The organism is Acinetobacter junii CIP 64.5, assembly GCF_000368765.1.
GTDB lineage: Bacteria > Pseudomonadota > Gammaproteobacteria > Pseudomonadales > Moraxellaceae > Acinetobacter > Acinetobacter junii.
Genome location: NZ_KB849653.1, coordinates 103,607 through 161,277 on the forward strand (window position 1 = coordinate 103,607; position 57,671 = coordinate 161,277).

General features: G+C 39.4%; 51 protein-coding genes and 4 tRNA genes (1 of these 55 cut by a window edge). 38 read left to right on the forward strand and 17 right to left on the reverse strand.

The window, feature by feature from the left end:
- The 11 genes from F948_RS16605 to F948_RS00560 form a co-directional block, all read left to right on the forward strand.
- On the forward strand, positions 1–229 hold a 229-nt coding region (locus F948_RS16605), incomplete at its 5' end, for an EF-Tu C-terminal domain-related protein (protein WP_004958561.1).
- Between the two features lie 54 nt (positions 230–283).
- Positions 284–359 (forward strand) — tRNA-Trp (locus F948_RS00515).
- 76 nt (positions 360–435) lie between these two features.
- The gene (gene secE, locus F948_RS00520) at positions 436–873 is read left to right on the forward strand and encodes a preprotein translocase subunit SecE (RefSeq protein WP_004674339.1); all 438 of its coding nucleotides are present in this window, start codon (positions 436–438) and stop codon (positions 871–873) included.
- Positions 874–880: 7 nt separating this feature from the next.
- Positions 881–1,414, forward strand: a complete 534-nt coding sequence (nusG, locus tag F948_RS00525) for a transcription termination/antitermination protein NusG (RefSeq protein WP_004916944.1) — start codon at positions 881–883, stop codon at positions 1,412–1,414.
- A gap of 111 nt (positions 1,415–1,525) precedes the next feature.
- On the forward strand, positions 1,526–1,954 hold the full coding sequence (gene rplK / locus F948_RS00530) for a 50S ribosomal protein L11 (protein WP_004637639.1): 429 nt from the start codon (positions 1,526–1,528) through the stop codon (positions 1,952–1,954).
- 3 nt (positions 1,955–1,957) lie between these two features.
- The gene (gene rplA, locus F948_RS00535) at positions 1,958–2,653 is read left to right on the forward strand and encodes a 50S ribosomal protein L1 (RefSeq protein ID WP_004916940.1); all 696 of its coding nucleotides are present in this window, start codon (positions 1,958–1,960) and stop codon (positions 2,651–2,653) included.
- Between the two features lie 246 nt (positions 2,654–2,899).
- Positions 2,900–3,406, forward strand: a complete 507-nt coding sequence (gene rplJ / locus F948_RS00540) for a 50S ribosomal protein L10 (RefSeq protein WP_004916937.1) — start codon at positions 2,900–2,902, stop codon at positions 3,404–3,406.
- A 42-nt stretch (positions 3,407–3,448) separates the two neighbouring features.
- Positions 3,449–3,820 carry a 50S ribosomal protein L7/L12 gene (rplL, locus tag F948_RS00545; RefSeq protein WP_004916934.1) on the forward strand — a complete coding sequence of 124 codons (372 nt, stop codon included), beginning with the start codon at positions 3,449–3,451 and terminating at the stop codon, positions 3,818–3,820.
- Positions 3,821–4,128: 308 nt separating this feature from the next.
- Positions 4,129–8,217 carry a DNA-directed RNA polymerase subunit beta gene (gene rpoB, locus F948_RS00550; protein WP_004958566.1) on the forward strand — a complete coding sequence of 1,363 codons (4,089 nt, stop codon included), beginning with the start codon at positions 4,129–4,131 and terminating at the stop codon, positions 8,215–8,217.
- A gap of 149 nt (positions 8,218–8,366) precedes the next feature.
- Positions 8,367–12,560, forward strand: coding sequence for a DNA-directed RNA polymerase subunit beta' (rpoC, locus tag F948_RS00555; RefSeq protein WP_004958568.1), 4,194 nt, complete (start codon positions 8,367–8,369; stop codon positions 12,558–12,560).
- A 170-nt stretch (positions 12,561–12,730) separates the two neighbouring features.
- Positions 12,731–13,087, forward strand: coding sequence for a hypothetical protein (locus F948_RS00560; RefSeq protein ID WP_004916926.1), 357 nt, complete (start codon positions 12,731–12,733; stop codon positions 13,085–13,087).
- Between the two features lie 65 nt (positions 13,088–13,152).
- Here F948_RS00560 and F948_RS00565 read toward each other — a convergent pair whose 3' ends face one another.
- Positions 13,153–13,638: a DUF4442 domain-containing protein gene (locus tag F948_RS00565; protein WP_004958571.1), complete on the reverse strand. Its 486-nt coding sequence runs from the start codon at positions 13,636–13,638 to the stop codon at positions 13,153–13,155.
- Between the two features lie 114 nt (positions 13,639–13,752).
- On the opposite strand from F948_RS00565, the gene F948_RS00570 reads away from it, so the two are divergent.
- From F948_RS00570 to htpG, 5 genes are all read left to right on the forward strand, one after another.
- Entirely contained in the window at positions 13,753–14,628 is an 876-nt protein-coding gene (locus F948_RS00570; protein WP_004958573.1) for an alpha/beta fold hydrolase, read from the forward strand.
- 121 nt (positions 14,629–14,749) lie between these two features.
- On the forward strand, positions 14,750–16,174 hold the full coding sequence (locus F948_RS00575; RefSeq protein ID WP_026057408.1) for a Na+/H+ antiporter family protein: 1,425 nt from the start codon (positions 14,750–14,752) through the stop codon (positions 16,172–16,174).
- Between the two features lie 454 nt (positions 16,175–16,628).
- On the forward strand, positions 16,629–17,213 hold the full coding sequence (locus F948_RS00580) for an OmpW/AlkL family protein (RefSeq protein ID WP_004916920.1): 585 nt from the start codon (positions 16,629–16,631) through the stop codon (positions 17,211–17,213).
- 120 nt (positions 17,214–17,333) lie between these two features.
- Positions 17,334–17,684: a lysozyme inhibitor LprI family protein gene (locus F948_RS00585; RefSeq protein ID WP_004916918.1), complete on the forward strand. Its 351-nt coding sequence runs from the start codon at positions 17,334–17,336 to the stop codon at positions 17,682–17,684.
- Positions 17,685–17,802: 118 nt separating this feature from the next.
- Positions 17,803–19,722, forward strand: coding sequence for a molecular chaperone HtpG (gene htpG / locus F948_RS00590; RefSeq protein ID WP_004916915.1), 1,920 nt, complete (start codon positions 17,803–17,805; stop codon positions 19,720–19,722).
- A 95-nt stretch (positions 19,723–19,817) separates the two neighbouring features.
- Here htpG and F948_RS00595 read toward each other — a convergent pair whose 3' ends face one another.
- The 4 genes from F948_RS00595 to F948_RS00610 all read right to left on the reverse strand — a co-directional run bounded on the left by F948_RS00595 (position 19,818) and on the right by F948_RS00610 (position 23,828).
- A complete protein-coding gene (locus tag F948_RS00595; RefSeq protein ID WP_004916911.1) occupies positions 19,818–20,939 on the reverse strand; it encodes a hypothetical protein in 1,122 nt (373 codons plus the stop codon).
- 171 nt (positions 20,940–21,110) lie between these two features.
- Complete coding sequence (locus F948_RS00600) at positions 21,111–22,547, reverse strand: hypothetical protein (protein ID WP_004916908.1); 1,437 nt, start codon at positions 22,545–22,547, stop codon at positions 21,111–21,113.
- 11 nt (positions 22,548–22,558) lie between these two features.
- Positions 22,559–22,744: a hypothetical protein gene (locus tag F948_RS00605; RefSeq protein ID WP_004916905.1), complete on the reverse strand. Its 186-nt coding sequence runs from the start codon at positions 22,742–22,744 to the stop codon at positions 22,559–22,561.
- A gap of 388 nt (positions 22,745–23,132) precedes the next feature.
- Positions 23,133–23,828, reverse strand: a complete 696-nt coding sequence (locus F948_RS00610) for a DsbA family oxidoreductase (protein WP_004916903.1) — start codon at positions 23,826–23,828, stop codon at positions 23,133–23,135.
- 175 nt (positions 23,829–24,003) lie between these two features.
- Here F948_RS00610 and F948_RS00615 point away from each other — a divergent pair, with 175 nt between their 5' ends.
- Positions 24,004–24,753: a hypothetical protein gene (locus tag F948_RS00615; RefSeq protein WP_004916900.1), complete on the forward strand. Its 750-nt coding sequence runs from the start codon at positions 24,004–24,006 to the stop codon at positions 24,751–24,753.
- 64 nt (positions 24,754–24,817) lie between these two features.
- Positions 24,818–26,623 (forward strand): ABC transporter ATP-binding protein, encoded by a 1,806-nt coding sequence (locus F948_RS00620; protein ID WP_004916897.1) that lies wholly within the window; start codon positions 24,818–24,820, stop codon positions 26,621–26,623.
- A gap of 82 nt (positions 26,624–26,705) precedes the next feature.
- Here the strand turns inward: F948_RS00620 and F948_RS00625 are convergent, their stop codons facing one another.
- Positions 26,706–27,404, reverse strand: coding sequence for a YidX family protein (locus F948_RS00625; protein ID WP_004916894.1), 699 nt, complete (start codon positions 27,402–27,404; stop codon positions 26,706–26,708).
- Positions 27,405–27,704: 300 nt separating this feature from the next.
- On the opposite strand from F948_RS00625, the gene F948_RS00630 reads away from it, so the two are divergent.
- Complete coding sequence (locus tag F948_RS00630; protein ID WP_004916891.1) at positions 27,705–28,217, forward strand: hypothetical protein; 513 nt, start codon at positions 27,705–27,707, stop codon at positions 28,215–28,217.
- 55 nt (positions 28,218–28,272) lie between these two features.
- Here F948_RS00630 and F948_RS00635 read toward each other — a convergent pair whose 3' ends face one another.
- From F948_RS00635 to fadB, 3 genes are all read right to left on the reverse strand, one after another.
- A complete protein-coding gene (locus F948_RS00635; protein WP_004916889.1) occupies positions 28,273–28,896 on the reverse strand; it encodes a PH domain-containing protein in 624 nt (207 codons plus the stop codon).
- A gap of 166 nt (positions 28,897–29,062) precedes the next feature.
- Positions 29,063–30,235 carry an acetyl-CoA C-acyltransferase FadA gene (fadA, locus tag F948_RS00640; protein ID WP_004916887.1) on the reverse strand — a complete coding sequence of 391 codons (1,173 nt, stop codon included), beginning with the start codon at positions 30,233–30,235 and terminating at the stop codon, positions 29,063–29,065.
- Between the two features lie 12 nt (positions 30,236–30,247).
- The gene (gene fadB, locus F948_RS00645) at positions 30,248–32,401 is read right to left on the reverse strand and encodes a fatty acid oxidation complex subunit alpha FadB (protein ID WP_004916885.1); all 2,154 of its coding nucleotides are present in this window, start codon (positions 32,399–32,401) and stop codon (positions 30,248–30,250) included.
- Between the two features lie 650 nt (positions 32,402–33,051).
- Here fadB and F948_RS00650 point away from each other — a divergent pair.
- The 7 genes from F948_RS00650 (at position 33,052) to pgsA (ending at position 40,171) form a co-directional block, all read left to right on the forward strand.
- Positions 33,052–34,110, forward strand: a complete 1,059-nt coding sequence (locus tag F948_RS00650; RefSeq protein ID WP_004916884.1) for a diguanylate cyclase domain-containing protein — start codon at positions 33,052–33,054, stop codon at positions 34,108–34,110.
- A gap of 144 nt (positions 34,111–34,254) precedes the next feature.
- Positions 34,255–35,169: a lipid A hydroxylase LpxO gene (gene lpxO / locus F948_RS00655; protein WP_004916883.1), complete on the forward strand. Its 915-nt coding sequence runs from the start codon at positions 34,255–34,257 to the stop codon at positions 35,167–35,169.
- Positions 35,170–35,260: 91 nt separating this feature from the next.
- Positions 35,261–35,680 carry a PH domain-containing protein gene (locus F948_RS00660; RefSeq protein ID WP_004958586.1) on the forward strand — a complete coding sequence of 140 codons (420 nt, stop codon included), beginning with the start codon at positions 35,261–35,263 and terminating at the stop codon, positions 35,678–35,680.
- Positions 35,681–35,803: 123 nt separating this feature from the next.
- A complete protein-coding gene (locus F948_RS00665) occupies positions 35,804–36,667 on the forward strand; it encodes a hypothetical protein (RefSeq protein WP_004958589.1) in 864 nt (287 codons plus the stop codon).
- Between the two features lie 108 nt (positions 36,668–36,775).
- On the forward strand, positions 36,776–38,575 hold the full coding sequence (uvrC, locus tag F948_RS00670) for an excinuclease ABC subunit UvrC (protein WP_004916878.1): 1,800 nt from the start codon (positions 36,776–36,778) through the stop codon (positions 38,573–38,575).
- A 105-nt stretch (positions 38,576–38,680) separates the two neighbouring features.
- Positions 38,681–39,478, forward strand: a complete 798-nt coding sequence (locus tag F948_RS00675) for a thioesterase family protein (RefSeq protein ID WP_004958591.1) — start codon at positions 38,681–38,683, stop codon at positions 39,476–39,478.
- Between the two features lie 105 nt (positions 39,479–39,583).
- On the forward strand, positions 39,584–40,171 hold the full coding sequence (pgsA, locus tag F948_RS00680) for a CDP-diacylglycerol--glycerol-3-phosphate 3-phosphatidyltransferase (protein WP_004916874.1): 588 nt from the start codon (positions 39,584–39,586) through the stop codon (positions 40,169–40,171).
- Between the two features lie 222 nt (positions 40,172–40,393).
- On the opposite strand, the gene F948_RS00685 is transcribed toward pgsA, so the two are convergent.
- Positions 40,394–41,173, reverse strand: a complete 780-nt coding sequence (locus F948_RS00685) for an IclR family transcriptional regulator (RefSeq protein WP_004958594.1) — start codon at positions 41,171–41,173, stop codon at positions 40,394–40,396.
- Between the two features lie 416 nt (positions 41,174–41,589).
- Between F948_RS00685 and F948_RS00690 the strand changes: the two genes are divergently transcribed.
- The 3 genes from F948_RS00690 to F948_RS00700 are packed head-to-tail and all read left to right on the forward strand — an operon-like array spanning position 41,590 to position 44,944.
- On the forward strand, positions 41,590–43,683 hold the full coding sequence (locus F948_RS00690) for an FUSC family protein (protein WP_004958598.1): 2,094 nt from the start codon (positions 41,590–41,592) through the stop codon (positions 43,681–43,683).
- On the forward strand, positions 43,676–43,882 hold the full coding sequence (locus F948_RS00695; RefSeq protein WP_004957471.1) for a DUF1656 domain-containing protein: 207 nt from the start codon (positions 43,676–43,678) through the stop codon (positions 43,880–43,882). The genes F948_RS00690 and F948_RS00695 overlap by 8 nt, the downstream gene beginning before the upstream one ends.
- 60 nt (positions 43,883–43,942) lie before the next feature.
- Positions 43,943–44,944, forward strand: coding sequence for an HlyD family secretion protein (locus F948_RS00700; RefSeq protein ID WP_004916870.1), 1,002 nt, complete (start codon positions 43,943–43,945; stop codon positions 44,942–44,944).
- A gap of 165 nt (positions 44,945–45,109) precedes the next feature.
- On the opposite strand, the gene ruvX is transcribed toward F948_RS00700, so the two are convergent.
- From ruvX to recN, 3 genes are all read right to left on the reverse strand, one after another.
- On the reverse strand, positions 45,110–45,553 hold the full coding sequence (ruvX, locus tag F948_RS00705; protein ID WP_004916868.1) for a Holliday junction resolvase RuvX: 444 nt from the start codon (positions 45,551–45,553) through the stop codon (positions 45,110–45,112).
- The gene (locus F948_RS00710; RefSeq protein WP_004958600.1) at positions 45,546–46,100 is read right to left on the reverse strand and encodes a YqgE/AlgH family protein; all 555 of its coding nucleotides are present in this window, start codon (positions 46,098–46,100) and stop codon (positions 45,546–45,548) included. The genes ruvX and F948_RS00710 overlap by 8 nt, the downstream gene beginning before the upstream one ends.
- A 114-nt stretch (positions 46,101–46,214) precedes the next feature.
- The gene (gene recN / locus F948_RS00715) at positions 46,215–47,876 is read right to left on the reverse strand and encodes a DNA repair protein RecN (RefSeq protein WP_004958602.1); all 1,662 of its coding nucleotides are present in this window, start codon (positions 47,874–47,876) and stop codon (positions 46,215–46,217) included.
- A 640-nt stretch (positions 47,877–48,516) separates the two neighbouring features.
- Here recN and ppnP point away from each other — a divergent pair.
- The 3 genes from ppnP (at position 48,517) to F948_RS00730 (ending at position 50,724) form a co-directional block, all read left to right on the forward strand.
- The gene (gene ppnP / locus F948_RS00720; RefSeq protein WP_004958605.1) at positions 48,517–48,843 is read left to right on the forward strand and encodes a pyrimidine/purine nucleoside phosphorylase; all 327 of its coding nucleotides are present in this window, start codon (positions 48,517–48,519) and stop codon (positions 48,841–48,843) included.
- Between the two features lie 189 nt (positions 48,844–49,032).
- Positions 49,033–49,782 (forward strand): 23S rRNA (guanosine(2251)-2'-O)-methyltransferase RlmB, encoded by a 750-nt coding sequence (gene rlmB, locus F948_RS00725; RefSeq protein WP_004916859.1) that lies wholly within the window; start codon positions 49,033–49,035, stop codon positions 49,780–49,782.
- Between the two features lie 30 nt (positions 49,783–49,812).
- Complete coding sequence (locus tag F948_RS00730) at positions 49,813–50,724, forward strand: DMT family transporter (RefSeq protein ID WP_004958607.1); 912 nt, start codon at positions 49,813–49,815, stop codon at positions 50,722–50,724.
- Here the strand turns inward: F948_RS00730 and coaE are convergent.
- From coaE to pilB, 4 genes are read right to left on the reverse strand one after another with little or no spacing between them, the layout of a single operon-like run.
- Entirely contained in the window at positions 50,721–51,320 is a 600-nt protein-coding gene (gene coaE, locus F948_RS00735; RefSeq protein WP_004958609.1) for a dephospho-CoA kinase, read from the reverse strand. The genes F948_RS00730 and coaE overlap by 4 nt on opposite strands.
- A gap of 1 nt (position 51,321) precedes the next feature.
- Positions 51,322–52,182, reverse strand: a complete 861-nt coding sequence (locus F948_RS00740) for a prepilin peptidase (protein ID WP_004958611.1) — start codon at positions 52,180–52,182, stop codon at positions 51,322–51,324.
- A 12-nt stretch (positions 52,183–52,194) separates the two neighbouring features.
- Positions 52,195–53,424, reverse strand: a complete 1,230-nt coding sequence (locus F948_RS00745) for a type II secretion system F family protein (RefSeq protein WP_004958613.1) — start codon at positions 53,422–53,424, stop codon at positions 52,195–52,197.
- A gap of 24 nt (positions 53,425–53,448) precedes the next feature.
- Positions 53,449–55,173, reverse strand: a complete 1,725-nt coding sequence (gene pilB, locus F948_RS00750) for a type IV-A pilus assembly ATPase PilB (RefSeq protein ID WP_004958615.1) — start codon at positions 55,171–55,173, stop codon at positions 53,449–53,451.
- Positions 55,174–55,518: 345 nt separating this feature from the next.
- Here pilB and tpiA point away from each other — a divergent pair, with 345 nt between their 5' ends.
- From tpiA to rimP, 6 genes are all read left to right on the forward strand, one after another.
- Positions 55,519–56,310, forward strand: coding sequence for a triose-phosphate isomerase (tpiA, locus tag F948_RS00755; protein ID WP_004958617.1), 792 nt, complete (start codon positions 55,519–55,521; stop codon positions 56,308–56,310).
- A gap of 12 nt (positions 56,311–56,322) precedes the next feature.
- Positions 56,323–56,652: a preprotein translocase subunit SecG gene (secG, locus tag F948_RS00760; protein WP_004916847.1), complete on the forward strand. Its 330-nt coding sequence runs from the start codon at positions 56,323–56,325 to the stop codon at positions 56,650–56,652.
- Between the two features lie 57 nt (positions 56,653–56,709).
- A tRNA-Leu gene (locus F948_RS00765) sits at positions 56,710–56,794 on the forward strand.
- 43 nt (positions 56,795–56,837) lie between these two features.
- A tRNA-Met gene (locus F948_RS00770) sits at positions 56,838–56,914 on the forward strand.
- An 85-nt stretch (positions 56,915–56,999) separates the two neighbouring features.
- Positions 57,000–57,076, forward strand: a tRNA-Met gene (locus F948_RS00775).
- Between the two features lie 198 nt (positions 57,077–57,274).
- Positions 57,275–57,671 carry the 5' portion of a ribosome maturation factor RimP gene (gene rimP / locus F948_RS00780; protein WP_004916844.1) on the forward strand. The gene runs 128 nt beyond the window's last position, so only the first 397 of its 525 coding nucleotides appear in the window; it begins with the start codon at positions 57,275–57,277; its stop codon lies beyond the right edge, outside the window.

Sequence of the window (57,671 nt, forward strand, 5' to 3'; positions counted from 1 at the left end):
TCATACTCCATTCCTTAACGGTTACCGTCCACAGTTCTACTTCCGTACAACTGACGTAACTGGCGCGATCAAATTACAAGATGGCGTAGAAATGGTAATGCCTGGTGACAACGTAGAAATGTCAGTAGAGTTAATCCACCCGATCGCAATGGACCCAGGTCTACGTTTTGCGATCCGTGAAGGTGGTCGTACTGTAGGTGCTGGTGTTGTTGCTAAAGTAACTGCATAAGCCCAATACTGTGTTACACTCAAATCGGAAGCTTCGGCTTTCGATTTGCTTAATAGGTCAGTAGTTCAATTGGTAGAGCGTCGGTCTCCAAAACCGAATGTTGGGGGTTCGAGTCCCTCCTGGCCTGCCACTTTTTTTAAATAAAAAAGCTTGATTCTGGCTAAGTTGTCATATAATAAGTCGCGAATTCAACGACGAGTAAAAAAATGTCGAATGATAAATCGCGTGACGCATTAAGCGACGCGCCAATCCCTCAAAGAAATAATGCAGAAGTTGTAAGTTCAGGTTCGCCATTGGATGCTGTCCTGTGGTTGGTTGCTATTGCTTTGCTAATCGGTTCTGCATTGGTAAATCAGCATTTACCTGCCTATTGGGCGCCTGCAAATGATATTTGGGTGCGCGTTGGGGTAATTTTGGCTTGTATCGTTGTCGCTTTAGGTTTATTATACGCCACCCATCAAGGTAAAGGCTTTGTGCGCTTGTTGCAAGATGCACGAATTGAACTGCGTCGAGTGACTTGGCCGACGAAACAAGAGACGATCACCACTTCGTGGCAGGTGCTCTTGGTAGTAATTATTGCATCTCTAGTGTTGTGGTGCTTTGATTATGGGTTAGGTTGGTTTATTAAGTTAATTATCGGGTAAGAGCGCCATGAAACGTTGGTATATTATTCATGCCTATTCGGGCTTTGAAAAACAAGTGTTGCGTTCGCTTAATGAACGTATTCAACGTAGCACGGTAGCTGACAGCTTTGGTGAAGTCCTGGTTCCTACTGAAGAAGTAGTTGAAATGAAGGATGGTAAGAAACGTAAATCTGAACGTAAATTCTTTCCAGGCTATGTGTTAGTCGAAATGGAAATGAATGATGATACTTGGCACATTGTAAAAGAATGTCCAAAGGTTCTTGGTTTTATCGGTGGTACGCCAGAAAAACCAGCGCCAATCACACAACGTGAAGCTGATGCGATTCTTGCTCGTGTACGTAATACTGGTGAGGCACCGCGTCCTAAGACGATGTTTGAACCAGGTGAAGAATTGCTCGTTATTGATGGTCCGTTCACTGACTTTAAAGGAGTCGTGGAGGAAGTTCAGTACGAAAAGTCACGTTTAACGTTGACGATTAATGTATTTAATCGACCAACTCAAGTTGAACTTGAATTTCGACAAGTCGAAAAAACAGTTTAATTTCAGTTGTTTGAAAAGCGCCCGATTTGATCGGGCATTGTTGTTGTAATGTTTCGGCGTTACTTATTTTTTTGGGGAGCCTAACGGCGTCTGTACCCAGAGGTAATTTCAATGGCTAAGAAGATTGACGGCTATATCAAGCTGCAAGTTCCAGCTGGTAAAGCGAATCCATCTCCACCAATTGGTCCTGCTTTAGGTCAACGTGGTGTAAACATCATGGCATTCTGTAAAGAATTCAATGCTGCTACACAAAAACTTGAAGTTGGTTTGCCAATTCCTGTCGTGATCACTGTGTACAACGATAAGTCGTTCACTTTCATCATGAAAACTCCACCTGCATCTATTCTTCTTAAGAAAGCTGCTGGTATTCAAAAGGGTTCTTCTGTACCTAACAAAACTAAAGTTGGTAAGTTGACTCGTGCTCAATTAGAAGAGATTGCGACTACTAAAGAACCAGATTTAACTGGTGCTGATTTAGACGCTCGTGTGCGTACCATTGCTGGTTCTGCACGTTCTATGGGCTTGGAAGTGGAGCTATAAGACATGGCAAAGTTAACTAAACGTCAAAAAGCCATTGCTGCTGCTGTAGAAGCAAACAAAGTTTATACTTTGGAAGAAGCAGTACAAGTTCTTAACAGCCTTCCAGCTGCGAAGTTCAAAGAATCTTTAGATATCGCTGTAAACCTTGGCGTAGATCCACGTAAATCTGATCAGGTTGTTCGTGGTGCGACTACTTTACCAGCAGGTACAGGTAAAACTGTACGTGTTGCAGTATTTGCTCAAGGTGCTGCTGCTGAAGCTGCGAAAGCTGCTGGCGCTGATATCGTTGGTTTTGATGATCTTGCTGAAAGCATTCAAGGTGGAAACCTTGATTTTGACGTAGTAATTGCTGCTCCTGACGCAATGCGCGTTGTTGGTAAGCTTGGTACTATTCTTGGTCCACGTGGTTTAATGCCAAACCCGAAAGTGGGTACGGTTACTCCAGACGTTGCTAACGCAGTTAAAAATGCTAAATCTGGTCAAGCACGTTACCGTGTTGACAAAGCGGGTATCATCCACGCTGCGATTGGTCAGCTTGGCTTTAGCGAAGAAGCTGTACGTCAAAACGTTGAAACTTTAATTGCAGACTTGAAAAAATTAAAGCCTGCTACTTCTAAAGGTGTATACGTTAAAAAGATCACTTTAAGCTCAACTATGGGTCCTGGTCTTACTGTTGACGTAAACAACGTTTCTAAGTAATTAGACAGAATTTTAAAGCCTCAGACTCTTTTTTTTAAAGAGTTTGAGCAAACTTTGAATTGATAAATGAATATTTATCAGCGTCAAAGACCTCAGGTGAGAAGTGTTTTCGAACATTTTTCTTAATCTACCAGCCTGAGTAGACGTGGTGGTGTGATTTGTTCCTCCTCCACGTGTAAGTCGAAAGGCTTACGAATTGGGAGTGCATCTTTATAGATGCATAAATCACCGTTAGGAGGTTTTACAATGGCTCTTCTTATCGAAGGCAAAAAACAGATCGTTGCAGAAGTAAGCGAAGTTGCTTCTAAAGCGTTTTCTGTTGTTGTGGCTAACTATCAAGGTTCAAGCGTAGAGCAATTAACAACACTTCGTGTTGAAGCTCGTAAGTTAGGTGTGACGACTCGTATCGTTCGTAACACTTTGGCTAAGCGCGCATTAGAAGGTACTCAATTCGATATCTTAAATGACAACCTTGTTGGCCCAACCATTCTCGGTTTCTCTACTTCTGAAGATGACATGGGTGCAGCTGCACGCTTGTTCGAAGAATTTGCGAAAACTAACAAAGCATTTGAACTTAAAGCTGCTGCATTTGATGGCAAGGTTTATCAAGGTGCTGACGTTAGCGTGATTGCAAACCTTCCGAACCAAGAAAAAGCGCTTACTATGCTCGCGTCTGTTCTTCAAGCTCCTATTTCGAAATTGGGTCGCCTCATTACAGCGCTCAAAGAGAAAAACGAGTCAGAAGCAGCTTAATTCTATTTTCACACCATTCAATATCCATTTGGAGTTATTCTCATGGCTTTAACAAACGAAGAAATCTTAAACGCAGTTGCTGAAAAAACAGTTCTTGAACTTGTTGAATTAATTTCTGCTTTCGAAGAAAAATTTAACGTATCTGCTGCTGCTGTAGCTGTTGCTGCTGCTCCAGGCGCTGGCGCTGCTGCTGCTGAAGAACAAACTGAATTCAACGTTGAGTTGACTTCTTTCGGTGCTAACAAAGTTGCTGTAATTAAAGCAGTTCGTGAAGCTACTGGTCTTGGTCTTAAAGAAGCTAAAGACCTTGTTGAAGGCGCTCCAGCTGTTCTTAAAGAAGCTGTTTCTAAAGAAGAAGGCGAAGAGCTTAAGAAGAAGCTTGAAGAAGCTGGTGCTACAGTTACACTTAAGTAATTCTGTAGGGAGTCGATTTTTTTATAATCGGCTCCAAAAAATGGCTGATGGCTCTTGGGTCATCAGCCTTTTTGCGTTACAATAATCGGCTCGTTTTTTGTTAGTTTTGCATATTTTGTGCAGATTTTTATAGAAAACAAATAAAATCAAATGCTTACCAATATTTTTTTGCTTATAAAAATATTGTTAAGCGTTTTGATACCACTAAAAATTGCAGCATTTGTAAACAGTGGTGGCCATATCGGCCTGCGTAATTCCTTCTAGGCCCGTTCTGCAGGCGGGCTTAGTTTACTTTCCGAGGACTCCAGATGGCATACTCATATACCGAAAAGAAACGGATCCGTAAGAATTTTGGTAAATTGCCCCACGTAATGGAAGCACCGTACTTACTTTCGATTCAGGTCGATTCGTATCGTACATTCTTACAAGGTGGTAAAACTCCAAAAAATCGCGAAGATATCGGTCTCCAAGCCGCATTTCGTTCAGTTTTTCCTATTGAAAGTTATTCTGGCAATGCTGCTTTAGAATTTGTTGAGTATAGCCTTGGTAAACCCGAGTTTGACGTGCGTGAATGTATTTTACGTGGTTCGACTTATGCGGCACCAATGCGTGTAAAAATTCGTTTGATCATTAAAGATCGCGAAACGAAATCAATCAAAGATGTTCGTGAACAAGAAGTGTACATGGGCGAAATGCCGCTCATGACCGACAACGGTACTTTCGTTATTAACGGTACTGAACGTGTAATCGTATCTCAATTACACCGTTCACCAGGCGTATTCTTTGATCATGATAAGGGTAAAACACACTCAAGCGGTAAAGTGTTGTATTCAGCACGTATCATTCCTTACCGTGGTTCATGGTTAGATTTTGAATTCGATGCAAAAGATTTAGTTTTCGTACGTATTGACCGTCGTCGTAAATTGTTGGCGACTGTGATCTTACGTGCTTTAAATTATAGCAATGAACAAATCTTGAATTTGTTCTATGAAAAAGTACCTGTATATCTTGATATGGGTAGCTATCAAATTGACCTCGTTCCAGATCGCTTACGTGGTGAAATGGCGCAATTTGATATCTTGGACAATGATGGTAAAGCAATCGTTGAACAAGGTAAGCGTATTAATGCACGTCATGTACGCCAAATGGAAGCAGCTAACTTAGCTAAGCTTTCTGTACCTGATGAATATTTATATGAACGTATTACAGCTGAAGATATCACACTGAAAAGTGGTGATGTGATTCCTGCAAATACCGTACTTAGCCATGAAATTATGGTGAAATTGGCTGAAGGTGGTGTTAAACAATTTAACATCCTATTCACTAATGACATCGATCGTGGTTCGTTCATTGCAGATACATTACGTGCAGATACAACAACAGGTCGTGAAGAAGCGCTTGTTGAAATCTATAAAGTAATGCGTCCAGGTGAACCACCGACAAAAGAAGCAGCAGAGAACTTATTTAATAACTTATTCTTCTCTTCTGAACGTTATGACCTTTCTCCAGTAGGTCGTATGAAGTTTAACCGTCGTTTGGGTCGTCCTTACGAAGTGGGTACTGATCAGAAGTCACGTGAAGTTGAAGGTATTTTATCGCATGACGATATCATTGATGTACTTCGTACATTGGTGGAGATCCGCAATGGTAAAGGTGAAGTCGACGATATCGATCACTTGGGTAACCGTCGCGTACGTTCTGTTGGTGAAATGACAGAAAACCAATTCCGTGTTGGTTTGGTTCGTGTTGAACGTGCTGTGAAAGAGCGTTTAAGCCAAGCTGAAACTGATAACTTGTCTCCACAAGATTTAATCAACGCGAAACCAGTTGCTGCGGCAATCAAAGAATTCTTTGGTTCAAGCCAGTTATCTCAGTTCATGGACCAAAACAACCCATTATCTGAGATTACACATAAACGTCGTGTGTCTGCGCTTGGTCCTGGTGGTTTGACACGTGAACGCGCAGGCTTCGAAGTGCGTGACGTACATCAAACTCACTATGGTCGTGTTTGTCCAATTGAAACACCTGAAGGTCCAAACATTGGTTTGATCAACTCGCTTTCTGTCTATGCAAAAGCGAATGACTTCGGTTTCTTGGAAACACCATACCGTAAGGTTGTAGACGGTCGTGTGACAGATGAAGTTGAATATTTATCTGCAATTGAAGAAGTAGGCACTGTCATTGCACAAGCCGACTCAGCAGTGGATAAAGATGGCAACTTGACTGAAGAAATGGTTTCTGTACGTCATCAAGGTGAATTCGTACGTATGTCGCCTGAGCGCGTAACACATATGGACGTTTCTGCACAGCAGGTTGTTTCTGTTGCAGCGTCATTAATTCCATTCCTTGAACACGATGACGCAAACCGTGCATTGATGGGTTCGAACATGCAACGTCAGGCTGTTCCTACACTTCGTGCTGACAAACCACTTGTCGGTACGGGTATGGAAGCAAACGTAGCACGCGACTCAGGTGTATGTGTGATCGCGGGTCGTGGTGGTGTAATTGAATATGTTGATGCATCTCGTATCGTTATTCGTGTGAACGAAGATGAAATGATTGCAGGTGAAGCAGGTGTAGATATTTACAACCTGATCAAATATACACGTTCAAACCAAAATACATGTATTAACCAAAATGTCATCGTAAACTTGGGCGACAAAGTTGCTCGTGGCGATATTTTGGCTGACGGTCCATCGACTGACATGGGTGAACTTGCGCTAGGTCAAAACATGCGCGTCGCGTTCATGACATGGAACGGTTATAACTATGAAGACTCGATCTTACTTTCTGAGCGTGTGCTTCAAGAAGACCGTTTAACGTCGATTCATATTCAAGAATTGTCATGTGTAGCGCGTGATACTAAGTTAGGTGCAGAAGAAATTACTGCTGATATTCCTAACGTCGGTGAAGCTGCACTGTCTAAACTTGATGAGTCAGGTATTGTTTATATCGGTGCTGAAGTTACTGCAGGTGATATTCTGGTTGGTAAGGTAACACCTAAAGGTGAAACTCAGTTAACACCTGAAGAAAAACTACTTCGTGCAATCTTTGGTGAAAAAGCGGCTGACGTAAAAGATTCATCTTTACGTGTTCCGTCAGGCACTAAAGGTACAGTGATTGACGTTCAAGTCTTCACACGTGATGGTTTAGAAAAAGATGAACGTGCGCAAGCAATTGAGAAAGCTCAGCTTGATGCATACCGTAAAGACTTGAAAGAAGAATACAAAATCTTCGAAGAAGCAGCACGTGAGCGTATTGTTCGTTTGTTGAAAGGTCAAGAATCTAACGGTGGTGGTTCGACTAAACGTGGTGAGAAGCTTTCAGAAGATATGTTGTCTGGTCTAGAGTTAGTTGATCTACTTGAAATCCAACCAACAGATGAAGCAATTGCTGAGCGTTTAACTCAAATTCAAGTGTTCTTGAAAGAAAAGAGCCATGAAATTGATGAAAAATTTGCTGAGAAGAAACGTAAACTTTCTACAGGGGATGAGTTAACAACTGGTGTATTGAAAGTTGTTAAGGTTTACCTAGCAGTTAAACGTCGAATCCAACCTGGTGATAAGATGGCGGGTCGTCACGGTAACAAGGGTGTTGTATCAAACATCTTACCAGTTGAAGATATGCCACATGATGCCAATGGTGTGCCAGTTGATATCGTATTGAACCCACTCGGTGTACCATCGCGTATGAACGTGGGTCAGATTCTTGAAACTCACTTAGGTATGGCAGCAAAAGGTTTGGGTGAGCAGATTGATAAAATGCTCAAACAACAACGTACAATTGCCGAGTTACGTTCATTCCTTGACAAGATTTATAATAAAGTGGGTGGTGAGCAAGAACAGCTTGACACACTAACTGACGAAGAGATCTTTAAGCTTGCAGGTAATTTACGTGCTGGTGTGCCTTTGGCAACTCCAGTATTTGATGGTGCTGAAGAGTCACAAATCAAAGAGTTACTTGAGCTTGCAGAGTTACCACGTTCTGGTCAACAAATCTTGTTTGATGGACGTACAGGTGAACAGTTTGATCGTCCAGTAACTGTCGGTTACATGTACATGCTTAAGTTGAACCACTTGGTTGACGATAAGATGCATGCACGTTCAACTGGTTCTTACTCACTTGTGACACAACAACCGCTTGGTGGTAAAGCACAATTCGGTGGTCAGCGTTTCGGTGAGATGGAAGTATGGGCACTTGAAGCATATGGTGCAGCATATACCCTCCAAGAAATGCTCACTGTGAAGTCGGATGACGTCGAAGGTCGTACACGCATCTATAAGAACATTGTAGATGGAAACCATTATATGGATCCGGGTATGCCTGAATCGTTCAACGTATTGACCAAAGAGATCCGTTCTTTAGGTATCAACATTGAACTGAAAAATGGTGACTAATTAGCCATTAATTCTCCTAGTTTCCACTCGAAAAGGGTGGGGGCTTCCCTCCTGAGAAAAGGAGAGGTTGAGGGAGGGTTGTTCAGTTAAAAAACAATATTTGTGACCCAGTCAGGTAAGCCTAGCTTCCTGACACACGGAGAAAAAAATTGAAAGACTTGCTCGATATCATGCGTAAGAAAACGGATTCAGAAGGTCATGCACCGATTGAATTTGACCGTATCCGTATTGGTCTTGCGTCACCAGAGATGATTAAGTCATGGTCTCACGGTGAAGTTAAAAAGCCTGAAACCATTAACTACCGTACTTTTAAACCTGAACGTGACGGTTTGTTCTGTGCCAAAATCTTTGGTCCAGTAAAAGATTACGAATGCTTGTGTGGTAAATACAAGCGTATGAAATATAAAGGCGTCATTTGTGAAAAATGTGGCGTTGAAGTAACGACTGCTAAAGTTCGTCGTGAACGTATGGGTCACATTGAACTTGCTTCTCCAGTTGCACACATTTGGTTCTTGAAATCATTACCGAGCCGTATTGGTTTACTTCTTGATATGACATTACGTGATATCGAGCGCGTATTATATTTCGAATCTTATGTCGTTACTGATCCTGGTATGACTCCGTTTGAAAAGTATCAACTTTTAACGGATGAAGAATACTACAATGCACTTGAAGAGCACGGTGATGAATTCACAGCGAAAATGGGTGCAGAAGCTGTTCAAGACTTGTTGAAAGACATCGATCTTGAAGCTGAAATTGCTCGTTTACGTGAAGAGATTCCACAAACGACTTCAGAGACGAAACTTAAAAAAGCGTCTAAACGTTTGAAGTTGATGGAAGCATTCAAAGAATCAAACAATAAGCCTGAATGGATGGTGATGAATGTACTTCCAGTACTTCCACCAGACTTACGTCCGCTTGTACCACTTGAAGGTGGTCGTTTCGCGACTTCAGACTTAAACGATCTATATCGTCGTGTGATTAACCGTAACAACCGTTTGAAACGTCTTCTTGATCTTGCTGCACCAGACATTATCGTACGTAACGAAAAACGTATGTTACAAGAGTCTGTTGATGCATTGCTTGATAACGGTCGTCGTGGTCGTGCGATTACAGGTTCGAACAAACGTCCATTGAAATCTTTGGCTGATATGATCAAAGGTAAACAAGGTCGTTTCCGTCAAAACTTACTTGGTAAACGTGTTGACTATTCTGGTCGTTCGGTAATTACCGTAGGTCCTACTTTACGTCTTCACCAATGTGGTCTTCCGAAGAAAATGGCGCTTGAATTATTCAAACCATTTATTTTCGCGAAGCTACAAGCATCTGGTCAAGCAACAACCATTAAAGCTGCGAAGAAAATGGTTGAGCGTGAGACTCCAGAGGTTTGGGACGTTCTTGCTTCTGTAATTCGTCAACATCCAGTGATGTTGAACCGTGCGCCAACACTTCACCGTTTAGGTCTTCAAGCATTTGAACCGATTCTGATTGAAGGTAAGGCGATCCGTCTTCACCCACTCGTATGTGCTGCGTTTAACGCCGACTTCGATGGTGACCAAATGGCGGTACACGTTCCATTGACATTGGAAGCGCAGCTTGAAGCTCGTGCATTGATGATGTCAACAAACAACATCTTGTCGCCAGCCAACGGTGAGCCAATCATCGTTCCTTCTCAGGACGTTGTATTGGGTCTTTACTACATCACACGTGATGCAGTAAATGCCAAAGGTGAAGGCATGGTGTTTGCGGATACTCACGAAGTAAACCGCGCATTGGCAACGGGTAAAGTAGCGATTCACGCACGTGTAAAAGTACGTGTACACCAAACTGTGATTAATGATAATGGTGAACGTGAACAGCAAACGATCATCGTTGATACAACTCCAGGTCGTTGCTTACTTTGGGAAGTTGTTCCACAAGGTTTAAGCTTTGATATGATCAACCTTGAGATGACTAAAAAGAACATCTCTAAGTTAATCAACTCTTGCTACCGTAAGCTTGGTTTGAAAGATACTGTTATCTTCGCTGACCAATTGATGTATTTGGGCTTCCGTCAAGCGACGCGCTCAGGTGTATCTGTTGGTATGGAAGACATGCTGATCCCACCAACGAAACAAGTCATTATTGACAAAGCTGAAACAGAAGTTCGTGAAATCGAACAACAGTTTGAGCAAGGTTTCGTAACTGCGGGTGAGCGCTATAACAAAGTGGTCGATATTTGGGCGCGTACCAATGACCAAGTTGCGAAAGCAATGATGGATAACTTGTCTTACACACTTGTTAAAAACAAGCAAGGTGAAGACGAGAAGCAAAAATCATTCAACAGTATCTACATGATGTCTGACTCAGGTGCCCGTGGTTCGGCAGCTCAGATTCGTCAGTTAGCGGGTATGCGTGGTTTGATGGCTAAGCCAGATGGTTCGATCATTGAGACACCGATTAAAGCAAACTTCCGTGAAGGTTTGACAGTACTTCAGTACTTCATTTCAACACACGGTGCGCGTAAAGGTTTGGCCGATACAGCTTTAAAAACAGCAAACTCTGGTTACTTGACTCGTCGTCTAGTAGATGTAGCACAAGACTTAGTAATTACTGAACCTGACTGTGGTACAGCGGGTGGTTTAGTGATGACTCCATTCATTCAAGGTGGTGATGTCATCGAGCCATTACGTGACCGCGTATTAGGTCGTGTAACGGCTGAAGATGTACGTCGTGCATCTGATGACGAAGTTGTATTACCTCGCGGTACGTTAATTGACGAGAAAATCGCAGCTCAGCTTGAAGAAGCGGGTGTCGATGAAGTTAAAGTACGCTCAGTAATTGCATGTGAATCTACATTCGGTGTGTGTGCTCGTTGTTATGGTCGTGACCTTGCACGTGGTCACTTGGTGAATCCAGGTGAATCAGTCGGTGTAATGGCTGCTCAGTCAATTGGTGAACCTGGTACACAGTTAACGATGCGTACGTTCCACGTTGGTGGTGCTGCGAGCCGAACTTCTGCTGCGAACAGCGTTCAAGTACGTAACAAAGGTACTGTACGTTTCCACAATGTGAAAACTGTACAACATGCCAAAGGTCACTTAGTTTCAGTTTCTCGTTCAGGTGAAATTGGTATTGCGGATGACTTAGGTCGTGAGCGCGAGCGTTATAAACTTCCTTACGGTGCCAGCATTTTGTTGAAAGATGGTGAGACTGTAGAAGCTGGCGGTATCGTAGCGACTTGGGATCCACATACACATCCACTTGTTACAGAAGTTGCGGGTAAAGCACGTTTCAGCCAAATCGCTGATGGTGTAACTGCAACCTCTAAGACTGATGATGCAACAGGTATGACGACTGTTGAAATCTTGCCAGTAACAGCACGTCCTGCGTCTGGTAAAGATTTACGTCCTGCGATCGTGTTGGATACAACAGATGGCGGCGAACAGTTCTACTTCTTGCCACAAAATACAATCGTGACTGTCCGTGATGGCGAAACGATTGGTGTGGGTGATGTAATCGGTCGTGTACCACAAGAATCTTCGCGTACTCGTGATATTACCGGTGGTCTTCCACGCGTTGCAGACTTGTTTGAAGCACGTAAACCAAAAGAGCATGCGATTTTGGCAGAAGTGTCTGGTATCGTAAGCTTTGGTAAAGAGACCAAAGGTAAGAACCGTTTAGTGATCACACCTGATGATGGTTCGGAGATCTACGAAGAGTTGATTCCTAAATGGCGTCAAATCAACGTGTTCGAGGGTGAGCATGTGAACCGTGGTGAAACCATTTCTGATGGTCCACAAAACCCACATGACATCTTACGTTTGAAAGGCGAAGTTGCTTTAACAAACTACATCGTGAACGAAGTTCAAGACGTTTACCGTCTCCAAGGTGTAAAAATCAACGATAAGCACATTGAAGTCGTCGTACGTCAAATGTTGCGTAAAGTTGAAATCACTGATGGTGGCGATACAAGCTTTATTAAAGGCGAACAAGTGGATTACATCCGTGTTGTTCAAGAGAACCAAGCTGTCTTGGCTCAGAACAAGTTCCCTGCGAAGTTTGAACGTCAATTGATGGGTATTACCAAAGCGTCGCTTTCTACTGACTCGTTCATCTCTGCTGCATCGTTCCAGGAAACAACACGTGTGTTAACTGAAGCTGCTGTAACAGGTAAAGAAGATGATTTACGTGGCTTGAAAGAAAACGTTGTTGTTGGTCGTTTGATTCCTGCTGGTACAGGTCTTGCGTATCACCTAGAACGTCGTCGTCAAGAAGCGGAAGCTGCTGAGTTTGAACTTCACAATGATTTCAGTGAAGTTGATCAAGCGTTTAGTCAAGCGTTAAATTCAGATCAATTCTAATTATGAGTTGATTCAAAAAAAGCACCTTCGGGTGCTTTTTTTATTGGTTTAAGATTGAGTTTAAATTTACAAATATTAAAGCATTAGCTAACTCAAATTACATAACATGATCAAAGTCCACATAAAAGAAGATTATTATTTTTAACATACAGAACAGGAGAGTATCCGTCATGAAAAAAACAATTGGTGTTGTTTCTGCTTTAGTCATATCAACGGTTATGTTTACAGGTTGTCAAAATATGAGTGCATCAGACCAGCGTATCGGTGCAGCAGCCTTGGGTGGTGCAGTAGGTGGTGGTGTTGGTAACCATGTTGGTGGTGGTCTAGGTGCGGGTGTAGGTGCAGCAGCTGGTGCTGGTGTAGGGGCAAATACCCAAGGTGGTAGTAGCCGTACGACTACAAGTAGTGCTATTGGAGCAGGTATTGGTTCAGTTGTAGGTAAAGCGTTATTAGGTGGTGATTCTGGTGCTGCAATAGGTGGTGCGATCGGTGGTGGTGCAGGTGCTGCCATCCAAGAAAAGAAATAATCTCTAATTTCGTAATAAAAAATGCCTGTGATTCCTCTCAGGCATTTTTTATCTAGCTGTATAGATTAAGTAGTAGCTTTAGCCTTTTTTCTACGAATGTATAAGGTTTTCTCGACTTCTGCGATCCGAGTACCAGCTTCATCCACAATATTTAAAGGATATGATCGAAGTACAGGTTCGTGATTTTCAGCTAATCGTTTAATTTCGCTAATTTCGTCTGCGCTGATCCGTATATCAGCATAAACAGTGCTTCGACCTGGTGATAAAAAATTGATTGCAGCACTTTTATCCCACACTATGTATTTGTTTCCCAAATGATGCATCAAAATAAGCATATAAAAGGGATCAACCATAGAGTACAAGCTGCCACCAAAATGTGTTCCAACGATATTTCGATTTTTTCGAGTAAGCGGCATTTTGATTCGAATGAAATAATTGTCGAGATCAATCGTTTCAATTGCTATTCCTGCACCGCGATAGGGTGAGTAATGATTGATCATAAATTTTGAAACGGCTGGAATGGTTCGAATTTTTCTGAAAAAGTTTTTCATGGTCAATTTTTTTTCTGATAACTCTATTCATACTCCATAAATATCATTTTTATTGTATCGCTGGCAATGGCTGTTTAGTTGACCAAGCCACTTGAAAACAAAATGGGAAAAATTATGCAACCACAAGTAAAAACTGTCACAACTTCTGATCAGCAAACACTGTGTGTGAAGACATGGGGCGATGAGAAAAAAACACCATTGGTTTTAGTACATGGTTATCCAGATAATCAGGAAGTTTGGGAGCCAATTATTGAAAAGCTTGTCAATCATTATTTTATTGTAACTTATGATGTGCGTGGTGCAGGTTTATCTTCTATTCCAAAACGTATCAAAGACTATCGTCTACCGCGTTTGTCATTAGATTTACAAGAAGTGGTAGATCAAGTTTTAGCAAATCGTAATTTTCATATGGCAGCCCATGATTGGGGTTCATTACAATCTTGGGAATCGGCAACTGAGCCTAAACTTAAAGGTCGTTTGTTGTCTTATACAACGATCTCTGGGCCTTGCTTAGATCATGCTTCTTTATATTTGCGTGAAAAGTTTAAATCAGCACCAGCAAATGTTCTGAAAATGCTGACAAAATCATGGTATATCGGTGCATTCCATTTACCACTCATTGCACCTACAGTTTGGACTTTCTTCAGTCCAGAAAAATGGGGCAAAATCTTGAATGGATTAGAGAAAAAACAAGATTTACCATTAAATGCAAATATTGTTGCAGATGGTAAATACGGAATTAACTTATATCGTGCAAACTTTATTCCTTCTTTAACTCAACCACGCCAACGTTATGCGCAATGCCCAGTACAAGCAATTGTATTGCGTCATGATGCATTTGTTAGTCCAGAATATATTACTGAGTCTATGCCGAAGTGGGTTGAAAAGTTCGAATATACTGAACTTGATGCGAATCATTGGGCTGTCATCAGCCAACCTGAGAAAATTGCTGAACTTATTCGTGGTTTTATTCAGCGTCAGGCTGCTTAAGATTGAACGATATTTAACAATAAAAATCACATAAGATTTACGCACTTTATTCGGCGATATTTTCAGCTTCATCTCAATGAATCTGCTAGAATGTCGCCTTTCTTTTGCTCCTACTTTTTTCATGAATGCTGTCGTAATCGCGATTGCCGTGATGTTTATACTGTCACTGGCACGAGTTTCTGTTGTTCTCACTTTAGTGATTTCAGCCATTGTTGGTGGTTTAGTTGCAGGTTTGAGTCTTTCCCAAACTGTGGAAGCATTTAATGCTGGTTTAGGTGATGGTGCTGAAGTTGCCTTAGCGTATGCAGTATTAGGTGCGTTTGCTTTAGCACTTTCTAAATCAGGTTTACCTGACTTACTTGCGCATAAATTGATTGGTTTACTGGGCTTTGAAGCAAGTAAAAATCAAGAAAAAAAGGTGAAGTATCTTTTATTAACCATTTTGTTAATTGCAGCAATCTTTTCGCAAAACTTAATCCCAGTTCATATCGCCTTTATCCCTGTACTGGTACCTCCATTGCTGAAAGTCATGAACCATCTAAAATTGGATCGTCGTGCGGCAGCATGTGTGCTAACGCTTGGTTTAGTGGGAACATATATTTTCCTGCCTGTTGGTTTTGGTGCGATTTTCCTTGAACAGATTTTGATGGGAAATATTAACAAAATTGGTGCAGCGTATGGTTTGCATGTCGAACGCAGTATGATGCCGATTGGAATGGCTATTCCTGTTTTAGGAATGGTTCTTGGTACGCTTGTGGCAGTGTTTGTGAGTTACCGTAAGCCACGAGAATATGTAGATCGTACAATCACAACGGTAAAAACTATTGATTTAGATAAACCATTGCGTACAACAACATCTCAAGTTGAGCATGATCTCAAAGCCGATGCTGAAGAGCTTCGACATGAAGCAGAAAATGTACCGACAATTTCTAAGAAAACCATGTTTATGGCTTTGCTTGCAATTGTACTGACTCTGGTTGCACAACTGTATTCTGGTTCTATGATTCTAGGTGGATTGGTTGGATTTGCTGTGCTATCCGCTTCTGGAATTTTTAAATGGCAAGATGCGGATGATGTTTTTGTGCAAGGCATGCGGATGATGGCATTGGTAGGCTTCATCATGATTTCTGCTGCTGGATTTGCATCAGTCATGACGCATACAGGCGATATTAATCAATTGGTAAATGGTGTGGTCAATATCATTGGTGATAATCATGCATTAGCTGCATTTCTGATGTTATTTATCGGCTTATTTGTTACGATTGGGATTGGATCATCTTTTTCAAGTGTGCCTGTATTGGCTGTTATTTATGTACCGTTGTGTGTGCAATTTGGATTTTCACCATTGGCGACGATTGCATTGATCGGTACAGCCGCAGCTTTGGGAGATGCAGGATCTCCAGCATCGGATTCAACTTTGGGACCAACGGCTGGTTTAGGTGTGGACGGTCAACATGATCATATTTGGGATACGGTCGTTCCAACATTTATTCATTTTAATATTCCTCTTTTGATCTTTGGCTGGATTGCAGCCATGATTCTATAATAATCTTTCTAAATAAAGGTCCTGATTAAGGGCCTTATTTTTTGTGAATTAAATTACGTATTTTATTTATTTAATATCTTGGTTAACTGATTTTAAAATAATCATTTGATATTTTTCGTCTCTTTTTTATTCTATTTTAATAATGATGACTTTATATTAAAAATTGTGGATTTATTATTTTTAAGTAGAATTAAATTCTATTTTTTTTAAATAAATTTATCTATCTTTATTAGTGGTTAATTCTGACAAAATAGCTAGGTTTTATAGGTATTTATCTTGACTTAAATGGTTTGGATTAAAGTTATATTACATATTTTAACAATTATATTTTTTTGTTATTCAATGGATTAGATAAATAATTAAAATAGTCGGATTTTATCTCTATTGTATAATAATGTGAACTAGTGTTTATTATATTGGACAAGAACATAATTTTTTAAATGAGGTTATTTAAATGTTAAAGAAAGTTTTAGTGGTCGCATTATTGGGGTTATCTTCAACTGCATTTGCAGGAGGTTTTCAAATTAAAGTGGGTGCGAGTTTAATTGACCCAACAGCAGATACAACGCTTGCACCTGGTGCTACGGTAAAAGGGGATCATGAATTTGCATTTACACCGTCAGTTGAATATTTCTTTGGTGATACACCGTTTTCTGCTGAAGTGTTATTAGCTAATCCTATTAATCACGATGTTTTATTAAATGGTGAAAAGGTTGCAAGTGTGCGCCAATTACCACCAACAATTACAGCAAAATATAATTTTAAAAATTCAACTCGTTTCACTCCTTATATTGGTGTCGGTGGTACAGCATTTATTGCATGGCATGAAAAAGGCGTGGCGGACGACGTAAAAAATGCATACGGTGTTGCAGGTCAGTTAGGTTTCAATTTCCAACCTGCTGATGCGAAAAACTGGGGTGTGTACTTTGATGCACGTTATGCAGACATTAGCCCTAAAGTTAAATTAGTTGATGGTACTAAATTTAAATTAGACTTGAATCCAATGGTCTATACCCTCGGTTATAGCTATAAATTCTAAGTCATCTAGTTGTGCAAGCCTCACATTATGTGGGGCTTTTTTTATATTAAAAACCTACATAAAAATAAAAAAACTGCTCGTATGATAAATAGAATTCACTATATTTATGTGTAATTTGATATGAAATTTAAATTAGGGTGTATTGGGTTTATTTTGTTTCCATTATTTATGTCATCTGTGAAAGCTGCTAGTTTTCCATGCCATCAAGCAAAATCAACGGTTGAACATCAGATTTGTAATCAACGAGAATTAAATGATGCCGATGTAAAGTTGGCAACAACTTATCAAATTATCTTGCATGCTCTTCCAATGGGAGGGCGTGATGCTGAAAAAGATAAGCAGTTTCAATGGTTGAAACAGCGTAATCGTTGCGGTGCGAAAACATTGTGTTTGAGTAAAGCGTATTTACAAAGACAACAACAACTTGATCGTATCCTACAAGATCGCGTGTTGAGTCAGGGACCTTTTTAGCTCACGTAAATTTGAGTGATTTAGATAAAAAATTGCATTTTAAGGATTGAAAAATTTTAGTTATACACCATTCATAGATCATTCCAAATTGATAAGCCTCACACATAAGGAGTGATTTATGAGTGAACAAGCATCACAAAATTATAGTTTCCAAGCTGAAGTTGCTCAGTTATTGCATTTAGTGACGCATTCTCTCTATTCAAACCCAGAAATTTTCTTACGTGAACTCATTTCGAATGCATCAGATGCATGTGATAAATTACGTTTTGAGGGAATTAATCATCCCGAATATTATGAAAATGATCCAAATTTACGAGTGCGTCTGACTTTAGACAAAGAAAATAAAACGCTTACAATTTCAGACAATGGTATCGGTCTAAGCCAACAAGAAGCGATTGATAATTTAGGTACGATTGCAAAATCAGGTACAAAAGATTTTATGTCTAAGCTGACTGGTGATCAGAAAGCAGATGCGCAATTGATCGGTCAGTTTGGTGTTGGTTTTTATTCAGGTTTTATTGTTGCGGATAAAATCACTGTCGAATCTCGTCGTGCTGGTTTAGCTTCAACAGAAGCGGTACGTTGGATTAGTGGTGGAACAGGTGAGTTTGAGGTTCAAAGCATTGATAAAGCAACACGCGGTACAGATATCATCTTGCACCTACGTGATGATGCACTGGATTATTTAGAATCTTGGAAAGTAAAACAAATCGTTAATAAATATTCTGACCATATTAGCTTGCCAATCGAAATGCAAAAAGAAGTCTGGCAAGAGGAAGAGACTGCTGAGGGCGAAGAGCCTAAAGGTGGTCAAATGGTCAAAACAGATGAATGGGAAGTGATTAACTCTGCGAGTGCATTATGGACACGTAGCAAGAGTGAAATTACTGAAGAACAGTACATCGAGTTTTACAAAAATTTAAGTCACGACTTTGCAGAACCATTGGCTTGGGCACATAACCGAGTTGAGGGAAGTACTGAATATACGCAATTGTTGTATATCCCAAGTCAAGCAAAACAAGATTTATTTACCCGTGAAGCAAAAGCTGGCATTAAGCTATATGTGAAACGTGTTTTCATCATGGATGAAGCAGATAATTTGATTCCAAATTATTTACGATTTGTACAAGGTGTTGTGGATAGTGCTGATTTGCCATTGAACGTCAGCCGAGAGTTATTGCAAGAAAGCCGTGATGTTAAAACTATTCGTGAAGGGAATGCACGCCGTGTATTAACCTTATTAGATAGTTTAGCTAAATCTGAAGATGAAAAAGATCAAGAGAAATTCAAAAAATTCTATGCGGAATTTGGATCTGTACTAAAAGAAGGTCTAGGCGAAGACTTTGGTAATCGTGAGCGCATTTTGAAATTATTGCGTTACGCAACGTCGACTAATGATGAGGTTGTAACGTCTTTTGCTGACTACAAGTCGCGTATGAAAGAAGGTCAGAAGGCTATTTATTATGTGACGGCTGAAAGTTTGAATGCTGCTAAAAACTCTCCTCAACTTGAAGTATTTAAGAAAAAAGGCATTGAAGTATTGCTGATGGCAGATCGTGTTGATGATTGGGCGATGAATTTTGTCCATGAGTTCGAAGGTACGCCGTTACAGAATGTTTCAAAGGGTGCTGTTGACTTAGGTGATTTACAAGATGCTGAAGAGAAAAAAGCGCTTGAAGAGGCAGCTGAGCAGTTTAAACCTGTCATCGATCGCTTGAGTGCTTCACTCAAAGAGAAAACTAAAGAAGTCCGTGTGACTACACGTTTAGTGGATTCTCCAGCATGCTTAGTAACTAGTGAGGGTGAGCTCTCACCTCAGTTGGTACGTATGCTTAAACAAGCAGGACAAGCAGTTCCAGAGATTAAGCCTACCCTTGAAATTAATCCTGAACATCCACTGGTGAAAAAGTTAGAAAGTTCTGAGCAATTTGATGACTTAGCGAATGTGATTTTTGATCAGGCTGTTATTGCGGAGGGTGGTTTACCTGAAGATCCAGCAGCATATGTAAAACGAATCAATAGCCTACTATTGAAGTAGTTTTATCTCATTTGATAGCAAAAAACCTCTAAGTGATTAGAGGTTTTTTGCTATGGATAAACTTAAAGTTATCCACAAGATCGCTGTTAATTTCATCAAAACAAACTTTCAAACCGAACAAATGTACTGACGTAATGGCTTCGATCTTCACGATGGTCGTTAAAATAATTGAGATCTCCTTGTACATAGAACCATTCGCGCCAAAGAGGTTGTCGCCAAGATACAAAAGGCCCCCAACTATTTAGACGTAAATCGTTGTTATCGTAATAGCCACCCGTGTAAATACCGTATTTAAAACTATTGTGTGCGAAAAATTGGTGTTGGCGGAATGTACGGTTGTCCCATCGTAGATCATCATCTTGTGTATCAGCATAGGTCAAACTGAGTTGATTTGATAAAAAAGGTTGGTTTGGGCGTGCGTGAATCAGTTCTAAATTTGTTCGAAGATAGTTTTCACTTTTACTGCCATAGCGATAGATTTGTTCAGCATTGAAATTAAAGTCATGATCTAAATCCCAATATTTTTTTGCTCTCAAACGTAAATAAACATCATCACCAGAGCGAATACCGATATCTGCATCGGTATCAAATGGTAGTCGTTTGGAGAAATTTGACCAACGTAATGCGATTGATCCATTACTGTCTCTAGTTTGTTTTGAATCAAATTTTTTATCAGGATCTTGATTCGGTTGAGTGTTGGTATTGGCAACATTGTTGTCAAACTCATCATCAAGGGAGTCATCACCAAAAACCACACTGAATTTTTTTTCTAATGTTGGTAGTTTGATTTTTCCACGAATACGAGGTTTAACCTCATATTGATCATATTTATTCCAATAATTATCAACCAAGACCCGAATGGTAGCTGAAGCAGGCCTTTCTGGATCTACATCTCCAAACCAATCATCAATTTTGACAGAAGTTCGGTCTGCCCAATTCCGAATATCTTTTTGTTTGCGATCAATCCACGTTCTATCTTCGGTTTCTGAAGTTGGTGGAACGATAGGTTGATCAGATTGTTCAGGAAGTATAGTAGGTGTAGCATCGACCCATTTAGGTATATAACTTAATAGATTTGCCGAGTCTGATGCATGAGCTTGTTCACCCTGAACGGATGTTTCTTCAGTGGCGTAAGTGGCTTGAGTTATCACGCCAAATGGAAGAGCCAAAAGTGTTGGAACAAGGGCGATAGGGACCGTTTTTAAAAAAGTATTCATAATTTAAGCTTATATATTGTTCTTCTTTTCACTCTTTATTATTTCGTTATTAAAATCAATATTTAGACACAAAAAACAGCAATTTATCAGAGAGCTATACAAATAAACTTTAAAAAAATAAGCCACATTCTGAGATGAATGTGGCTATATAAATCTTGTGATAGATTTTTGTTATGCTGAAACGTCCGCCTTAGCTAAAGCATCATACAAGGCGTGGACTGAGATCGGTTGAGCTAAACTACTAATCACTTGTCGAATCAATTGCCATGTATAGCCATTTGTACGATCAAGTAATAAGAATGGATAGGCTTGGTCTTCAGAGGAAAGTTTGATGCGTTCTAAGCCATGTATCACACGAATTTTTTGACGTTCTTTTAACAGAATAATTGGTGTAAGGAAATTAGCCGCTGTTTCATCAAAAGGAATGAACTTCTGTGTATTGATAAATGATGCTGGAATATATGGATAAGCATCTTCATCACGTTGCCAAACTGTATGACCATTCATGATGCATTCATTAAACAACGTTTCATGTTGATGATAGTGTTGTTTAAAGGTCGTCCAATGTGTCTGATGTATGGAGCTGGTACGCGTATGGCGTTGATCAGTGTAAGTTTGTAAAACACTCGTTGCATATTCAACGCTGTGTGTACCAATTAAGACAACATAATGTGAAAATTGACCTTGTGCATAGAGTTGTTCAGCTAAAAAGATTTGAGCTGTTTCCCAAATTGGTTGTTCATCATTTTCAGCTTTTAAATATAACCAATCAATTTTAATGTTTTGATTAATCTCATCATGTAGATCTACATGATACAAAGATGGAAAAACTTTTGGATCTACACGTTCAAGTCGGCAAACTAAACCATCTAGATTAAATTCTGTATTTAGAGGTTTAATTTTTTCTAGATTCGCAGTCGGTCGAGAAGCAGATTTAAAACTTGGTTTTGGTCTGCTCGCAACTGATGGTGTCGAAGGTGCAATTGGTGGTGCAGTTTGTAATTTTTCTTGAATAATCGCTTCAAGCTGTGCATCGAAATTCGCAGTTTTCTCTTTAAGCACCGTTAACACATCCTTGGTTTCAGTTTGAGTTGCCTTTGTTGTTGAATCTAATCCAGCCTCACTGATTGGTTCTAAGATTGGAATGATTTGTTTTAGCTGCTCATCAGTTTTGACATATTGTTTAGCGTGTTTAGTTAACCATTCTAAAGCTTCTTTGCTTGAGTCCATCCACGGACTTTTCAAAAATGACAAAGCAGGGCGAACCACCCATACCTGCCAATGATTAGCTTGGCGTAAGGTTGCCCATCCCATATCAGGAGCAGCAAATAAAGCATGCTCAATTTTTTCTGAGAAGTTATATGTGCCGTAATAAGTCATCGAAAAACCATATGCAGCAAGTTCCTCAGATGGGACTTCTTCTTGTTGTATATATTGTTTGAACTGCGCTAATTCTTCTTGAAAAAGAGGGTCATTACATGATGCACAAATGTCTTTAATTCTTTTTTTTGATTTGGCAATTTCAAAAAGCGAAGCTTTATTATCATTAAGCCCAACAATAAGATGTTTGAGCTCATCAACCAATAATGCTTTCTCTAATACGTCCATTGCTTATTTCCTTAGAGATAGGCTTGAGCCTGTTTTAAATAATAAGTAAGTACAACATTGACAGCATCTTCAAGCAATTTGTATTCAGTCGTGGTTGCCAAAGTGTGCTGTTTTGCCAATGCGACAAGCTGTTCTACACATATTTGTTCTGGTTGAATCTGACCGTTTATTAAGGCTTGTAACTCTTGCATTTCCATAACAAAAGATTGTCACTTTATGACGATTATAGAAGAAAAATGCGTAAAATCTATAGTGCCTAAGTTATTCAAATTCTGTATTTAAATTTGCTAAATCGAGATTTAGATCATACTTTTAGCTTTAAAACTGCTACGTATTAATAGATAGAATCGGATAATTAGATGGCTATACACAAAGATATCTATAAATTTAAATTCTTTATGTGATATTCATCACAAAGCCTGTAGTCAAAACTTGATCAAAGTAATTACAGGATTTGTTTCATATTATTTAGTGCAATAAAAATGCCTGATTCGTGATCAATAATGATTGGAATTGTATTGATTTTTACATGCGTGAAGCGCATAGGTTTCGGGGTGAACCGAAACCTATGTAATGAATGATGTCTTAATGTTTGATTTCACAAGATTCATCATTACATTGAGCTGAGTTGTCCTGCTCAATGCTTTCTACTGATGAGGTTTGTGCTTGTTGAAGTGCTTGTAAAAAGATTTCTCGAGGCTGTGCGCCTGAAAGAGCAAGTTTCTGATCAAAAACAAAGAAAGGAACGCCTGTGACCTTAAATTGCTCATGTGCAATTTTTTCATCATGACGTACAAAGTCAGCTAATTCATCTGAATCTAACACGTATTCAACTTCAGCATTGTCTAAACCAATACGCGAAGCAATTTCCTCAACAACTTCTCGCTCGCCAATCGCCAAACCTTCAGTCATATAAGCATGGAAAAAAGCTTCTTTTGCTTCATTACCTAAACCTTTGCTTTGTGCCAAATGAATGATGCGATGAGCGTTAAAACTATTCCCAGAGTTGGCTTTTTGCCATTGGAAATCGATGCCTTCAGTCGCTGCCATAGCGGCGACATTACGCTCCATTTCTTCCATCTCTGCATAACTACGTCCATACTTTTGCGCGAGACGTTCAGTATTTGAAACCTCGTGTTTTGTAGGGGCGTCAGGATCAAGTTCAAAGCTATGCCAATGAATATCTAGCTCAATGCCTGCTTGTTCAGCTACATGTTCAAGACGCTTTTTTCCGATGTAACAGAAAGGACAAACTACATCTGACCAAATATCAACGCGCATAAAATTTCTCTTCAATTATCGTTAAAAGAGATAATAGGGGCGTAGTTGCTGAATTTAAAGCGATTAAAATGTAATGCTCCGTTACGAGAAGTGAAATAAAAACTATATATATTGTTTTCTTATTGATTAAACTGACTTTAACAACAAAAAAATAAAATGAAGCTAGGGAGGCTTTATGCGCCGTATTTTAATGATTCTCGGTGTGATCGTGGTATGTATAGGGGCATTTTTCATCTATCAAAATAATTCAAAACAGCGAACAATTCAAAATCAGAAAATGTTTGATGTCGTGATGGCAGAAAAAATGCGTGAGCTATATATCCAAGCACAGGATTGGTCAACGCCCGTACAATTGGAGGTTGAGGATGATCGGCTATCTGGTGATTATCAGTTGATGTCGGAGTTTCTACTGAATTATTGGAAGGAGAATATTGAGGCGCGTAATCACTATTTACGTCAATTAAAAGCAGCGCAGTGGGATGCATTTTTAGATGTAGAAAGATTGGAGCGTGATAGTAAATCAAACTATAAAGAAACAGAGCAAATGTTTAGCGATGTTCGCCGTGCATCATTAGAGTACGATAAAAAGCGTCAGCAGATACAATCTCAAGCTTTAGCTGATGCCAAAGAACTTTCTCTAGATGCTGAGTTACAGCAACGCCTACAACAAAAACTCGCTAAGAATCTGCATGTTGATCCAGCTCAAGATATTTTTGCTATAGAACAGCAAATCATTGAGAAAGCTCAAGCGATGTTTGATTTGTTAAAAAAATATGAATGGCAGCGACAAGGAAAACTTATTTTGTTTCATGAATCTGCTAAAGTCCGCAAATTCAATACGTTATACCAAGATGTTTTAAAGCTAAATGCTCAAATAGAGAAAATTAAAAATAACAATGTTGCTGTTTTAGAAAAAGAGCTCTAGGTTATTTAGACGATACTGGTTTGAATTAAATTAAAAGTTTTTGAGGAGAGTTGACGTTAAAAACATGAATCTATGGCAACTTTTTATCAAAGTTCGACCTTTTGTGAAGCCTTACAGACTATTGGTGATAATCACCTTAATCCTGACTTTGATTGGAGCATTGACCGCTCAGGTTAATGCTTTAACGCTGCAATATGCTGTTGATCAAATCAATCGTTTAGTAGAAGCGGGAGATGGTCTTGCTCAAGGTTGGCATATTTTAGTAACGATCAGTGTTATTTTACTTAGTAAAGAAATTATCAGTACTTTGATTCAGTTTGGGCAAAAGTTATTTGGTGAACGTCTCAGAATCATGGTGTCACAAGATGTTGCCCAAGCAATTATTGAGAAATTTCTAACCTATCGGCTTTCATTTTTCACTCAAGATGACAATCAAGCAGGAAAATTACAAACTCGTATTGATCGTGGTATTGGTTCGATTACACGTTTGATTCAAATCTTCTTTATCGACATTTTGCCTTTATTCAGTAGCGCGATTCTCGCATTGGGTTTGATGTTCTATGCTAATTTTTGGATTGGGCTAGTCGCCCTAAGTATCGTGCCGATTTATTTTTGGTTGACCTTTAAACAAGCGCAGAAATTAGGTGGAGTAAGACGGAGTTTAAGAGATGGTCGTGAGCGGAAAAGTCAGGGTATTCTGAGTATTATTAATTCGATCACAGTCATTAAGTCGTTTAACCGTGAACAAGTTGAAGCTGAAAAACAACTGATCTTACAAAAGCAGCTTACTGATAATCAGATGCACACGCGTCAAATTAGTTTTATTTTTGATGGCGTTAAAACTTTTACTGAGCAAATTGGGATCGTTTTTATCATTATCCTTACCGCGTATTTTGTGTTGATTGGCGACATGAGTATCGGGATGATTATGTTTCATATTTTGCTATTTAATAATGTTTCAGCTCCTATTCGCTCATTGCATCGTATTTATGATGAGGTCAATGATGCCATGATTTATGCGGAAAGTTTTTTTCAGATTCTTGAGGCGGATAATGAGATTGAAACCTCAGGACAGCAGAAACCTTCACAACTCAGTGGAAAGTTTGAGTTAAAACAGGTAGATTTCTTCTATCCAAATGGTCATCATGCGCTTAAAGAAATTAGTATGACCATACAACCCAATAAAATTACAGCACTGGTAGGATTATCTGGTGCAGGCAAATCAACTTTAATCAGCTTATTGGATAAATTTTATTTACCGCAGACAGGACAAATTCTGTTGGATGGTATTGATTTGAATGATATGGATACTCAATATTTGCGAGATCATATTGGTTTGGTGCTGCAAAAAAATCATATCTTTCAGGGCACGATACAAGACAATATTTGCTATGGAAAAATGGATGCAAGTGAAGACGAAATTATCCAAGCTGCTAAAAAAGCATCGATCCATGAGCAAATTTTAAAGTTACCTAAAGGTTATCAATCTGATGCATTGTTATTGTCGGGTGGACAACAGCAACGAATCGCAATAGCACGTATGTTTCTGAAAGATCCACCGATTATTTTTCTAGATGAACCCACAGCGAGTTTGGATGCAATCGCAACAGAGCAGATTAAGCACAGTTTAGATGAAATCAAACAAGGTAGAACTGTGATTATTATCTCTCATAGTCTTTCTCAGATCATAGATGCTGACTACACCTATGTCATGCAAGATGGTGCCATTGTTGAGCATGGTGAACATCATCAACTTTATCAGCAACAGGGTGTATATAAAGATATTTTTGATGCGATGGCAAAAAGCCTAAATATCGAAAAGATCGCTAAAACTTTTGATAATGAAGGCGAAGAAGAAACACATAGTTGATATGACGCATTGATTTAGAATCAACATAGTAGGAAGGTCTTTGAGTATCTTTCAGAACAATGATCAAAGACCTATTTTTTATTTAATCAAAAATCTTTTCAGCTGCTTGGAACGGTAAGCTCACTACATCAATCGCCACTGCAAATGGCAACAAAACGAGTTTTTCAAAAGGATTCATACCTGATTTAGAGCTATAAGTTTCTTGTTTGTGGGTATAAATCGAGACTTGATAAGGTTTACTCAATGCTTTTAATGAACTGAGATTGTTTGCGGCAGGGTAGACTACCCCCGCCAATTTAATATCAAAACAAAAGCGTTGCGCTTGCATACGTTCGTCACTAGATGATGAACATTCTTTGGCACCATTCTCTATGAAAAATTCTAAGTCCTTTTTGCTCAGGTCTTCTTTAAGTTTTACATAAGACAGCGGCAATGTACCTGAGAAATTTCCATCATTCTTTTCCGAATAGAAGTTGAGTTCTCTGGTGATTTGAATGTTTTTAGGATCAAGTTTATTGATCAAACTGACAAACTGAGTGCCGCCTTGCGTCAGGATATAACTGTTTTTTTGCCCTGCAATCACAATACTGTCTTTCGGTAAGTTCGCAGATGCTTGCGCAGGTCGTCCGAATGCAACGACATTGTCCTCAACTAACATGACACGTTCAGTACGAGTATAGGTTTTACTGTCTTTAGTAATAAGGGTTTTAGTTGCACATCCAGTTAAAGCAACGCCTGTTAGCATGCAGATCATTGTTATTTTTGCTGATGTTGACGACATCCATTTACTCCTAATATTTTGAATTTTAAATTTAAAAAAGAACAAAAAAATGAAAATAGCTCTTAGGACAATAATCAAAAAAGGCGATATATGCGAGGTTTTTTTTGCGTTGAAATTTGATTTTTTACAAACATCTAACAGATGAGTCTATTTTAATTTTTTTATCTAAAGTTTAAAATTTTAATGAAATTTACCGTTTATCTGACCTCTGCTGAATAAAACAGCACTTTGTTGTAGCCTATAGGTAGATGCTTTTATTTAATCTCATCACGGATTTGATGACTGAGTTTTGGAGCAGAAATGAACTTACTCAAACGATCATTGCTGATTACGATGTTAACTTATATCGGTATTGCCACTGTTCAAGCCGAAGAACAGGTAGGTTCTTTGCCTACGATTCGGATCATGGCAGAATCAGAGCTACGTGAAGAGGTTGGATTGGTTCCTTTTCAGGAAGATATCAAAGTCCGCCAAGCCCTACAACATTATATAAACAAGCAGCAGACTGATATTCAAAATGCTCAACTCACCGAAGTCACAACTTCGATGGATTATCAGCCGAGAACCGTACAGCCTGATTTATCTCAAGTTTCACCTTTTTTAGAAGATTATATTATGGCTGTTGCGATGGGCTTTCAGTCATCTAATCCAAGTAATGGGGTCTTCAAAATGTTAGAACCCCTCAATATTAATCGGGATAATGCGAACGCATTTCGTGAAGGTACTATAAAAGTAAGTTTGGATGATCTATTAAAATTACAACAACAAATTGAAGCGGGTTTGAAAACACCTCAGAACTTTCTAACACGTTAACTTAAATCATATGTTGAGATAAAAAATCCCCGTAATAGTACGGGGATTTTTTTATTTATTCTTTTATATATCGCTCAAAAATTGCAGAAAAATCATAGTTTTCAATCTTTTTACGATGCTCAGTCAGTTTTGTTTCAACTTGAATCGTTGTTTGTGAAATGATACTTGGTAAATTTAATAACACTTGCTCAGGAAGTTCACGCAACGAGAACATATTATTTACAGCTTGTTGTGTTGAAAAAAGCAATGATGATTGGCGCTCGATTTCTTTACAAGCCTCACCAATGCTAAACAGTGCTTTATATAAATCGCGCACTTTTTCAATTTGTGATTTTTCAATATCAATTGAATATGCTGCACCGCCTAGATGGAACTTGAGTTCTACATCACGGTCTACTGTACCTGCAGTTTCGAGCTGAACATGACTGATTTGATAATGTTTGTAGGGATATCGGTTTAAAGTACGTTTTTTACTTACAGCACTTGTACCATCGAGATGGATGAAAGCAGAGTTTGTGAAACAATATTCATCAGTTTTGGCTTTGATTAGGAAAAAGATTTTTTCGTTATCTTCATGAAAAATATAGTCATCAATATCTGTTTTGTCATAGTCTCTTGGTTCGATGATCCGACCAATGTCGCTTGTCCCCATTAAATCTGCTGCCATATTTTTAAACATTGTTAGAGCCTTATAATTTTTGGAAATCCGATATTAATCTGATGCCACTTTGTTTGTCTATAGACTTTATTTGGGTTGATCGCTGTTTTAAATTCTCTAATAAATAGAATTGGTTATAAAAAAATCCCCGCACATGGCGGGGATTTTTCTTTTATCTCAGTGTCGATTAAACACGTTCGATAATTGTCGCGATACCTTGACCAAGACCGATACACATAGTCGCAAGACCAATTTGTGTATCTTGTTGTTCCATCACGTTCAACAATGTAGTAGTGATACGAGCACCAGAACAGCCTAATGGGTGACCTAATGCAATCGCACCACCATTCAAGTTAATGATGTCTTGTTTATCATAGATGCCTAAGCCTTTCATTACTGATAAGCCTTGAGCAGCAAATGCTTCGTTTAATTCGATAGTTTGGATATCCGCCATCGTTAAACCAGCACGTTTAAGCGCTTTTTGAGTTGCTGGAACTGGACCGTAACCCATGATCGCAGCATCACATCCTGCAATAGCCATAGAACGAATCACAGCACGTGCTTTTAAACCAAGCGCTTGAGCACGTTCAGCAGACATAACTAACATTGCAGAAGCACCGTCAGAAAGAGCAGAAGAAGTTGCTGCTGTTACTGAACCACCTTTAGGATCGAAAACTGGTTTCAACGCTTTGAATGCTTCAAGGTTTGCGTCAGCACGAATCACTTCGTCGATGTCGCAAAGGATTTTGAAACCATTTGCATCATGACCTTCAACACCAACGATTTCGTTTTTAAAACGACCTTCTTGTGTTGCAGCCCATGCACGACGGTGAGATTCAACACCGAACGCATCTTGTTCTTCACGAGAGATACCGTTCATACGACCTAACATTTCAGCCGTTAAGCCCATCATGTTAGATGCTTTTGCATAGTGTTTAGATGCTTCAGGGTTAAGGTCGATGCCGTGCATCATACCTACGTGACCCATATGCTCTACACCACCGATGATGAAGATGTCACCTTGGTTGGTCGCAATTTGTGCAGCAGCAGTATGAAGTGCTTGCATAGAAGAACCACAAAGACGGTTAACGGTTTGACCGCCAGCAGTCTTTGGAATATCAGCTAATAAACCAATGTTACGAGCAATGTTCATACCTTGCTCTAAAGTTTGGTTTACACAACCCCAAATGATGTCTTCAACTTCGTTGGTATCAAACTGGTTACGAGCAACAAGTGCACGTACTAATTCAGCAGATAAACTGTCGGCACGTACATTGCGGAACATACCGTTACGTGATTTGCCCATGGCAGAACGAACGCCATCAACAATCACAACGTCACGTGGATTTAAAGTAGCCATTCACGTCGCTCCTTAACCGTAGAATTTTTTGTTGTTAGCAGCCATGTCACGCAACATTTGTGGCGCTTCATAAGCTTTACCTAAGTGTGCATATTTGTCGCAAAGCGCAACGTATTCAGCAACACCAGTTTGGTCGATATAACGGCATGGACCACCACGGAATGGAGGGAAACCTACACCCATGATCATCGCCATATCTGCTTCAGAAGCAGTTGCAACGATGTTGTCTTCTAAGCAACGAACTGTTTCGTTACAGAAAGCAAGCATCATACGGTCAATGATTTCTTGTGGATCAAATTCACGTTTTTCGCCAGTCACGAAAGGCGCAATGATTTCGTAAGCTGTTGGGTCAACAGTTTTCGCTTTCTTACCTTTCTTGTCTAACACATATTTGTAGAAACCAACATCGTTCTTTTGACCAAGACGTTTTGCTTCGTACATCGCTTGGATAGAACCTTTGTAATCTGGCTTCATACGGTCAGGGAAACCTTCAGCCATCACTTCTGCGCCATGTACACCTGTATCGATACCAACAACGTCGATCAAGTATGCAGGACCCATAGGCCAACCGAATTTCGCCATTACATTATCCACTTGCTGGAAGTCAGCACCGTCTTTAACGAGTAGGTCGAATGCACCAAAGTAAGGGAACAATACACGGTTAACTAAGAAACCTGGGCAGTCGTTCACAACGATTGGTGTTTTACCCATTTTCTGAGCAAGAACAACAGTAGTTGCAATCGCTTCATCAGATGTCTTCTCACCACGGATCACTTCTACCAATGGCATCATGTGTACTGGGTTAAAGAAGTGCATACCAACGAAGTTTTCAGGACGTTGTAATGCTTTCGCCAAACGCGTAATTGAAATCGTAGACGTGTTAGAAGCAATAATCGTGTTTTCACGAACATTCTTCTCAGTGTCTGCAAGTACGATTTCTTTTACTTTTGGATTTTCAGTCACTGCTTCGATCACGATATCCACTTCTTTAAACTCATCGTAGCTTAAAGTTGGACGAATGCGAGCAAGTGTTTCGCCCATTTGTGCAGGTTTCATTTTGTTGCGTTCAACTTGCTTTGTTAGCAAGCCGTTCGCTTCTTTCATACCTAATGCAAGTTGTGGGTTCCCAATATCTTTCATGATGATTGGAGTGCCTTTGCTTGCCGCTTGGTAAGCAATACCACCACCCATGATACCCGCACCTAATACAGCTGCTTGGTTTACAGGATGAGCACCTTTTTCATATTTTTTCGCAGTTTTCTTCACAACTTGGTCATTGATGAATAAACCGATAAGTGCGCCAGCTTGTGGTGTGATCGCAGCTTTAGCGAAACCTTGAGCTTCTGCTTTTAATGCATCATTACGTGTAAGGTTTGCACCTGCTTGTAATGAGTCAAGCAATAACTTAGGAGCAGGGTATTGTGCAGGATTTGCTTTAGCAAGAACCGCACCTTTTGCTGTATTGAACGCCATCATTTGTTCAAGTGGGTTCAATTTAATTGCGTCTAATTTTTCTTGACGCTTTGCTTTCCAGTTCAAACGACCAGCAAGTGCTTGTTTAACTAAGTCAACAGCAGCTTCTTGAAGTTTGTCAGCAGCAACAACTGCATCTACAGCACCATCTTTAAGCGCAGCAGCTGGCTTCTTAGGATTCGCCATTGCCATCCATTCAACAGCATTGTCGATACCGATCAAACGGCTTAAACGAACGCTACCACCGAAACCAGGATAGATACCAAGTTTGATTTCTGGTAAGCCAACTTGTGCCTGCTCAGACATGACACGGTAGTCACACACTAAGCACATTTCAAAACCGCCACCCAATGCTGTGCCATTGATTGCAGCAACTTTAGGGATGTCTAAATCTTCAAAGCTATTGAAGACGTCATGTACAGGCATAAGCCAATCAACAATTGCTTGTTCACCAGCAGCGAAGTTGTCGCCAAATTCAGTAATGTCAGCACCAACGATAAATGTTGATTTACCAGAAGTAACAACTAAGCCTTTAATGTCGTTATTGGCTTTAACTGCAGCAATCGCTGCCTGGAAGTCTTCGATGGTTGCACGGTTAAATTTATTAACCGACTCACCTTGTAGGTCAAAGCGGAATTCTGCAATTCCGTCCGCAAGCATTTGGACGGTAATGGCATTGCCAGCGTGGATCATGCCTGATCTCCTTGTTGTGGAGGATTCTAAGTTGATGTCATAAAGCTTATGCGCCTGAAAGGGCGCAAAAATGCTTCGCTAATCTTACGATAACTATATCCAAAAAGAACATAACAAGTTGTATCAAGCCGTGACGCGAGGGTCATCTATTGTTTTGATGGATCATTTTTTATTATTTTAATTAATTTAAATCAATGGTTTATTGTTGTTTATAATGATGATTGTAAATAAAAAATGCTGAAATGAATAAAATAATCTCCATAAGTACTTACAACAATAAATTTATCTAAAACAGTCATTTACTGTGGAATATGTGCTTTCTTAAAGGAATAGATATTAAATTTTATTTGTTCAAAGGCAAATTCTTTATTTTGGTCTATTTCTTGCTGCATTTTGAGAAGAAAATCACATTTAGCGCTAGAACCTTTAAATAGGGAAGCTGTGGTTCTTTTAAACATTCACAGCATTTATTTTTCATATTGAAACACCGTCATCAGCTGACAAAAAATGTTAGTTAATGCTTGAAGTGGAAAGTGGAAATAAAGGCTAAAATTTAACTAAAGATGGTTTGCACACTCAGAACAAGATAGAACTGAAAATCAATCCAATTCGATTCTCGATAATCTTGTTTGGGGATGAGAGGTGTCAGGATGAAACCAACAGACCAAACCTTGATGAAACAAATGCATATTTCCTCAGAGGAAATAGAGTATCGAAAATCTTTATTATCGTTGACGAATAAAGAACTTCTACAGTTGGTTCAATTAGGCATAAAGCTTGAGCCTTTATTTGATCAAGTTGTGATGGAGTTTTATCAACAACAAACTTCAGTAGACGAAATTGCAACTTTGATTGGAGATGTAGATACCTTATCTCGTTTACAACGTGCGCAACGACAATACGTCACTGAGTTATTTTCTGGGACTTATGATGCCAATTACGTTAACAACCGTCTAAGGATTGGTTTAGTGCATAAGCGGATCGGTGTAGAACCCAAATTATATTTATCGGCGATTTATCATCTCAAAACTAGATTAATGACTTTGGTGTATGAGCAAATTGGACATACAGATGAATATCATCAAGTTGTGCAAACTCTAGAAAAACTATTCATGTTTGATATTTCTTTAGTTGTTGAAACCTATGTTTGGAGTTTAGTCAGTGAAATCAAATCGTCTAAAGAGAAAATTGAACAATATGCCAATGTCCTCGAAGATCGCGCACAACAAATGGAAGCATTGTCACAAACTGATCCTCTGACAGGTTTACTGAATGTTCGACATTTAAATAGTATTTTGAATGCAACTATATGTACGGCTGAACATACTTTAGAACCTGTGACGGTGGTATTTATTGATATTAATGATTTCAAAATGATCAACGATACATTTGGGCACCCACGTGGCGATCAAATTTTAAAAATAGTGGCAGATGGTATCCGCTATGTTGCTCGACTTGATGATCATTGTTTTCGATGCGGAGGTGATGAATTTTGTATCATTTTCCCAAGATGTACAGAATCTCAAGCGATAGAGAGTTTTGTACCTCGTTTGGAGCAATATATTCGCCAAATAGAACCTTCAATTAGCTTGAGTATCGGTGTCAAACAAACCGATCATGTTGAAGGGTATATTGATGCAACAACATTAATCCATGAAGCCGATGCAAGAATGTATCAGGTGAAAAAAGAGCTTAAAACAAAAATATAGTTTTTAAAAAAAGTTATTAAGTTTTTGAAAAATAGAATTAAAAAAAATTAACTCGCTATCCAAGTCGGAGTTTGAGTAAAAGCGGCTAGAAATTGTGAGGGATGGTGTTAAAATTTGGCGATTAATTTTTAAGTGCCGATATCAATGATTAAATGGATCATATTAGCGATCTTTATCATTTCGGCGTTGTATATTCAGCGTCGTGGTAAAGTTAAGCATTCGTTTTATCGTCAATTTTTTGACCATTCTACTGTGCTCGCACCGATTAATTTCTTAATGTACATGTTTTCTAAAGTACCGAATCAACCTTATATCGATACTCAATATTTCAAAGACCTAAAAATTTTAGATGAAAATTGGGAAATGATTCGTGATGAGGCGAAAGCTTTATACGACAAGGGTGGGATTAAAGCTTCAAGTAGTTACGATGATTTAGGTTTTAACTCATTTTTTAAAACAGGTTGGAAGCGTTTTTATCTTAAATGGTACGATTCTGCGCATCCGTCAGCTGCAGAGCTTTGCCCAAAAACGACGGCTTTGTTGAAAACATTGCCAAGTATTAAAGCTGCGATGTTTACCGAGTTGGCACCAGATAGTCGTTTAGTACGACATCGTGACCCTTATGCAGGTTCGTTGCGTTATCATTTAGGTTTGATTACGCCAAATGATGACCGTTGCTTTATTGATGTGGATGGCGAACGTTATTCATGGCGTGATGGTGAAAGTGTTGTGTTTGATGAAACCTACATTCACTACGCTGAAAATAAAACAGATCAAAACCGTATTATCTTTTTCGCTGATGTAGAGCGTCCATTAAAGACGCGTTTTATGGAAAAGTTTAATCACTGGTTTGGTAAAAGTGTGATGACTGCTGCGAGTTCACCTAATGAAGCAGGTGACCAAACAGGTGGTTTAAATAAAGTTTTTAGTTATGTTTACCAAATCCGAATTAAAGCCAAAGCATTAAAGAAATCAAACCGCCAACTTTATTACTTTTTAAAGTGGTTCTTAATGTTAGGGTTATTCTTCCTTATTTTTATACGTCCCTATGTATTTTAATGAGTGAAATCAAAACGCCCAACAGGGCGTTTTTTATTTGCTCTCGTTATAAAATACGTTTAAATGAGTGAATTTTATCGAGGTACAAAGTATGCAGACATTTCGTTCGAAAATAGATTGGTGGTTATGGGGAATAGTTATTGCGACGACAGGTTTACTGCTGCAGTTTTTATGGACGATGTATATTAAAGGAACCATGCAAGAATACCCTGAGCATGCAGTTATATATTTTCTAACGATTGGATTGCTCTGGTGGCCGATCTTAAACACTCGTTATGTTGTGACTGAACATGAACTGACGATTCATTCGATGTGGTTTAAATGGAGAATAAATAAGAAGGATATTGTTGAGCTTACAAGCACACATCATCTGACCTCGTCCCCAGCTCTATCTTTGGATCGTTTACGCATTGATTATAAAAAGAATGGTATAGCAACTTATATTTTGGTATCACCTAAAAATAAAGAGGCTTTCTGTCAGGCAATACAGTCAGTACTCACTAAAAAATAGATTGATAATTTCGCATTTCATGTTGAATAGAAAACTTATTTTTAAAAAGAGCGATATTTTTTTAGTTGTACCAGATAGTATAATTTGGATAAAATTTGATATTTAAAATCATGAGAAAATATAATGAAAAAACAGCTATTGATTAGTTTAAGTATTTTAAGTTTAGTGGCTTGTACTGAAGAAATTGATGATATTTATGGAACTGTTGATCCTCAAAATAAAGCTTTTTATAGTTATGATCTTTCAGCTGCAAATGAGTCTAATAAACTGACAAAGAAATCGTATCAAGTGGATAAAAATAATGATCTTTTAATTACTTATACCGAAACACCAAAATTACAGACTGAAGCGCTTCGAAACTTTATTACTAGCAATGGGATATCAACCATATTTCCACCGCAAAATACCACTGGTGCTTATATCGTAGGTCGTAAAGCCGTATTCAGTGATAGTGTTTTAGAGTATGAACCTTATAATTTAGAACAGAGAACAGCATTTAAACTTACTTATCAGCTCAAGAAGATTGACTTGTCTGGCTTAGAGGTTTCTGACTATGTACGTTATTTTTTAAGACAAGCGACAGCATCATCGTTCATAAGCGATGTAACACTAGAAATTATTCAAGGACTATTGTTTGCCAGTCAGGATAAATTCCCTGCAGGTGCAACATGTTGGCAAAAACAAGTTCAGTTGAGTACTCAAGATTATATTGAATCTTATCCAACGCAAAATCTTGCGCATGTCAGTACCAGTAGTACTGTTCAAAATCAGGGTATTTGGCAAAATGCATCATGGACAGCATATCAACCTAGTACAGAGTTTAATTTAGCGGATACGCGAATTCGTCATCAAGCACGTGAGTATTGGGGTTTTTACCATACGATGAGAGAGGTGAATCCAATTACTCCGACAAATGAACTCGCTTGTGATTTCTTTAATGAGTCAGCATTTAAGAGCGTTGATAAAGTATTGAGTCGAGTTTTTTAATTATCGGTGTAATTTGAGCCATTGAGTTGATGGATTTTAGCTCAATTCACTTGAAATTGATTTATGCAGACTACATCATCAAACCAATACTGATCATGAAAGTCTGCTGTGAATCCAAACGCGCGTGAACACATTGAAAAAATACTGACTCATATGACCCAATTGCCTGGTGTGTACAAAATGCTAGGCAAAGATGGGGAGTTACTATATGTCGGTAAAGCGAAGAATCTAAAAAATCGTGTCTCCAGCTATTTTGTTAAAACAATTGAACATCCCAAAACACAAGCTTTGGTTGCACGTATTTATGATATCGAGACATTGATCGTTCGTTCCGAAACTGAAGCGCTACTATTAGAACAAAATCTTATCAAATTACATCGTCCGCCATATAACATCATGCTGCGGGACGATAAGTCCTATGTCTATATCTTTGTTTCCGCAGATAAACCTTATCCTCGTATTGCCAGTGGGCGAGGTAAAGGTAAGCATCAAATCGGAAAATTTTTTGGTCCTTATCCAAGTGCTTACAGCGCGCGAGATACTCTATTAACCTTACAAAAACTATTTAATGTAAGACAGTGTGAAAATAGCTATTTTTCTCAACGCAAACGCCCTTGTCTACAATATCAAATCAAACGGTGTACAGCACCATGTGTGGGGTTAATTAGCCCAGAAGATTATAAAGAAGATGTTGATAATTCAATTCGCTTCTTACAAGGTGATACCAAAGAACTGAATCAGGAATTAATCGGCAAAATGGAGCAAGCGGCAGAAGCTCTTGAGTTCGAAAAAGCGGTATTTTATCGAGATCGGTTGTCTTTATTACGTGAAGTTCAAGCACAACAAGCGGTATTTAAAATAAAAGGTGAGGCTGATATTTTAGCGATTGCCTATCAAGCGGGTGTCACCTGCGTACAAATCATGTATGTGCGTAATGGTCGTATGTTGGGAGGAAAAAGCTATTTTCCAGATATGTTGGGCGATGATCTTGGACAAATGCTCAGTGATTTTATTGCCAACTTCTACTTCCAAGTGGCAGATGAAATCCCTTCAGAGTTGATTGTGAATGTCGAACTTCCTGATCGAGTTCAACTCGAAGAAGCGTTACAACAAACCTTTGAGAAGAAAGTTCAGATCAAGCACAAAGTTCGAGAAACACGGGCTGAGTGGCAAGAGCTTGCACAAATGAACGTGCAGCATGCAATCAAAGGGAAGTTGAGTAATCATTTAGAGTTGAATGAGCGTTTTCATCAACTTGAACAAGTTGCAGGACGTCCGATTGATCGAATTGAATGTTTTGATATTAGTCATACCATGGGGGAAGCACCAATCGCTTCCTGTGTGGTGTTCGATCAAGGTGGAGCGCGGAAAAGAGATTATCGTCAGTTCGCCATTCAGGACATTACCGGTGGTGATGACTATGCAGCGATGCGTCAAGCACTGATTCGTCGTTATAAGAAGAATATGTTACCTGACCTTTTACTGATTGATGGTGGTAAAGGGCAGTTGCATATGGCTATGGATGTCATGCAAGAGCTTGGTCTAGATGCATTTATGATTGGGGTCTCTAAAGGTGAAGGGCGAAAACCAGGTTTAGAAACCTTACATTTTACTGATGGTACAAAGATCCAATTGCCTGAAGACCACAAAGCTTTGCACTTGATTCAGCAAGTTCGAGATGAAGCACATCGTTTTGCCATCACCAAACATAGAGCCAAGCGAGATAAGCGACGTAGTAGTTCTGTATTGGAAGCAATCCCTGGTTTAGGACCTAAACGTCGACGCGATTTATTGACTCATTTTGGCGGTATACAAGGCGTGCTAAAAGCTTCAGAAAAAGAATTAATGCTTGTTCCTGGTTTGGGAGAAGTGATGGCAAGGACGATTTATAAAATTCTTCATGAATAAAAGGGAGGATTGACCGAATCTTCCATAGAGTTATGGATAAATGATCATTCACAAAACTTAAGAAACGTTGAAAGATAAAGTGAATTTGCTCCTTAAGGAATAATAATGTCACTGCTTGGATTGTATCAACAGCTAGAACAACAAGAATGGATTGATATTCCATCAGGATGGTTGCAAGGGCGTACGGTATTTGGTGGTCTTATCGCAGGTCTGCTCATTCAAAAAGCAATTCTTACAGTCAATGATTCAGAAAAACAGCTTTTAAGTTGCAGTGTCAGCTTTGTTGGGCCTGTACAGCAAGGTGTAGCCAAATTGACGGCTGAAGTATTGAGACAAGGGAAATCAGTGACGACACTTGAAATTCGTCTTTGGCAAGTCGATGCAGTGCAAAGTGTTTTAGTCGCAAGCTTCGGTTTGGGGCGAGAGTCGAGAATTGTGGTGAATAACCAACCAACAGTTCCTGACTACGTAACAGCAGATCAACTGGAAAAAATGGTTTATCTTGAAGGTTTGATGCCTGAATGCTTACAACAGTTCGAATTGTGTTGGGCTGAAGGTCATTATCCAATGGCAGGTAGTAAGACACCTGATTTTGGTGGATGGTGTCGTTTTTCTCCTCAATTACACTCAAATCGTGATTTATGTTTGGGTGATTTATTTTCTTTAATGGATGTGTGGCCGCCAGGTGTTTTGCCAATGTATAAAACATCAGCACCAGCGAGCTCTTTAAGTTGGCACATTACATATATACACCCGATTGAAAATCAACTGCATGACTGGTTTAAATATAAAGTCGTTACTGAGTTTGCAGAACACGGTTATTCAACAGAATATGCTTATCTTTGGGATAGTGAAAATCGATTAATTGCAATCCTTAGGCAGACGGTTGCCATTTTTGCCTAGTCGACACTTCCTCGTATTTCGTATAAAGTTGCTTACAGATGGATACAATCTCGGCACAACCTTTGTGCAATATGCATATTTGATGCGACCAACATGGCGGTGTTTATGAGCACAGGGCGAATCCTGAACATTCCTAATATTCTAACATTGGCACGTATTGCCTTTATTCCTGTTTTTTTGGTGATTGCCTATTGGCCACCAGCGATTGGAATTGCTGAGCATCATGGTGGGATGATGCGACATTTGATTTTGACCGCGATCTTTGTCCTTGCAGCTGTAACAGATTGGTTTGATGGCTACCTCGCAAGGACATTAAATCAAACATCGGCTTTTGGACGCTTTCTCGATCCTGTCGCTGATAAATTGATGGTCGCTGCTGCTTTGATTGTTTTGGTTCAATGGCAACCTACAATTTCCATGGCATTTGCTGCGATTGTGATTATTTCTCGTGAAATTACAGTTTCAGCATTGCGTGAATGGATGGCAGAATTGGGTGCAAGAACCAATGTTGCGGTTTCAACCGTAGGTAAATATAAAACTGCCTTTCAAATGATTGCGATTAGCGTATTTTTGTTGAACTGGAAGCCATTAGAAATCTGGGCGTATGCTTTATTGTATGCTGCGGTGATATTAACCTTGTGGTCGATGATTATATATCTACGAGCTGCATGGCCTTATTTAAAACAGCCTTAATTGCTCATCAATCTAATAGCATCAAATCTAAGAAGCTCTCTAACTAGAGGGCTTTTTTATTGCCTCATATACAGCTCAAGAAAAAAGCCCATAACGAATATGAGCTTAGTTCTCTGAGGAAAGTCATGCTCTTTTTGGGAGAGTATGCTGAAGAACATAATCATAATATGAGAATATACTGATATTTACAACGCATGAAAGTGTAAAGATTTTTTAATATTCTCAGTTTTGATTTGCTTGGTTTTCAGTCAGTGTTGCAAATTTATATTCGATCTGAGCTGCATTGCTTTGTAAGATTTCGATAAGCTTCTGAATATTCAGAAAATCAAAACGATTTTTTGATGCAACTAAGGTCAAGGCGATCGGTGCTTCCTTTGTGGAAAAACGTATCGGTACAGACAGACCGCAAACTTGTGGATCAATTTCACCTTGAGATAAATAAAATCCCTGCTTTTTGATTTTTTTCATCTGTTGAGCGAATTCATCTAGATCATGGGCAAAGCCAACTTTGGCAAGCTCATTTGAGAATTGCTCATAGTAAGACTGAATTCTTTGTTTGGTTAAATGAGCAATCACAATTTTAGGTGATGCCCCCACATATACAGGTCGAGGACAGCCACGTCCGTATGAAAGCAGCTCGGCTGCTTTGAAGGTTTCATGATGTAAATCAATACAGTAATCATGATTCAAATAGGTGAGTAAGCAGCAAAGTTCTGTACGATCTACGATGTCTCGCATGAACGGAATACTGATTTGTACTAAAGGATCTGTACTATGCGAAATATAGTCTAAAACCGCTATTTTAGAGCCTAAAGTGTAGTCACCAGATGTTCCACTAATACGTTTCAAGATATCAGTTGATACCAGTTCCTTTAAATAGCGATATGCAGTGGGTTTTGAGAGATTGAGCTCATCACAAATGATATCAACGTTGATAATCGGGCGAGAAACTGAAAATAAGTCCAGTACAGTGAGAATTTTACCAAAACTCGAAATTGCCATGATGAGCTGTTTACTCCTTAAAAATAGTCTAAAGCTGTGGCTTTTATTTGCTTTATAACAGAAAAGTCATTCAGCGGGTATGCACTTTTAGCGTAGTTGATTCTAAAACGTATGAATAAGTTCTCTGATGAGAAAAATGATATTTTTTGCATGACATATTCTATATTTAATTAAATAATTATCAAATAGTGATAATTTATGTTGACTAAATAACTTTGTTTTGAAAAAATTATAAGCACAATTTCTTCATTGGATAATTTGTTTTAAATTTATCCCTGAAATGTTTGCCATTCCGATCAGTTCATTCTATTTCACGGTCAATTGAATGCTCTTTTAGTCTCTATCAAGAAGCTAAATGCAGCTGAGTTGTGTTGTGAATTTGCGTTTCCTAACGCGGTTAGTATTGAGAAAAGTTCATGTTATTTAAACAGTTGTTGGCTTTTAGGCCGAGTCGACTTGATATTATTTTTGCGTGCAAAACCTTTGTCGCAGGGATGTTGGCACTGTTTATTTCATTTGAGCTTGATTTGATTAACCCAATGTGGTCGATAGGGACGGTATTAATTATTGCCAGTCCTTACTCTGGAATGGTTTCTTCCAAATGTATTTATCGCTTGGTTGGTACGGCTGCAGGAGCAATTATCGCGTTGCTTTTGACACCACATTTTATCAATACGCCGTGGTTGTTTACGATCATCTTGGCATTGTGGGTCGGGTTTGCATTGTATATATCGCTCTTGGATCGTACTCCTCGTAGCTATGTATTTATGTTGGCTGGATATTCCACCGCAATGATTGTGTATAACGCCATCACTTATGTTGATACCTATAATATTTTTGATATTGCTCTGGCACGTGTTTTAGAAATCTCTGTAGGTGTGATTTCAACCGCTGTCGTTTCAGCAACTTTTTTTCCTGTTCATGTGGGTGCCATGATTAAACAACGTGTCATCAAAACTTTGCAGGATCTGGAAAATATTTTTGAAAAACTCATTTCAGCCCAAGATACAAACCAAAATTACACACAAATTTTAGGGGTGATCACTCGTGATGCATCAGATATCCATGCTCTAGCAGTTCATCTCGCTTATGAAAAAGGCGAGTTGCAAGGCATGACCAAACCTCTACAAGAAATGCTGCATCAGGTCTCGCTTGTTGTAGCCAATCTAGTTGCCATGTCTCAACGGATTAAACAATTAGAGCAAATGCCATTAACCACATTAGCTCCAAGGTTAAGCCAACTACGACAACAGACCTTACAGTTTTTAAATCAAGAAAAACAATTAACTGCCGATAACTTACGTGATTTACCACCACAGTTTGAACAAGATTTTAGCGAATTGATTGCGATGGCTTCGTCTGAACAAAAGACTGTGTTGGCTGCCTTAAAAATGGATGTACGTCATTTTATCGCCAATATGTTGGCAGTGAAGTTACTTTGGCAACAGATCCAGAAAGGTCATAAAGAAATCCCTTCTGAGATAACTACGATCACCACCAAATATCCAAGTTTACACCGTGATCATGGTATCGCGGTACGCGGTGGAATCAGTGCGGTTCTCATCACTTTCATCGTGACAGGAGCGTGGATTTTATCAGGTTGGAAAGCTGGATTTATGATGGCGCAAATGGGCGCGATCACAGCGTGTATTTTGACTGCTTTGGATAATCCTGTGCCTGTGTTACGCATATTTATCTGGGGGAGCATCGTTTCAGCGGGATTGGTTTTTATTTATGCCTTTGGAATTTTTCCCCACATTACGCACTTTTGGCAATTAGCACTGGTACTTTTTCCAATTTTCCTTGTGGCTGTAAGCATGATGGCAAATCAAATGCTAATGCCGATAGGTATGGTTTTAGGCATTAATACCATGATGGGGCTGAATTTACACAATAAATATTCAATGGATGCGGTGTCTTATTTAGACAGCTCTTTTGCCATGATTTTAGGTGTTTTGGTCTCATTAATTGTGATTGATTTGGTTCGTGCTGTTTCACCCGATACAAGCGCAACACGTATTTTAAGTTTACATTACCAAGCGATGCGTCAAGCTTTAACACTGAGTTATGGGATTGATTTCAAAATTCATTTACGCAGCATGCTTGATCGAGTTGGGGTTCTAAATAGCAAGATGGTACAAAATGCTGAACTGAAATATGCCATCCAAAATGCCTTAATTGAAAGTGCATCGATTGTTGATCTTGTGCGATTACAGGAAATCCGCCAAAAGCTTCCACATTATGTGGACTTGCAAATGCAAATTGCTCTTTTAGAACGGCAGCTTGCCGAATATTTTCAAACTCAATCAGAGCAACTTTCACTTCAAACTTTTCCAAAGAAAATTCTTCAGCAAATCGAAGTGGTCAAGCATCTTGCAACGCCAATTAGTGAAGATGAGTTGCATCAAAGATTATTGATTTCACTGAATAATATTCTCAAAAGCATTGGGCATGTTTCAAATGAACAGGTGAGTTTAAATATGAATGACGTTGAGGTTGCTCATGGGTGAAATCAATCTATATGGAATTTATATTCCAACGTTGTTAGTGCAAGCCGTGATTGCTTATGTGCTGTTTAAGATATTAAGTCCATTTGTAGATCGTTTCGCTCAGACGGGATGGATCGGGTTACCCAGTATTTTTAATCTCTGCTTCTATTTAGCTTTGATGCTTTGTGTGCATGAAATTTTTGTCCGACTTTGGATTTGAACTAAATTTTTGATTGTTTAAATTTCTCTGATTTAAAAATGAGTAGTAAAGGTGAAGAACATGAATGCATTTGATATGCGAAAAGTCATACGACCCGTGGTTCTTTTCATTGCCATTATTGTGGCGATATACACGGTTGTGCATTTATGGAATTACTATAATGCGGCACCTTGGACGCGAGATGGTCGTGTCCGTGGTGATGTCATTCAAGTGGCTTCAGATGTCAATGGTTTGGTGACTGAGGTTTTGGTACAAGACAACCAAACTGTAAAGAAAGGACAGGTCTTGTTTAAAATTGATGTCGCACGTCAAGCACTGGATGTGGAGCAAGCCAAATCTGATCTTGCGAAAGCTAAAGCAGGTCTAGCACAAGCTCAAGCGACTCTCGCGGGTACTAAAGCTAGCTTAGTAAAGACCGAAGCCAATATGAAACTTGCCGAAAAGAATGCAGCTCGATATACCAGTCTTATGGATGGTGCAATTTCCAAACAGGAACAAGATCAAGTTTTTGCTGCACGTGATCAAGCTTTTGCTGAACGCGAACAATTAAAAGCAAGTATTGAACAAGCCAATGCTGCGATTGAACAGCAACATGCGTTACTGGATGTGGCGACAAGTAATTTGCATTTGGCAGAATTGAATTTACACCGTTCAGAAGTTGTTGCTCCTGCCGATGGAACTTTATCAAATTTTGATTTACGTGTGGGTAATTACGTTAAAGTTGGACAAGCTGTGGCAGCCCTTTTAGATCGTCAGCAACTTTATGTGGTTGGTTATTTTGAAGAAACAAAACTTGACCGTATTCATGTTGGAGATGTTGCAACAGTTCAATTGATGGGGGACAAACAACGTATTCGTGGTCATGTGCAAGGTATTGCATCTGGGATTGAAGATCGCGAGCGTTCGGGCAGTTCAAACTTATTGGCAAATGTAAATCCAACTTTTAGTTGGGTACGATTGGCTCAACGAGTGCCTGTGAAAATTGTATTAGATGAACCACCACAAAATCCATTGGCATTCGTTTCTGGACGTACTGCAACGGTGAGAGTGATTGAGAAATAAGCTTTGAAGTTGTTAATAAATAAAATTAGTAGAGTGATATTAGTTAGGAAAGCTCATAAGCTCAATTCAACGTTGTTATTCCGTTCCGCCTTCAATGTAAATTCAGCTCAAAAGGCGATATGGATATCGCCCGCCAAGATATTCATTTATATCTAAGATGTCTGATTAAGGTGTGATGCCTGTAGGATCGCGATACCAGCTTTGTATCAACAACGCTGCTGCGAAGCTATCTGCTGATAAGCGTTTTGCTTGCCCTTTACTTTGATAAGATTCGAGTTCTTCTCTCGCTTCACGAGTTGTTAGGCGTTCATCCACCATCCACGTTTGGATATTTGTCTGGTGACGTAAACGACGAGCGAATTTACGAGCGCGCGCTGAGAGTTCGGATTCACTATCATCCATATTCAAAGGTAGCCCGACTAGAAATAAGTTCGGTTGCCACTCTTTAACAAGTTTGAGTAATTGGTTCCAGTCAGGGATGCCATCTTTCATTATAAATAAAGGCAGTGGATTGGCACTTTCAATCGCGGATTGACCAATCGCAATGCCCATTTTTTGTGTACCAAAATCAAATGCCATAATCGACTGGGAAGTTTGTATATCAGGCATGACCAATCTCAGAAGCAAACCAATTACGATCTACACCGATTTTTTTATAAGCCGCATCCCAACGATCGCCGTATGGAAGATTAAAAATAAGATCCATATCTGAATCGCAAATTAACCAGTCACCACGAGTGATTTCATCTTCAAGTTGATTTTTACCCCAACTCGCATAGCCTAGAGCAATTTGATAGCGACCAACGCCTTCATTGTGAGCAATCGCATCTAAGATATCTTTACTGGTGGTGATGCAGACATTTTCTCCTACCGCAATAGAGGAGTGCCAAGTCGGTTGACCAGTATGAAGAACAAAACCTGCTTCTGGGCGTAAAGGACCGCCCTGCAAGACCGCGTGAGGGTGAACATTATCCGCATCAATCTCCAAATCATTGAGAAGTTCTTTGATTTGTAAATCAGACGGACGATTGATAATGATGCCTTGTGCACCGTCTTCATCATGGCGCGCAACATAGATGACAGTATTTGCAAAGAAGTCATCTGCCATGTCTGGTGGAGCGATGAGACAACGGTGAGTTAAGTATTGTTTCGTCACCTAGGCGGTTCTCCATCAAAAGAATGTACGTTTCTATCTATATAGGTTCTTTATATCAACATACAAGAGTTAATCGGATTTCGCCAATCATTTTCTGATATTTTGCCCTAAAAATCAGGCAGGCTGAAACTTAAGCTGTCGCAGCTGCTTTGCATGTTGCAAAGTTGTCTCACTAATTTCGACACCACCAGACATACGAGCAAGCTCTAGAATACGCTGTTCTTCGTCAAGTTCGATGATGGTACTGCTAGCTGGATCAGTTTGTTGTTTTTTGACCAGTAGATGTTGATCGGATTGCGCCGCAACCTGTGCTTGGTGAGTAATACATAGTAATTGAACATGCTGTGCTAAATCAGCCAGTAATCGTCCTACAACTTCTGCAGTTCCACCGCTAATTCCGACATCAATTTCATCAAATACTAGAACTTCTGCTTCGGTCTTCTCAGCATTCATGACTTGCATGACTAAAGCAATACGAGAAAGCTCACCACCTGAGGCAACTCGTGCTAATGGTTGTGGAGGAATTCCTTTATTTGCAGTGAATAGCAGTTGAATAAAGCTTAGGCCTTCGGATGATGCTTGTTCTAATGGTTCGAATTTGAATTCAAAATGAGCTTCAGGAAGAGCCAAAGGTTTGACTTGTTCCGTCAGTTGTTTGGCTAGTGGAATCGCAGCGGTGCGACGAATATCATCTAAGTGCTGTGCTTTTTCAATAAAGGATTGATAGGCAATTTCAACTTGTTCAGCCAAAGTTTCAGGATCTTCAAGTTGATGAAGTTGTTCTAATTCCTGTTGCCATTGTTCAAAATCTTGTTTGAGGGACTCTGGTTGAGTTCTGTATTTACGTGCCAGACGATGGAAGATTTCAAGTGTAGAATTTAATTGCTCCATGCGTTCAGGATCGAAACTTTGGCGATCTATGAACTGACGCAAGCTTGCTGTGGCGTCTTCAATTTCGCTTTGTGCATTTAATAAAGAATTATAAATGGTTGAAAGCAGTTCGCTGCGTCCAGCATGAGACTCTAACCGACGGATAATCGATGAGATTTCTTGAGTAATATTTTGTTCAGCTTCATCTAATACATTTAGGCTATAACCACAGTCTTGCATGATGTGTTCGTGATGGCTTAAGCGATCAAATTCTTGTTCAATTTCTCGATAGTCTGTTTGTACGATTTCTTCAAGCTCTTCCAATTGAGTTTCTAAGTTTTGTATCTTCTGCAGGCGAGTGGCTTGCGCGTCTAACGCGGCTTGGTGTTGTCGGATATTTTGCTGCCAAATGCTATACGCTTCACGAACTGCTTGTGCTTGATCACCAAAATTGTGATAACGATCTAACCAGTGTTTTGGATAAGGTGGTTCTAGAAGTTGTTGCTGACTGTGCTGGCTGTAGAGTTGGACTAATAATCGCCCGATTTCTTTAAGTTCAGCAAGGCTACTAGGTCTTCCATTAATCCAAGCTTTACTACGACCAGTCGCAAAGATGACGCGACGCAAATGGATTTCGCCTGATTCATCATCAAGCTCATGATCTATGAGCCAATTGGCTTCAGCACTATCAGCTTGGTAGCTAAAAATAGCAGTAACGTCAGCTTTATCTGCACCATATCGGACATAATTTGTATCTGTGCGTTCACCCAAACATGCGGATAAGGCATCTAACAATAAAGATTTTCCTGCGCCTGTTTCTCCTGTGAGAACATTAAAGCCTTTTTCAATATCTAAAGCTAAGTGGTCAGCGAGTGCAAAATTAATTAAAGTTAAATGGGTGAGCATAAACGCATCCAATGCACAGATTGTTTTGCTTAAAGATAGAGAGTTTTTATAGTGGCGACAAGTCGTGATTCACCTATTTTGTTGCTTTCACAACAAAACGATTTATTGGAATTTGGAAAAATGAATAAGTCATATTGTTCAATAAGCAAAGAGCTGAAAGTGCATGATTTCAAGCTGATCCATAATTTAAACTAATAATGTTTTAGCGGTGTTGTTTTTTTAAGTGCTTCAGATGGTTTATTTCTGAAGTCGATATCATATATTGAAGTTTGATTCTCTTAATATTCATTATTCATCGCGGTGCAAATTACTTTGTGCTTGGCAAAATTAACGAAGATCATTCTGTCCACTCGTAACATGGTTGTTCGCCTTGCGATTGGGCAAAAGTTCCTTTGCTAGTTTTCTTTATTTGGCATAGCTGTTGGTCTTGCGCTCTGGCAAAGTTACACTTTGTGCTTTTTCACCACTCGTAGCATAACTATTCGTCTAGCGCTCGGAAAAGCTTCGCTTTGTTTTTTACTCGCTCAGGTATGAAAATTGCTGTATTTACGCCAGAAAATGGATTGATTAGTTGTAAAGGCACAATTAAACTACGTCCAGCATAACCTAATATAAATGCGGCAGAATTTGGAGAGTACGCATGAGTTCAGTGCAGTTTGATCATGTAACGGTCATTAAGAAATCGAATGTGTATTTTGGCGGGGCATGTATTAGCCATACAGTACAATTTGAAGATGGTACAAAAAAAACTTTAGGCGTTATTTTACCTACTGAACAACCTTTGACTTTTGAAACACACGTCCCAGAGCGTATGGAAATTATTTCTGGTGAGTGTCGCGTAAAAATTGCAGATAGTACAGAAAGTGAATTATTCCGTGCGGGGCAGTCATTCTATGTCCCTGGAAACAGTGTATTCCATATTGAAGCAGATGAAGTACTTGATTATGTGTGTCATTTAGAAGGTTAACCTTTTCCTTCATAAATCGAGTACACTATATCTAAAGAGAATCCTGTAAAGTCATTTACAGGATTTTTTTATTAAATTCCCTTGCGGAGCTATTCGCTGCTCACCTGTAAAGTCATTTACAGGATTTTTTATTTTCAAAATCCCCCCAAATATCCTGCTTTAAGTGGGAATGCTGAAAAGAGGTCGCTCATGGCAAAACCTGAATATTATTATGGCGTTCATTCCGTGGAGTCATTATTAGAATTGGAGCCTGAGCGAGTACTCACATTGTTTACGCTTAAAGGTCGAGATGATCAGCGTTTACAAAAAATCTTAGCACTTGCGGAACCTTTCGGGATTAGTGTGCAAAAGGCAAGCCGTGACAGTCTGGAAAAACTAGCAGGAATGCCATTCCACCAAGGGGTTGTTGCTGCTGTACGTCCTCATCCAACGCTTAATGAAAAAGATTTAGATCAATTAATGCAGCAGCATCCCGATGCGTTATTGTTGGCACTTGATCAAGTGACTGATCCACATAATTTAGGTGCTTGCATCAGAACTGCAGCCGCTATGGGAGTTCAAGCAGTCATCGTACCTAGAGATCGTTCAGCAAGTTTGACGCCAACAGCACGTAAAGTTGCAGCAGGTGGTGCAGAAAAGGTTAAGTTTATTCAAGTCACTAATCTTGCTCGTACCTTAGCGCATTTAAAAGAGACTACCCATACTCGTGTGATTGGTACGATGCTTGATGAGAAAGCTTTGCCTATTCAGCAATGTGATTTTAGCGGTTCGGTTGTGATAGTGATGGGCGCTGAAGACACTGGACTTCGACCAATTACCCAATCGCAATGTGATCAAACTGTATTTATCCCAATGGCGGGTGATTTGCAGAGTTTAAATGTAAGTGTTGCAACAGGTATGGCACTTTATGAGGCATGTCGACAGCGTACTACTGTATAATCATCGTTACGCTCTATTCAAAATTGAAAAATGACAGTTCGCTCGCAAGGTTATCTTTTTGTCCTGATCACGATGTGTATATGGGGCGGATTTACTATTTTCTCCCGACTTAATGCGCATTGGCATGTCAGTATGTGGGATTTGGTTGCGATGCGCTTTGCAATTGCTTCTGTTATTTTAGTGCCTGTTTTAATTTATAAAAAAGATTTTGCCTTTTTATGGCATCCACGCCCTTTGATTTTGGCACTGATCGGCGGGCTAGGCTATTGTTTTACCGTATATACCGCTTTTTTGCATGCCCCAGCTGCACATGCTGCTATTTTTTTAAATGGTTGTATCCCTTTGTGTACTGCTATTGCTGCATATTTATTATTTAGACAGCCTTTTGATAAACATACGTGGTTCAGTATTGCAATTATGATGAGTGCATTATTACTTATGAGTTATTTAATGCTGCATGATCAAAGTGCTGTATTGGGTTGGGGGGATCTGTTGCTGTTTATTAGTGCGGTGTGGTGGGGTGTTTTTACCGTTCTCCTAAAACAATGGAAGCTATCTGCTTGGCATTCAACAGCGGGTGTAGTGATTTGGTCTGCGATTATCTACCTGCCTATTTATATTTTATTTATTCCAAAACATTTTCAAGATGCAGAACCTCTTCACCTCTTGATTCAAGGACTTTTCCATGGTGTGTTGGTAGTGATCGTTGCGACTTTGACTTATGTTGCAGCAATTCAAAGATTAGGTGCATTTAAAACGGGAAGTATTGTAACTTTAGCACCATTTATAGCAGCTGTTGTCGCTGTTCCTTTGTTAGATGAACCAATCAATCTCGCCATGATCAGTGGTTTGATTGGAATGGCGATTGGTGCGCTTCAACCGTGGCGATGGTTTCAAAAAGACACCTTAGAGGCTCAGCTCGAACATCAAAACAAAAATTAATATTCAGCGCGTTGTAGATAACTGAAATGTAATGGTTTTAATTGTTGGTGTAGATGTTCCAATAAGCCATCATTTACCACAATGTCATTTGCCAAACGTTGCTTTTCAGAGCGAGGCATTTGTGCTGCAATAATATGACGAATTTGCTGTTCACTTTGCCCATCTCGTTGACTTGCACGTTCCAGTTGAATGTGCTCACTCGCATCGATCAATAAAGTATGATGAACAAGTTCATGTTGATTAGTTTCAAACAGAAGTGGTGAGACTAAAATGACATAAGGGCTTTCAGCTTGTTGTAATTGTTGAATGATAGATTGGCGAATAGCGGGATGTGTGATTTTTTCTAATGTCATACGTGCTTCAGGATGGCTGAAGATATGTTCTCTCAAGGCTCGACGATTTAAAGTTCCATCTTCTAATAGAACCCAATCTCCAAAAGCACGGTGTATTTCTTTTAAAGCAGGTTGATTTGGTGCTACGACTTCTCGAGCAACAATATCTGCATCTATTACAACAATACCTTGGGACTCAAACCATTGGGTTGCAGCAGATTTACCACTCCCAATACCACCCGTAATCCCCAAGATAAATGTCATATTAACCCCCAAGATACACTTTCATAATTTGCTCACCCCATAGAAAGGCAATCCAACCGGCAATTGCAATATAAGGACCAAATGCAAAAGGTTGATTTTCACCGCGCATTTTCATCAGCATAATACCAATAATTGCACCTACCATAGAAGAGAGTAATACGATGAGGGGTAACATCATAGGACCCATCCATGCACCAAGTGCTGCAAGCAATTTAAAATCACCATACCCCATGCCTTCTTTACCGGTGATGACTTTAAATAGGTAATATACAATCCAAAGACATAGAAAACCGATTAAATAGCCCCAGATCGCAGCGTTAGCCGTTGTATAGATTGCAAAAGTATTAATACCCAGACCTAATGCTGCCAAAGGTAGCGTAAAGCGATCAGGTAGTAATTGTGTATCAAAATCAATAAAAGTAAGTGCAATAAGTGTCCACGTTAGAATTAAGCCGAAAAGCATCTGTATTGTTGCACCGAATACTGCCACAACGATCAATGAACAGATCATAGTAAGTAATTCAATCAACGGGTAGCGAATGCTAATTGGATTCTTGCAAGTGCCACATTTACCACGGAGTGCTAACCAACTAATAAGAGGAATATTTTGGAACCATTTAATTGGCGTTTGACACTTAGGGCAGGTAGAAACTGGCTGACTTAATGTTAACTTGCTCTGATCTATGATCGGCTGTTCAGGGTGCAAAAGCATTTGGCATTCTTGATGCCATTCTTGCTCCATCATTTTTGGAGTGCGAAAGATCACAACATTTAAAAAGCTGCCGATGCACAGACTAATTAATCCAACTGCAAGGTAAAGTGCAGTTGGATTTTCAATAAAATAAGTAAATAAAGAAAGCATTTAGACACCAAGTTAACCGACAACAGAACCCATTTGGAAAATTGGGAGGTACATGGCGATTACTAGACCACCAACAAGAATACCTAGGATTGCCATGATTAATGGTTCCATCATCGAAGTCAGACCATCAACTGCATTGTCAACTTCATTTTCGTAGTGTGTTGCAACTTTATCTAACATCGAATCAAGTGCACCAGACTCTTCACCAATGGCGACCATTTGAATTGCCATCGCAGGGAAGCGGTTTGAAACACGCATAGCAAATTGCAGTTGTTGTCCAGTTGCAACATCTTCTCTAATCTTAAGTACAGCTTCTTCATAAACAACATTATTGGTTGCGCCTGCTGTGGATGTAAGCGCATCGATTAAAGGAACGCCCGCCGCAAATGTCGTTGCTAGTGTACGACTGTAGCGAGCAATAATTGCTTTGTATACGAGATCACCAAAGATTGGCAGTCTTAAAGCAAGTTTATCTAAGCCATCTCTAAATTTTTTACTGCGTTTTTTAGCTTCTAGAAATGCAGCAATAATTGCACCAATAACGATAATTAGAATGAACCAATACTCTTGCATCCATTTGGACATACCAACCACCATTTTGGTAAATGCGGGTAAGTCTGCACCAAATGAACTAAACAGATCTTGGAAAACAGGGACTACTTTCACCATCAAAATAATTGTAACGATCACAGCAACTACAATCACCGTAATCGGATACTTCATTGCTTTTTTAATTTTTTGTTTGAGTAACTCACTTTTTTCCTTATATACCGCGACACGATCTAGCATAGTCTCAAGAGCACCCGACTGTTCCCCTGATTCGACGAGTGAACAAAATAAGGTATCGAAGTATTGAGGATATTTTTTTAAAGCACCAGCGAAAGTATTACCGCCTTCAACTTCAGTTTTTAATCCTAGTACGACCTCACGCATGGATGGGTTTTCTAAACCTTCTGCAACAATTTCAAAGCCTTGTACCAATGGTACACCCGCTTTCATCATTGTTGCTAATTGGCGTGTGAAAACCGTGATATCCAAGGTCGTTACTTTTTTCTTCATAAAACCTTCGAGAATATTTTTACGTTTTTCTCGAATATTTTTAATCGTCACGCCTTGTTTACGTAAGGTGACTTTTGCTAAAGCCATATTACGTGCTGGAAGTTCCCCTTTAATTTTTGCCCCTTTACGATCGACCCCTTCATAGGCAAAAGTAGGCATCATTTGCGCTTTTTTCGCTGCCATGACTATTAATCCTTTTTATTGATTTTATTCACTTGTTACTCGGTTAACTTCTTGCAAAGAGGTGATCCCTTGCATGACCTTTTTTAAACCAGAACGGCGTAGATTATTGAAACCAGCCTTTTCAGATGCTGCTGCAATTTGTAAAGCATTTCCATCTTCCATAATAATCTTGGAAATCTCAGGTGTCACTTTCATGACCTCATAAATACCGACACGCCCTTTATATCCTTCACGACAAGCATCGCAGCCGACAGGTTGAAAAATTTGAAAGTCTGGGTTAGCTAAATCTTGTTCAGTGAAGCCCATTTCTAAAAGGCTCTGCTTAGGAATCTCGATAGGTTGTTTACATTCCGAGCATAGGCGGCGGGCTAAACGTTGAGCAATCACGAGATTAACCGAGGTTGCAATATTGAAAGAGGGAACCCCCATATTGCGTAATCGTGTGAGTGTTTCAGGAGCGCTATTGGTATGCAGGGTCGACATCACCATGTGACCTGTTTGAGCTGCTTTAATTGCAATTTCAGCTGTTTCCAAATCACGAATCTCACCGACCATGATGACATCAGGATCTTGACGTAAAAAAGCTTTTAATGCTGCTGAGAAAGTTAAACCTGTTTTAGGGTTGACGTTAACTTGGTTAATACCTTCTAAGTTAATTTCGACGGGATCTTCTGCGGTCGAAATATTGGTATCTTCTGTGTTTAATATATTTAAACCTGTATACAACGATACAGTTTTCCCTGAGCCTGTTGGACCTGTAATCAGAAGCATACCCTGAGGCTTGTCTAATGCACTCATAAAGAGTTCTTTTTGTTCATCCTCATAGCCTAAGGCTTCAATACCTAACATTGCGCTTGAAGGATCTAAGATACGAAGAACCAGTTTCTCTCCAAATAAAGTTGGAAGTGAGTTAACACGAAAATCAATCGCTTTAGTTTTAGAGAGTTTTAGTTTGATACGACCATCTTGAGGCATACGCTTTTCAGAAATGTCCATTTGAGACATGACTTTTAAGCGCGAGGCTAAACGAGTTGCGAGTTGTAATGGTGGGTTAGCAATTTGTCTGAGTACACCATCCACACGATAACGCACGCGATACATTTTTTCATAAGGCTCAAAATGTAAGTCAGAGGCTCCCATGCGAATCGCATCAATCAATAACTTGTTGATATATTTTACGATAGGAGATTCTTCTTGATTATTTGTATCCTCATCCTCAGTCGTGTTGTTTGTATCAGTCGTTGCAACATCAACATTATCTAAATCAAAGTCGTCATTTTCCCCAAAATCGAAACTGCCGCTATCTCCAAATTGCTGATCAATCAGTTTTTCGAGTTTATTATGCTCAACAATCACAGGTTCGATATTCAATTTGGTATTGAACCTGATTGCGTCTAATGCATCAATATTCGTCGGGTTGCTGGTCGCAACATACAAAATCTGACCACGTTGAATGAGTGGAACAACACGATGTTTTTGAATCAGTTTGCTGTCAGTTATTTCACGAGGTAATAGAGCTGTATCAAATACAGCAAGATCAAAGAGTGGCTCACCAAACTCTAAAGATATGCTTTCCGCAATTGTCAGAGGTGATAGACGATGATGTTCAATTAAGTGAGCAACAATATCTTGTTGTGCTTTTTTTGCAGCATCAATCGCACTCTGCATATTTGATGCAGCAATGTGACCATCATCGACTATGCGTCGAATAAACCCCGAAAATTTTGGAGACGTATGTATTCCTGACATCTGTCCGCCTTATGACAATATGGTTATAATAGCTATATATCAAAATTATACTTTCGTTACGTAAAATTACTACCATTGAAAGTGTCGTTTTTGACTTGATTAAGCTTTAAAACTTTGAACTGATCGAATCTTTTGCAAATTTATTTTTATCATAAACTTGTAGTTATGATGTTTTGAATAAATAAATGTCTCAGCCAACAAAATCCACTTTGGTTAAACTGATAATACTCTTTTTCATCCCATAGTCACTGCTTTAAATTCAAACGATATAAAAAAACTGAATTTTCTAAAAAACTGTGTAAAATATGCAGCATTTTTTAGAATTTATTCGTAGGTTGGCGGAGTATGTCGAATTCGACCATTACCCCTTGGGTTGTTGGCAATTGGAAAATGAATCCAATGCATGCTGACGCTTTAAAATTAATAGAAGAATTTAAACTGTTATTACAACAGGAACCTATTTCTCAAGCGGCATGTCATATTGGTGTTTCTCCAGTATCGATTGCGCTTACAAATATACAAGCACATTTAGCTGAATTTAATCGAACAATCTATACGGTCGCTCAGGACGTTTCCAAAATTGCTGGCACAGGGGCGTATACGGGTGAGGTCAGTGCTGAATTGCTAAAAGATAGTCAAATCGAATTTGTACTGATTGGACATTCTGAGCGTCGAGAATTATTTGGTGATAATGTAGAAATCATCAAGGCTAAACTCAACAATGCTTTAAATGCAGGATTGACTGTGATTTATTGTGTTGGTGAAAGTTTAGAGCAGCGCGAGCAGGGCGCTGCTGAACAAGTTGTATTACAACAAATTTGTGATATCGCAGCGATTGTGAAGCCTGATCAATGGCAGCATATTGTGGTCGCTTATGAGCCGATTTGGGCGATTGGCACTGGAAAGACTGCTTCTCCTGCTGATGCGCAAATGATGCATGCAAAAATTCGTGAAGGTTTAAAACAAATCACACCTTTCGGAGCAAATATTGCTATTTTGTATGGCGGAAGTGTGAAAGCTGAGAATGCTGTTGAATTAGCTGCATGTCCAGATATTAATGGCGCTCTTGTTGGTGGTGCATCACTCAATGCGCAATCCTTCTTCCAAATCGCAAAAGCTTTTGCTCAAAGCAAATAACGAGGAATAGAAATGTATAGTTTTATACTCGTTGTACATATCATTTTGGCAATTTTGATTATTGCTTTGGTTCTTGTACAACAAGGTAAGGGTGCTGAAGCTGGCGCATCTTTTGGTGGTGGCGGTGCTGCCACAGTATTTGGTGCTTCGGGTGCAGGTAACTTCTTGACCCGTTTAACTGCTATTTTTACTGCATTATTTTTTGTAACTAGTTTGACCTTGGCTGTGTTTGCTAAAAAACAAACGACAGATGCATATACGCTTAAATCAGTTCAAACGACGACAACAGCTCCTGCCTCATCGTCTGAAACTTCATCAAACGCGCCAAAAACAACTGAATAAGTTGATTTAGGACTTTTCTTTTTCGCTTTAAACGAATAGAATGCGTCCCACAAAGCTGCGGTGGTGGTGGAATTGGTAGACACGCTACCTTGAGGTGGTAGTGCTTTCGGGCGTGGGGGTTCAAGTCCCCCCTTCCGCACCAAACTTAATAACCAGTAAGTTTGGTGTATGCAGTGTTTTGTTGATGCGGGATGGAGCAGTCTGGTAGCTCGTCGGGCTCATAACCCGAAGGTCGTTGGTTCAAATCCAGCTCCCGCTACCATTTGATTAAGGTGCAACTTAATCAAGCAAGTATGAAAACTTGAATTGACTTTTTTTCATATCTGTATATAATTTTTGCACGTTGATGCGGGATGGAGCAGTCTGGTAGCTCGTCGGGCTCATAACCCGAAGGTCGTTGGTTCAAATCCAGCTCCCGCTACCAAGTTTCTTAAAAGAGGCTCACAATAAGGTGGGCCTTTTTGCACAGTGGGCAATGCTTTTCTGTGTAACATAGGGGCGATTTACGCCCTTTTTTATTGGTTGTTTAGCTATCGTGTAGTGTTCGACATCAATTGGTCAAATAGTCGTGCTTCACTATACGGTTAAGATTGATTGGCTCGCATGAGAGCGACGAGAGTAAATGAAATTATCAAATAAATCTCAAGCATTGCATGATCTTATCGCGCCAGCTGTAGCTGCGTGTGGTGTAGATCTGTGGGGGATTGAATTCCTTCCACAAGGAAAGCGTTCTTTATTACGTATTTATATCGATAAACCTGTCGATGAGAACGCAGAACCTATTCTGAATGAAGATGGTGAATTAGAACAAGGGCGTGGTATTGGCGTTCAAGATTGTGTGCTCGTTACACAACAAGTGGGTGCAATGCTTGATGTTCATGATCCTATTTCTGGTGAATATGCTCTTGAAGTATCATCACCTGGTTGGGATCGACCATTCTTTCAATTAAATCAATTACCAGCATATATTGGACAACAAGTGGCTTTACGCTTGATTGCTGCCGTCGAAAACCGTCGTA

What these genes read in the sequence shown, in the direction of transcription:
- secE (WP_004674339.1), top strand. Translation starts at nt 436, where the DNA reads ATGTCGAATGATAAATCGCGTGACGCATTAAGCGACGCGCCAATCCCT.
- nusG (WP_004916944.1), top strand. Translation starts at nt 881, where the DNA reads ATGAAACGTTGGTATATTATTCATGCCTATTCGGGCTTTGAAAAACAA.
- rplK (WP_004637639.1), top strand. Translation starts at nt 1,526, where the DNA reads ATGGCTAAGAAGATTGACGGCTATATCAAGCTGCAAGTTCCAGCTGGT.
- rplA (WP_004916940.1), top strand. Translation starts at nt 1,958, where the DNA reads ATGGCAAAGTTAACTAAACGTCAAAAAGCCATTGCTGCTGCTGTAGAA.
- rplJ (WP_004916937.1), top strand. Translation starts at nt 2,900, where the DNA reads ATGGCTCTTCTTATCGAAGGCAAAAAACAGATCGTTGCAGAAGTAAGC.
- rplL (WP_004916934.1), top strand. Translation starts at nt 3,449, where the DNA reads ATGGCTTTAACAAACGAAGAAATCTTAAACGCAGTTGCTGAAAAAACA.
- rpoB (WP_004958566.1), top strand. Translation starts at nt 4,129, where the DNA reads ATGGCATACTCATATACCGAAAAGAAACGGATCCGTAAGAATTTTGGT.
- F948_RS00560 (WP_004916926.1), top strand. Translation starts at nt 12,731, where the DNA reads ATGAAAAAAACAATTGGTGTTGTTTCTGCTTTAGTCATATCAACGGTT.
- F948_RS00565 (WP_004958571.1), bottom strand. Translation starts at nt 13,638, where the DNA reads ATGAAAAACTTTTTCAGAAAAATTCGAACCATTCCAGCCGTTTCAAAA.
- F948_RS00570 (WP_004958573.1), top strand. Translation starts at nt 13,753, where the DNA reads ATGCAACCACAAGTAAAAACTGTCACAACTTCTGATCAGCAAACACTG.
- F948_RS00575 (WP_026057408.1), top strand. Translation starts at nt 14,750, where the DNA reads ATGAATGCTGTCGTAATCGCGATTGCCGTGATGTTTATACTGTCACTG.
- F948_RS00580 (WP_004916920.1), top strand. Translation starts at nt 16,629, where the DNA reads ATGTTAAAGAAAGTTTTAGTGGTCGCATTATTGGGGTTATCTTCAACT.
- F948_RS00585 (WP_004916918.1), top strand. Translation starts at nt 17,334, where the DNA reads ATGAAATTTAAATTAGGGTGTATTGGGTTTATTTTGTTTCCATTATTT.
- htpG (WP_004916915.1), top strand. Translation starts at nt 17,803, where the DNA reads ATGAGTGAACAAGCATCACAAAATTATAGTTTCCAAGCTGAAGTTGCT.
- F948_RS00595 (WP_004916911.1), bottom strand. Translation starts at nt 20,939, where the DNA reads ATGAATACTTTTTTAAAAACGGTCCCTATCGCCCTTGTTCCAACACTT.
- F948_RS00600 (WP_004916908.1), bottom strand. Translation starts at nt 22,547, where the DNA reads ATGGACGTATTAGAGAAAGCATTATTGGTTGATGAGCTCAAACATCTT.
- F948_RS00605 (WP_004916905.1), bottom strand. Translation starts at nt 22,744, where the DNA reads ATGGAAATGCAAGAGTTACAAGCCTTAATAAACGGTCAGATTCAACCA.
- F948_RS00610 (WP_004916903.1), bottom strand. Translation starts at nt 23,828, where the DNA reads ATGCGCGTTGATATTTGGTCAGATGTAGTTTGTCCTTTCTGTTACATC.
- F948_RS00615 (WP_004916900.1), top strand. Translation starts at nt 24,004, where the DNA reads ATGCGCCGTATTTTAATGATTCTCGGTGTGATCGTGGTATGTATAGGG.
- F948_RS00620 (WP_004916897.1), top strand. Translation starts at nt 24,818, where the DNA reads ATGAATCTATGGCAACTTTTTATCAAAGTTCGACCTTTTGTGAAGCCT.
- F948_RS00625 (WP_004916894.1), bottom strand. Translation starts at nt 27,404, where the DNA reads ATGTCGTCAACATCAGCAAAAATAACAATGATCTGCATGCTAACAGGC.
- F948_RS00630 (WP_004916891.1), top strand. Translation starts at nt 27,705, where the DNA reads ATGAACTTACTCAAACGATCATTGCTGATTACGATGTTAACTTATATC.
- F948_RS00635 (WP_004916889.1), bottom strand. Translation starts at nt 28,896, where the DNA reads ATGTTTAAAAATATGGCAGCAGATTTAATGGGGACAAGCGACATTGGT.
- fadA (WP_004916887.1), bottom strand. Translation starts at nt 30,235, where the DNA reads ATGGCTACTTTAAATCCACGTGACGTTGTGATTGTTGATGGCGTTCGT.
- fadB (WP_004916885.1), bottom strand. Translation starts at nt 32,401, where the DNA reads ATGATCCACGCTGGCAATGCCATTACCGTCCAAATGCTTGCGGACGGA.
- F948_RS00650 (WP_004916884.1), top strand. Translation starts at nt 33,052, where the DNA reads ATGAAACCAACAGACCAAACCTTGATGAAACAAATGCATATTTCCTCA.
- lpxO (WP_004916883.1), top strand. Translation starts at nt 34,255, where the DNA reads ATGATTAAATGGATCATATTAGCGATCTTTATCATTTCGGCGTTGTAT.
- F948_RS00660 (WP_004958586.1), top strand. Translation starts at nt 35,261, where the DNA reads ATGCAGACATTTCGTTCGAAAATAGATTGGTGGTTATGGGGAATAGTT.
- F948_RS00665 (WP_004958589.1), top strand. Translation starts at nt 35,804, where the DNA reads ATGAAAAAACAGCTATTGATTAGTTTAAGTATTTTAAGTTTAGTGGCT.
- F948_RS00675 (WP_004958591.1), top strand. Translation starts at nt 38,681, where the DNA reads ATGTCACTGCTTGGATTGTATCAACAGCTAGAACAACAAGAATGGATT.
- pgsA (WP_004916874.1), top strand. Translation starts at nt 39,584, where the DNA reads ATGAGCACAGGGCGAATCCTGAACATTCCTAATATTCTAACATTGGCA.
- F948_RS00685 (WP_004958594.1), bottom strand. Translation starts at nt 41,173, where the DNA reads ATGGCAATTTCGAGTTTTGGTAAAATTCTCACTGTACTGGACTTATTT.
- F948_RS00690 (WP_004958598.1), top strand. Translation starts at nt 41,590, where the DNA reads ATGTTATTTAAACAGTTGTTGGCTTTTAGGCCGAGTCGACTTGATATT.
- F948_RS00695 (WP_004957471.1), top strand. Translation starts at nt 43,676, where the DNA reads ATGGGTGAAATCAATCTATATGGAATTTATATTCCAACGTTGTTAGTG.
- F948_RS00700 (WP_004916870.1), top strand. Translation starts at nt 43,943, where the DNA reads ATGAATGCATTTGATATGCGAAAAGTCATACGACCCGTGGTTCTTTTC.
- ruvX (WP_004916868.1), bottom strand. Translation starts at nt 45,553, where the DNA reads ATGCCTGATATACAAACTTCCCAGTCGATTATGGCATTTGATTTTGGT.
- recN (WP_004958602.1), bottom strand. Translation starts at nt 47,876, where the DNA reads ATGCTCACCCATTTAACTTTAATTAATTTTGCACTCGCTGACCACTTA.
- ppnP (WP_004958605.1), top strand. Translation starts at nt 48,517, where the DNA reads ATGAGTTCAGTGCAGTTTGATCATGTAACGGTCATTAAGAAATCGAAT.
- rlmB (WP_004916859.1), top strand. Translation starts at nt 49,033, where the DNA reads ATGGCAAAACCTGAATATTATTATGGCGTTCATTCCGTGGAGTCATTA.
- F948_RS00730 (WP_004958607.1), top strand. Translation starts at nt 49,813, where the DNA reads ATGACAGTTCGCTCGCAAGGTTATCTTTTTGTCCTGATCACGATGTGT.
- coaE (WP_004958609.1), bottom strand. Translation starts at nt 51,320, where the DNA reads ATGACATTTATCTTGGGGATTACGGGTGGTATTGGGAGTGGTAAATCT.
- F948_RS00740 (WP_004958611.1), bottom strand. Translation starts at nt 52,182, where the DNA reads ATGCTTTCTTTATTTACTTATTTTATTGAAAATCCAACTGCACTTTAC.
- F948_RS00745 (WP_004958613.1), bottom strand. Translation starts at nt 53,424, where the DNA reads ATGGCAGCGAAAAAAGCGCAAATGATGCCTACTTTTGCCTATGAAGGG.
- pilB (WP_004958615.1), bottom strand. Translation starts at nt 55,173, where the DNA reads ATGTCAGGAATACATACGTCTCCAAAATTTTCGGGGTTTATTCGACGC.
- tpiA (WP_004958617.1), top strand. Translation starts at nt 55,519, where the DNA reads ATGTCGAATTCGACCATTACCCCTTGGGTTGTTGGCAATTGGAAAATG.
- secG (WP_004916847.1), top strand. Translation starts at nt 56,323, where the DNA reads ATGTATAGTTTTATACTCGTTGTACATATCATTTTGGCAATTTTGATT.